At 66.5% G+C, this 54477-nt stretch carries 57 protein-coding genes (2 of these 57 running past the window's edge); 29 read left to right on the top strand and 28 right to left on the bottom strand.

The features are described 5' to 3' along the window. The 4 genes from IEV83_RS14660 to IEV83_RS14645 all read left to right on the top strand — a co-directional run. Positions 1-454, top strand: partial view of a peroxiredoxin gene (locus IEV83_RS14660; protein WP_181759674.1) — the 3' portion only. The gene continues 98 nt to the left of window position 1, outside the view; 454 of the gene's 552 nt are visible here — the last part of the coding sequence; its start codon lies off the left edge, out of view; its stop codon occupies positions 452-454. 90 nt (positions 455-544) lie between these two features. Then, entirely contained in the window at positions 545-1069 is a 525-nt protein-coding gene (gene ahpD, locus IEV83_RS14655) for an alkylhydroperoxidase, AhpD family (RefSeq protein ID WP_181759675.1), read from the top strand. A gap of 134 nt (positions 1070-1203) precedes the next feature. After that, positions 1204-2109, top strand: coding sequence for a polyprenyl synthetase family protein (locus IEV83_RS14650; protein ID WP_371873465.1), 906 nt, complete (start codon positions 1204-1206; stop codon positions 2107-2109). A gap of 47 nt (positions 2110-2156) precedes the next feature. Then, positions 2157-2831, top strand: coding sequence for an AraC family transcriptional regulator (locus tag IEV83_RS14645; protein ID WP_181759677.1), 675 nt, complete (start codon positions 2157-2159; stop codon positions 2829-2831). On the opposite strand, the gene IEV83_RS14640 is transcribed toward IEV83_RS14645, so the two are convergent. Further along, positions 2780-3178, bottom strand: coding sequence for a VOC family protein (locus tag IEV83_RS14640; RefSeq protein ID WP_181759678.1), 399 nt, complete (start codon positions 3176-3178; stop codon positions 2780-2782). The two genes, IEV83_RS14645 and IEV83_RS14640, sit on opposite strands and share 52 nt — an antisense overlap. A gap of 145 nt (positions 3179-3323) precedes the next feature. Here IEV83_RS14640 and IEV83_RS14635 point away from each other — a divergent pair, with 145 nt between their 5' ends. Beyond that, a complete protein-coding gene (locus IEV83_RS14635; protein WP_181759679.1) occupies positions 3324-3842 on the top strand; it encodes a hypothetical protein in 519 nt (172 codons plus the stop codon). A 26-nt stretch (positions 3843-3868) separates the two neighbouring features. Here IEV83_RS14635 and IEV83_RS14630 read toward each other — a convergent pair whose 3' ends face one another. From IEV83_RS14630 to gloB, 4 genes are all read right to left on the bottom strand, one after another. Continuing rightward, positions 3869-4552, bottom strand: coding sequence for a 4Fe-4S dicluster domain-containing protein (locus tag IEV83_RS14630; protein ID WP_181759680.1), 684 nt, complete (start codon positions 4550-4552; stop codon positions 3869-3871). Between the two features lie 11 nt (positions 4553-4563). Next, positions 4564-5784, bottom strand: coding sequence for an argininosuccinate synthase (locus IEV83_RS14625; protein ID WP_181759681.1), 1221 nt, complete (start codon positions 5782-5784; stop codon positions 4564-4566). A 121-nt stretch (positions 5785-5905) separates the two neighbouring features. Then, the gene (locus IEV83_RS14620; protein ID WP_181759788.1) at positions 5906-6349 is read right to left on the bottom strand and encodes a cupin domain-containing protein; all 444 of its coding nucleotides are present in this window, start codon (positions 6347-6349) and stop codon (positions 5906-5908) included. A 26-nt stretch (positions 6350-6375) separates the two neighbouring features. Then, positions 6376-7176 carry a hydroxyacylglutathione hydrolase gene (gloB, locus tag IEV83_RS14615; RefSeq protein WP_181759682.1) on the bottom strand — a complete coding sequence of 267 codons (801 nt, stop codon included), beginning with the start codon at positions 7174-7176 and terminating at the stop codon, positions 6376-6378. A 184-nt stretch (positions 7177-7360) separates the two neighbouring features. On the opposite strand from gloB, the gene IEV83_RS14610 reads away from it, so the two are divergent. Then, positions 7361-8134 (top strand): class I SAM-dependent methyltransferase, encoded by a 774-nt coding sequence (locus IEV83_RS14610; RefSeq protein ID WP_181759683.1) that lies wholly within the window; start codon positions 7361-7363, stop codon positions 8132-8134. A gap of 43 nt (positions 8135-8177) precedes the next feature. Here the strand turns inward: IEV83_RS14610 and metW are convergent, their stop codons facing one another. Both metW and metX read right to left on the bottom strand, forming a co-directional pair. Further along, on the bottom strand, positions 8178-8807 hold the full coding sequence (gene metW, locus IEV83_RS14605; RefSeq protein ID WP_181759684.1) for a methionine biosynthesis protein MetW: 630 nt from the start codon (positions 8805-8807) through the stop codon (positions 8178-8180). Continuing rightward, a complete protein-coding gene (metX, locus tag IEV83_RS14600) occupies positions 8804-10042 on the bottom strand; it encodes a homoserine O-acetyltransferase MetX (RefSeq protein WP_181759685.1) in 1239 nt (412 codons plus the stop codon). The genes metW and metX overlap by 4 nt, the downstream gene beginning before the upstream one ends. A 255-nt stretch (positions 10043-10297) precedes the next feature. On the opposite strand from metX, the gene hisC reads away from it, so the two are divergent. Together hisC and IEV83_RS14590 are read left to right on the top strand one after the other, a co-directional pair. Then, the gene (gene hisC, locus IEV83_RS14595; protein ID WP_181759686.1) at positions 10298-11401 is read left to right on the top strand and encodes a histidinol-phosphate transaminase; all 1104 of its coding nucleotides are present in this window, start codon (positions 10298-10300) and stop codon (positions 11399-11401) included. Between the two features lie 107 nt (positions 11402-11508). Then, positions 11509-12453: a prephenate/arogenate dehydrogenase family protein gene (locus IEV83_RS14590; RefSeq protein ID WP_181759687.1), complete on the top strand. Its 945-nt coding sequence runs from the start codon at positions 11509-11511 to the stop codon at positions 12451-12453. Positions 12454-12657: 204 nt separating this feature from the next. Here IEV83_RS14590 and folK read toward each other — a convergent pair whose 3' ends face one another. From folK to IEV83_RS14570, 4 genes are all read right to left on the bottom strand, one after another. Beyond that, complete coding sequence (gene folK / locus IEV83_RS14585) at positions 12658-13164, bottom strand: 2-amino-4-hydroxy-6-hydroxymethyldihydropteridine diphosphokinase (protein WP_181759688.1); 507 nt, start codon at positions 13162-13164, stop codon at positions 12658-12660. Beyond that, complete coding sequence (folP, locus tag IEV83_RS14580; RefSeq protein WP_244628198.1) at positions 13161-14000, bottom strand: dihydropteroate synthase; 840 nt, start codon at positions 13998-14000, stop codon at positions 13161-13163. The genes folK and folP overlap by 4 nt, the downstream gene beginning before the upstream one ends. Positions 14001-14170: 170 nt before the next feature. Further along, positions 14171-15382 carry a multidrug effflux MFS transporter gene (locus IEV83_RS14575; protein ID WP_181759689.1) on the bottom strand — a complete coding sequence of 404 codons (1212 nt, stop codon included), beginning with the start codon at positions 15380-15382 and terminating at the stop codon, positions 14171-14173. Continuing rightward, positions 15379-15837 (bottom strand): MarR family winged helix-turn-helix transcriptional regulator, encoded by a 459-nt coding sequence (locus IEV83_RS14570; RefSeq protein WP_181759690.1) that lies wholly within the window; start codon positions 15835-15837, stop codon positions 15379-15381. Before IEV83_RS14570 ends, IEV83_RS14575 begins: the two co-directional genes overlap by 4 nt. A gap of 192 nt (positions 15838-16029) precedes the next feature. Here IEV83_RS14570 and typA point away from each other — a divergent pair, with 192 nt between their 5' ends. Further along, positions 16030-17853 (top strand): translational GTPase TypA, encoded by a 1824-nt coding sequence (gene typA, locus IEV83_RS14565; RefSeq protein WP_181759691.1) that lies wholly within the window; start codon positions 16030-16032, stop codon positions 17851-17853. A gap of 83 nt (positions 17854-17936) precedes the next feature. Here typA and IEV83_RS14560 read toward each other — a convergent pair whose 3' ends face one another. Continuing rightward, positions 17937-19295, bottom strand: coding sequence for an MFS transporter (locus IEV83_RS14560; protein WP_181759692.1), 1359 nt, complete (start codon positions 19293-19295; stop codon positions 17937-17939). A gap of 14 nt (positions 19296-19309) precedes the next feature. After that, entirely contained in the window at positions 19310-24106 is a 4797-nt protein-coding gene (locus IEV83_RS14555) for an NAD-glutamate dehydrogenase (RefSeq protein ID WP_181759693.1), read from the bottom strand. 238 nt (positions 24107-24344) lie between these two features. Between IEV83_RS14555 and IEV83_RS14550 the strand changes: the two genes are divergently transcribed. Next, positions 24345-24917 carry a peroxidase-related enzyme gene (locus IEV83_RS14550; protein ID WP_181759694.1) on the top strand — a complete coding sequence of 191 codons (573 nt, stop codon included), beginning with the start codon at positions 24345-24347 and terminating at the stop codon, positions 24915-24917. Positions 24918-24922: 5 nt separating this feature from the next. On the opposite strand, the gene IEV83_RS14545 is transcribed toward IEV83_RS14550, so the two are convergent. After that, on the bottom strand, positions 24923-25099 hold the full coding sequence (locus IEV83_RS14545; RefSeq protein WP_181759695.1) for a hypothetical protein: 177 nt from the start codon (positions 25097-25099) through the stop codon (positions 24923-24925). Here IEV83_RS14545 and argC point away from each other — a divergent pair. Both argC and leuD read left to right on the top strand, forming a co-directional pair. Next, positions 25098-26048 carry an N-acetyl-gamma-glutamyl-phosphate reductase gene (argC, locus tag IEV83_RS14540; protein ID WP_181759696.1) on the top strand — a complete coding sequence of 317 codons (951 nt, stop codon included), beginning with the start codon at positions 25098-25100 and terminating at the stop codon, positions 26046-26048. The two genes, IEV83_RS14545 and argC, sit on opposite strands and share 2 nt — an antisense overlap. Before the next feature lie 31 nt (positions 26049-26079). After that, positions 26080-26685 carry a 3-isopropylmalate dehydratase small subunit gene (leuD, locus tag IEV83_RS14535; protein ID WP_181759697.1) on the top strand — a complete coding sequence of 202 codons (606 nt, stop codon included), beginning with the start codon at positions 26080-26082 and terminating at the stop codon, positions 26683-26685. Positions 26686-26788: 103 nt separating this feature from the next. Here leuD and IEV83_RS14530 read toward each other — a convergent pair whose 3' ends face one another. Next, entirely contained in the window at positions 26789-27262 is a 474-nt protein-coding gene (locus IEV83_RS14530; RefSeq protein WP_181759698.1) for a MarR family winged helix-turn-helix transcriptional regulator, read from the bottom strand. 204 nt (positions 27263-27466) lie between these two features. On the opposite strand from IEV83_RS14530, the gene IEV83_RS14525 reads away from it, so the two are divergent. Next, positions 27467-27889 carry an organic hydroperoxide resistance protein gene (locus IEV83_RS14525; RefSeq protein ID WP_181759699.1) on the top strand — a complete coding sequence of 141 codons (423 nt, stop codon included), beginning with the start codon at positions 27467-27469 and terminating at the stop codon, positions 27887-27889. Positions 27890-27945: 56 nt separating this feature from the next. On the opposite strand, the gene IEV83_RS14520 is transcribed toward IEV83_RS14525, so the two are convergent. Beyond that, complete coding sequence (locus IEV83_RS14520; protein WP_181759700.1) at positions 27946-28458, bottom strand: cyclic nucleotide-binding domain-containing protein; 513 nt, start codon at positions 28456-28458, stop codon at positions 27946-27948. Between the two features lie 64 nt (positions 28459-28522). Beyond that, complete coding sequence (locus tag IEV83_RS14515; RefSeq protein WP_181759701.1) at positions 28523-29206, bottom strand: response regulator transcription factor; 684 nt, start codon at positions 29204-29206, stop codon at positions 28523-28525. Positions 29207-29363: 157 nt separating this feature from the next. Here IEV83_RS14515 and IEV83_RS14510 point away from each other — a divergent pair, with 157 nt between their 5' ends. The 6 genes from IEV83_RS14510 (at position 29364) to IEV83_RS14485 (ending at position 35331) form a co-directional block, all read left to right on the top strand. Then, a complete protein-coding gene (locus IEV83_RS14510) occupies positions 29364-29939 on the top strand; it encodes a L,D-transpeptidase family protein (protein WP_181759702.1) in 576 nt (191 codons plus the stop codon). 98 nt (positions 29940-30037) lie between these two features. Beyond that, positions 30038-30955, top strand: coding sequence for a pirin family protein (locus IEV83_RS14505; protein ID WP_181759703.1), 918 nt, complete (start codon positions 30038-30040; stop codon positions 30953-30955). Positions 30956-31161: 206 nt separating this feature from the next. Next, positions 31162-32079: a diaminopimelate epimerase gene (gene dapF / locus IEV83_RS14500; protein ID WP_209003183.1), complete on the top strand. Its 918-nt coding sequence runs from the start codon at positions 31162-31164 to the stop codon at positions 32077-32079. Beyond that, the gene (mtaB, locus tag IEV83_RS14495; RefSeq protein WP_181759704.1) at positions 32076-33350 is read left to right on the top strand and encodes a tRNA (N(6)-L-threonylcarbamoyladenosine(37)-C(2))-methylthiotransferase MtaB; all 1275 of its coding nucleotides are present in this window, start codon (positions 32076-32078) and stop codon (positions 33348-33350) included. The genes dapF and mtaB overlap by 4 nt, the downstream gene beginning before the upstream one ends. Before the next feature lie 4 nt (positions 33351-33354). Next, complete coding sequence (gene ftsY / locus IEV83_RS14490; RefSeq protein WP_181759705.1) at positions 33355-34689, top strand: signal recognition particle-docking protein FtsY; 1335 nt, start codon at positions 33355-33357, stop codon at positions 34687-34689. 6 nt (positions 34690-34695) lie between these two features. Beyond that, complete coding sequence (locus IEV83_RS14485) at positions 34696-35331, top strand: septation protein A (RefSeq protein WP_181759706.1); 636 nt, start codon at positions 34696-34698, stop codon at positions 35329-35331. A gap of 21 nt (positions 35332-35352) precedes the next feature. Here IEV83_RS14485 and IEV83_RS14480 read toward each other — a convergent pair whose 3' ends face one another. From IEV83_RS14480 to yddG, 3 genes are all read right to left on the bottom strand, one after another. Then, the gene (locus tag IEV83_RS14480) at positions 35353-35559 is read right to left on the bottom strand and encodes a DUF1737 domain-containing protein (RefSeq protein ID WP_181759707.1); all 207 of its coding nucleotides are present in this window, start codon (positions 35557-35559) and stop codon (positions 35353-35355) included. Positions 35560-35615: 56 nt separating this feature from the next. After that, entirely contained in the window at positions 35616-36521 is a 906-nt protein-coding gene (locus IEV83_RS14475) for an HpcH/HpaI aldolase/citrate lyase family protein (RefSeq protein ID WP_181759708.1), read from the bottom strand. A gap of 77 nt (positions 36522-36598) precedes the next feature. Further along, on the bottom strand, positions 36599-37540 hold the full coding sequence (yddG, locus tag IEV83_RS14470; RefSeq protein ID WP_181759709.1) for an aromatic amino acid exporter YddG: 942 nt from the start codon (positions 37538-37540) through the stop codon (positions 36599-36601). Between the two features lie 188 nt (positions 37541-37728). Between yddG and IEV83_RS14465 the strand changes: the two genes are divergently transcribed. Then, positions 37729-38190: a GNAT family N-acetyltransferase gene (locus IEV83_RS14465; protein ID WP_181759710.1), complete on the top strand. Its 462-nt coding sequence runs from the start codon at positions 37729-37731 to the stop codon at positions 38188-38190. Positions 38191-38263: 73 nt separating this feature from the next. Here IEV83_RS14465 and IEV83_RS14460 read toward each other — a convergent pair whose 3' ends face one another. Next, positions 38264-39319: a DUF2125 domain-containing protein gene (locus IEV83_RS14460; protein WP_181759711.1), complete on the bottom strand. Its 1056-nt coding sequence runs from the start codon at positions 39317-39319 to the stop codon at positions 38264-38266. 244 nt (positions 39320-39563) lie between these two features. Between IEV83_RS14460 and IEV83_RS14455 the strand changes: the two genes are divergently transcribed. Continuing rightward, entirely contained in the window at positions 39564-40103 is a 540-nt protein-coding gene (locus tag IEV83_RS14455; RefSeq protein WP_181759712.1) for a gamma-glutamylcyclotransferase, read from the top strand. Positions 40104-40137: 34 nt separating this feature from the next. Here the strand turns inward: IEV83_RS14455 and IEV83_RS14450 are convergent, their stop codons facing one another. The 4 genes from IEV83_RS14450 to IEV83_RS14435 form a co-directional block, all read right to left on the bottom strand. Further along, positions 40138-40605, bottom strand: coding sequence for a hypothetical protein (locus tag IEV83_RS14450; protein ID WP_181759713.1), 468 nt, complete (start codon positions 40603-40605; stop codon positions 40138-40140). A gap of 77 nt (positions 40606-40682) precedes the next feature. Further along, complete coding sequence (locus tag IEV83_RS14445; protein ID WP_181759714.1) at positions 40683-41474, bottom strand: lysophospholipid acyltransferase family protein; 792 nt, start codon at positions 41472-41474, stop codon at positions 40683-40685. Between the two features lie 68 nt (positions 41475-41542). Next, on the bottom strand, positions 41543-42250 hold the full coding sequence (locus IEV83_RS14440; RefSeq protein WP_181759715.1) for a YdcF family protein: 708 nt from the start codon (positions 42248-42250) through the stop codon (positions 41543-41545). 181 nt (positions 42251-42431) lie between these two features. Beyond that, positions 42432-43262 (bottom strand): phosphatase PAP2 family protein, encoded by an 831-nt coding sequence (locus tag IEV83_RS14435; RefSeq protein ID WP_209003182.1) that lies wholly within the window; start codon positions 43260-43262, stop codon positions 42432-42434. Positions 43263-43581: 319 nt separating this feature from the next. On the opposite strand from IEV83_RS14435, the gene IEV83_RS14430 reads away from it, so the two are divergent. From IEV83_RS14430 to IEV83_RS14410, 5 genes are all read left to right on the top strand, one after another. Then, on the top strand, positions 43582-44226 hold the full coding sequence (locus IEV83_RS14430) for a LysE family translocator (RefSeq protein WP_181759717.1): 645 nt from the start codon (positions 43582-43584) through the stop codon (positions 44224-44226). 28 nt (positions 44227-44254) lie between these two features. Next, positions 44255-45580, top strand: coding sequence for an aspartate aminotransferase family protein (locus tag IEV83_RS14425; RefSeq protein ID WP_181759718.1), 1326 nt, complete (start codon positions 44255-44257; stop codon positions 45578-45580). A 103-nt stretch (positions 45581-45683) separates the two neighbouring features. Beyond that, positions 45684-46499: a thermonuclease family protein gene (locus tag IEV83_RS14420; protein ID WP_181759719.1), complete on the top strand. Its 816-nt coding sequence runs from the start codon at positions 45684-45686 to the stop codon at positions 46497-46499. Positions 46500-46552: 53 nt separating this feature from the next. Beyond that, a complete protein-coding gene (locus IEV83_RS14415; protein WP_244628197.1) occupies positions 46553-47974 on the top strand; it encodes a M48 family metalloprotease in 1422 nt (473 codons plus the stop codon). A gap of 110 nt (positions 47975-48084) precedes the next feature. Next, positions 48085-49173 carry a YeeE/YedE family protein gene (locus IEV83_RS14410; protein ID WP_181759720.1) on the top strand — a complete coding sequence of 363 codons (1089 nt, stop codon included), beginning with the start codon at positions 48085-48087 and terminating at the stop codon, positions 49171-49173. A gap of 39 nt (positions 49174-49212) precedes the next feature. Here the strand turns inward: IEV83_RS14410 and IEV83_RS14405 are convergent, their stop codons facing one another. Together IEV83_RS14405 and IEV83_RS14400 are read right to left on the bottom strand one after the other, a co-directional pair. Next, positions 49213-51363 (bottom strand): 3'-5' exonuclease, encoded by a 2151-nt coding sequence (locus IEV83_RS14405; protein WP_181759721.1) that lies wholly within the window; start codon positions 51361-51363, stop codon positions 49213-49215. Further along, on the bottom strand, positions 51356-51754 hold the full coding sequence (locus tag IEV83_RS14400) for a response regulator transcription factor (protein WP_181759722.1): 399 nt from the start codon (positions 51752-51754) through the stop codon (positions 51356-51358). The genes IEV83_RS14405 and IEV83_RS14400 overlap by 8 nt, the downstream gene beginning before the upstream one ends. Before the next feature lie 178 nt (positions 51755-51932). On the opposite strand from IEV83_RS14400, the gene IEV83_RS14395 reads away from it, so the two are divergent. Then, entirely contained in the window at positions 51933-52349 is a 417-nt protein-coding gene (locus IEV83_RS14395) for a hypothetical protein (RefSeq protein WP_181759723.1), read from the top strand. A 17-nt stretch (positions 52350-52366) separates the two neighbouring features. Here the strand turns inward: IEV83_RS14395 and IEV83_RS14390 are convergent, their stop codons facing one another. Beyond that, positions 52367-52882 (bottom strand): hypothetical protein, encoded by a 516-nt coding sequence (locus tag IEV83_RS14390; protein WP_181759724.1) that lies wholly within the window; start codon positions 52880-52882, stop codon positions 52367-52369. 180 nt (positions 52883-53062) lie between these two features. Between IEV83_RS14390 and IEV83_RS14385 the strand changes: the two genes are divergently transcribed. Together IEV83_RS14385 and IEV83_RS14380 are read left to right on the top strand one after the other, a co-directional pair. Beyond that, complete coding sequence (locus IEV83_RS14385) at positions 53063-53689, top strand: GNAT family N-acetyltransferase (protein ID WP_181759725.1); 627 nt, start codon at positions 53063-53065, stop codon at positions 53687-53689. Beyond that, positions 53686-54477 carry the 5' portion of an MFS transporter gene (locus IEV83_RS14380; RefSeq protein ID WP_181759726.1) on the top strand. Its footprint extends 402 nt past the window's final position, so only the first 792 of its 1194 coding nucleotides appear in the window; the start codon lies at positions 53686-53688; its stop codon lies beyond the right edge, outside the window. Before IEV83_RS14385 ends, IEV83_RS14380 begins: the two co-directional genes overlap by 4 nt.

Raw genomic sequence — 54477 nt, 5'->3', positions numbered from 1 at the left:
GATCACCGAGGCTAGCTTCCCGGACAAGTGGAAGGTGATCTTCTTCTACCCGAAGGACTTCACCTTCGTCTGCCCGACCGAGATCGCCGAATTCGCCCGTCTCGCCGGTGAGTTCGAGGACCGCGACTGCGTCGTCCTCGGCGGCTCGACCGACAACGAGTTCTGCAAGCTGGCCTGGCGCCGCGACCATCCGGATCTCGACAAGCTGCCGATCTGGTCGTTCGCCGACACCAACGGCACCCTGGTCGATGGCCTCGGCGTGCGCTCGCCCGATGGCGTGGCCTACCGCTACACGTTCATCGTCGACAACGAGAACACCATCCAGCACATCTACGCGACCAACCTCAACGTCGGCCGCAACCCCAAGGACACGCTCCGGGTCCTCGATGCGCTGCAGACCGACGAGCTGTGCCCGTGCAACCGCGAAGTCGGTGGCGACACGCTCGCGGCCTGAAGCCACGGCCAGTTGTTTTTCGAAGGCCGGGGTCCCGCCCCGGCCTTCGGTTTGTCCAGATGATGCCCACCGAGTTGAAGGCGGCCTGCCATGTCGATCGAGAACCTGAAGAATGCCCTGCCGGATTTCGCCAAGGACACGCGCCTGAACCTGTCCTCGCTGGCCAGCGACGAGACCTTCACCGCACAACAGAAGTATGGCCTCCTGGTCGCCTGCGCCATTGCCTGCCGCAATGAAACCGTGCGCGCCGAACTGATCGAGGAAGCCGCTCCGCATCTTTCCGCCGAAGCGCTCAGCGCCGCCAAGGCCGCGGCGGTGATCATGGCCCAGAACAACGTCTACTACCGCTTTGTCCACCTGGCTTCGAACGCCCAATACAAGACCATGCCGGCCAAGCTGCGCATGAACGTCATCGGCAAGCCCGGGGTCGACAAGCTCGACTTCGAACTGTGGTCGCTCGCGGTCTCGGCCATCAATGGCTGCGGCATGTGCATCGATGCCCATGAGGACATCCTGCGCAAGGGCGGGCTTGGCGCCGATCAGGTACAAGCCGCCATTCGCTACGCCGCGATCATCCAGTCGGCCGCCGTCGCGCTCGAAGCCGGCGCCGCCTGAGCAGCCCCGCAGACGGGCGCTTGACCTGCGGCGCGTTTCGCGACACTGAGACCATGCGAGGGGCGCCCGCCGGCGCCCTTCCCTGTTACCCAGACGCCGGACCCTGCCGCCGGACCCCGCCGGAGACGCCCCGCGTGACACTCGACATCGCCGCTCACCTCACCCGGGACGCCGACCGGATCGCCGCCGCACTGGACGACGCGCTCGATGCCGCCCCTCTCGATGGCGAGATTGCCCGCCCGGACCGCCTGATTGCAGCCATGCGCCATGCCGGGCTTGGCGGCGGCAAGCGCCTGCGGCCGGTGCTGCTGATCGCCGCCGCCCGGCTGTTCGGCCGGGACGACGCGGGCGTCGTCACCGCCGGCGCCGCGCTGGAATGCATCCATTGCTATTCGCTCGTCCACGACGACCTGCCGGCGATGGACGACGACGACATGCGCCGCGGCCAGCCGACGGTGCACAAGGCCTATGACGAGGCAACGGCGATCCTGGCCGGCGATGCGCTGCTGACCCTCGCCTTCGACCTGATCGCCGCTCCTGCGGTCCATGCGGACGCGGAGATCCGCCTTGCCGCCTCACGCGAGCTGGCACGGGCCGCCGGTCTCGGCGGCATGGCCGGCGGGCAAATGCTCGATCTTGCCTCCCAGCATGCCCCGCGCGGGGAAACCGACATTCGCGAACTTCAGGCGATGAAGACCGGCGCGCTGATTCGCTACGCCGCGCGCACCGGCGCCCGGCTGGCCGGCGCCGGCCCGGACGACATCGACCGTCTGACCCGCTTCGGCGAGATCATCGGCCTCGCCTTCCAGCTCGCCGACGACCTGCTCGATGTGGAGGGCGATGCCAGTGCGCTCGGCAAGGCAGCGGGCAAGGATGCCGCCGCCGGCAAGGCAACCCTGGTGGCGCTCAAGGGTGCCGACTGGACCCGGGCCGAGCTGGCCCGCCTCGTCGAGGCCGCGACCACTGAACTCCAGCCCTATGGCACCCAAGCCGAGCCGCTGCTGGCGCTGGCCCGTTTCGTCGCCATCCGCGACCGCTGAGCGCCTCCCGTGTCTCGCCGCCCCTCCCTGAAGCTCGAGGAAGCGGAATGACGACGGTTCTGGAACGTTGGAACCACACGGCAACCGCGCCCTCGCGCGAACTGATCCTGCCTGACGGTTGCCGCGACCTGATCCTGGTCGCCGCGCCGGGGCAGCGCCCCGACTGCTTTGTCTCCGAGTTGCAGGCGGCACCGCGCATGGCGGAGATTGCCGCCGGCGCCCGCATGACCGGCTTTCGGCTGAAGCCCGGCACGATGGTCGACGCCGCGCCGCTGCTGACCCGGGTTGCCGCCAGCGGCTGCGATCCGGAGGACGCCTCTGCGCTTCTGGCCGAACACACCGCCCGCCCCCCGGTTCTTGCCGAGGCCATCCACAGCCTGGAAGCGGCGGACAGCGCCTCGGTGGCAAGGGCGGCACGGCGCATCGGTCTTGGCCTGCGCAGCCTGCAGCGGCTGTTTCGCGATCACGATCTGCCACCGCCGGGCTTCTGGCTGCAACTGGCCCGCGCCCGGCGGGCGGCGGCGGCACTCGCCCCGCAGGTGCCGCTGTCGGATCTGGCCGCCGATGCCGGCTACGCCGATCAGGCGCACATGACCCGCGCCTTCCGTCGCTGGTTCGCCATCTCGCCGGCACGACTGCAACACGATGCGGGGCGCCGGCACCTCTTGCGTCAGTCGGGGCTTGCCGTCCCGCTCACCGGTGAACAGATCTCGATCAGATAGCCGTCGGGATCCGTCACATAGGCGGTGGTCTGTCCCCAGGCTTCCTCGCGCGCCTCCTGCACCACCGTCGCCCCGGCCTGTCGCGCCCGCTCAAGCGCCGCCGCGACATCATCGGTCTCAAAGGCGATCTCGAAGGTCGGCCGCTGCGGATCCGGGGCAAGCGGCGATTTGCCCAAGGAGGTCATCAGCGCGCGGGAGGAAAAGGCCAGCTTGGTCTCGCCCGTGACCAGCTCGCCATAGTCCTTGCTCTCGTGCAGGAAGCCGGTCTCCAGCCCGAAGGCCCGGTTGAAGAAGGCCAGGGTCGCGGCCACGTCCTCGACGTAGAAAATCGTGTATCTGAGCTTCATCTGCGAACTCCTCTGTGTCTCCCCCTGATAACTACGGGGCCAGTGGGCGTCTTGAACAATCGCGACACCCGTAAAAAGCGACAGCTTGCCCGCGCGCCGGTTTGACGGGAAACTTCAAATCCCTCTCGTCCAGCCGGAGCCGGTCATGGAATTCGAGAAGACCCGATACTTTCGCCTTGCGGTCAGTCTTGTCGTCGTCCTTGTCGGCGGGACCTTTATCGGCCTCGCCGTCTACAACCATCAGATGCAGGCGGACAAGACCTACCTGACGATTACCGGTGGCGGGTTCATCTACAACTACCGGCACGCCGATATCCACTACGGCATCACCGCCGCCGTGCAGCGGCCAACGCCAACGGGCCTGCGCCTGATTGCCCGCTTTGAAAACCCCACTGGCGGCCAGCCGATCACCCTGCAGCGCGCGATCACCGCCCGCGCCACCCGCTACAGCTTCGAGACCCCGCCGGTTCACGGCGTGAAGGAAGGGCACCCCTACCGGGTCACCTTGACGGTGGAGGAAAACGCGAGCGGCAAGGTGATCGAGACCCACGAACGGCACCTGGTGAGCGATGTCGATCCTGGTCTGGTGCCCGACAGCCCGCTGACCATCGGCCCGGGCTACCACCGCAACCCGGAGCGCGAGCGCCCGACTTCCGTCAATTGACGACGTCGGGTCGAACACTCCTGCGACTAGCTGAAAAACGCCCGCATGTGAAACGTCCCTTGCGCCGGGTCCTGGGCATAAGAACGCCCGAAGGGACAGGCCCTGCGGGCGAGGCACCCGCTGCGGCAGGGCGCGTCCGGCCGCGCCTCTAGATGAGACCGGCAGCGCGGCACGTCATAGCCCGCCTCAAGCGACAGCGCCCCGGCCGGGCAGGCGGCAACGCACGGGGTATCCTCGCAGGCCTCGCAAGGACCAGCGGTGTCGTTCGCCTCGAACCGGCCAAACCGCTCGGGCGACAGCAAGGCCCCTCGCAGCCCCGCCCAGGGGCCGAATGCCGCGTGGGCCAGCACCCCCATCGGCGAGCGGGAAAAGCCGCCAACGCGCAGCGCCCAGCGCTGGAACGGGTGATAGGGCGGGCCATCGAAGGGAAAGAGCGGCGCAAGGCCGAAATCGCCGGCAATCGCGCCAAGCTGGCGGCGGGTATAGCGGTCGAGCGGATCGGCCGCGCCATCGACAGCTTCAGGCGCTGCGCCAAAGGCGCGAAAGAGATCCGGGCCGACGCTGCCGATGAGAAGCAGGGTCCGCGTGTCCGGGCCGCCGGAGCAAACCGGCGGCACCGCATCGCCAGGCCCGGGGTGAAACCCGCCGAGCCCGAGAAAGCCGGCACGGGCGAGGGCCTTGGAAAGCCGGGTCGCCCGCGCCATGTCCATGGGCCTTCGCCTCAGTCCAGCTTGTTGCGCTTGGCCAGCGTGCGCAGGCGCAGGGCATTGAGGCGGATGAAGCCCGCCGCGTCCTTCTGGTCATAGGCGCCGTGGTCATCCTCGAAGGTGACCAGCTCTTCCGAGTAGAGCGAATAGGGCGACTGGCGACCCACGGTGATGATGTTGCCCTTGTAGAGCTTCAACCGCACCTCACCGGTGACCTTTTCCTGGCTCTTGTCGATCGCCGCCTGCAGCATCTCCCGCTCCGGCGAGAACCAGAAGCCGTTGTAGATCAGCTCCGCGTAACGCGGCATCAGCTCATCCTTGAGATGGGCGGCGCCACGGTCGAGGGTGATGGATTCCATGCCGCGATGGGCCGCCAGCAGGATGGTGCCGCCCGGGGTCTCGTAGACACCGCGCGACTTCATGCCGACGAAGCGGTTTTCCACCAGGTCGATCCGGCCGATGCCATTGTCGCGGCCCAGATCGTTGAGCTTGGCGAACAGGGTCGCCGGCGACAGGCGCTCGCCATTGATCGAGACGGCGTCGCCGCGCTCGAAGCCGATGGTGATCTCGGTCACCGCATCGGGGGCATCCATCGGCGAGACGGTGCGCTGGTGCACATACTCCGGCGCCTCTTCCCACGGATCCTCCAGCACCTTCCCTTCGGACGAGGAGTGCAGCATGTTGGCGTCGACCGAGAAGGGCGCCTCGCCATGCTTGTCCTTCGGCACCGGGATCTGGTGCTGCTGGGCGAACTCGATCAGATCGGTGCGCGACTTGAAGGTCCAGTCGCGCCAGGGCGCGATCACCTTGATATCGGGATCGAGCGCATAGGCGGACAGCTCGAACCGCACCTGGTCGTTGCCCTTGCCGGTAGCGCCATGGGCAATGGCATCGGCGCCGGTCTCGTGGGCGATCTCGATCAGGCGCTTGGAAATCAGCGGCCGGGCAATCGAGGTGCCGAGCAGGTAGATGCCCTCATAGACGGCATTGGCGCGGAACATCGGGAAGACGAAGTCGCGGATGAACTCCTCGCGCAGGTCGTCGATGTAGATTTCCTTGATGCCCAGCATCTCCGCCTTGCGGCGCGCCGGCTCCAGTTCCTCGCCCTGGCCGAGATCGGCGGTGAAGGTCACCACCTCGCAGCCGTATTCGGTCTGCAGCCATTTGAGGATGATCGAGGTGTCGAGACCGCCCGAGTAGGCGAGCACCACCTTCTTGATGTCGTTCTTTGCCATAGTCTTTGCCGTCCGATCGCGAGTGGCCCGACCGGGCGCGACGACGCGCCCGGAAAGTCGCGCGCACTGTAGCGGCGCTCGCGCTCAAAGCAAGACGGGAAAGCACCGATCCCGGTGCCAGTCAGCCGCGCCGGCGCGGCCGCCAGCCCTTCGGCGCCATTTCGAAGCCGGCAAACTCAAACCCCGGCGCCACCGTGCAGCCGACCAACGTCCAGCGGCCAAGGCTTTCCGCCGTCTGCCAGGCATTGCGCGGCACGATCCCTTGCGGCCGCTGATGGGTGGCAAGATCCGGCCCCAGGTGCATCGCGCTCACGTCGTGGCCGTTCGGCGAAATGGTCAGCGCCAGCGGCCCGCCCGCGTGCCAGTGCCAGATCTCCACCGCATCGACCCGGTGCCAGGCCGACACCTCGCCCGCCTCCAGCAGGTAGTAGATCGCCGTCGACATGGCGCGCCCCTGCGCGTCCGTTGTCGGATCGCGGAAGGTTTCGCGGTAATGCCCGCCCTCCGGATGCGGGGCAAGATCGAGCAGGCGGATGATGTCGCGCGCGGTGAGCGAGGGATCCATCATCTGACCGGTCACCATCGGCCCGCTCATCGGAAGCTGTCCTTGCGCCGACGGATCTCGGCGAACACCTCCGCCGGATCGGCGCCACTCATGCCAAGATGCCGCTGGATCGCCGGGTCCCGGGCGCGCAGGAACGGATTGGTCGCCAGTTCCTCCGCCATGGTTGTCGGCAGGGTCGGCTTGCCGGCGGCGCGCAGCGCCTCAATCTGACGCACCCGCTCCGCCAGCGCCGCGTTGTCCGGATCGATAGTCAGGGCGAACCGGGCATTGGCAAGCGTGTATTCATGACCGCAGTAGATCTGTGTTTCCAGCGGCAGCATGCGCGCCAGCCGGTCGAGCGAGGTCCACATCATCTCCATGTCGCCCTCGAACACCCGGCCGCAGCCGAGCGAGAACAGGGTATCGCCGGTGTGGGCAAAGCCGGCATCCGGCGCCCACCAGGAAATCTGGTCGAGCGTATGCCCCGGGGTGCCAATGGCCTGGAACGCAAGGCCGCCGACGGTGATTTTCGCCCCGTCCTCGACCCAGTCGTCAAGCCCCTCGATGCGGTCGCGTGACAAGGCCGGTCCGATGGCCCGGGCGCCGGTCTGCCGCTTCAGCTCCTCAAGCCCCTGCACATGGTCCCAATGGTGATGGGTGATGAGGACGTCGGTCAGTTCCCAGCCGGTCTCGGCGAGCGCCGCCACATACGGCCCCTGATCGGGCACGTCGAAAGCGATGGTCGCGCCCGTTTCCGGCACATGCACCAGCACACCGAAATTGTCCTCAAGACAACCGAACTGCCTGATTTCCACCGCCGCGCCGGTGTCTGTCCCGTCTGCGTTCATTCGCTCAACTCCCGTTGCAAGGCGGCCCGCAAGGCCGCGCCCCGTGCTTTGCGCTCACAGTGCCCCGCCCCGGCCACTGGAACAAGAGGCGAGGCCTCGTCACAATCACCGCTGTTGCATCGGCGGGCGCGGGAGGGTTCAATCACCCGCCGCGTTCTCTTCGCATCGTCATCGCAAGGCACCCATGTATCTCGACGTTGCCCACCAGCGCACCTTCTACGATCTGCCCCTTGGCCGCATGCTGCGGGTGCTGGTCGGCGCACGGATCCGCACTTTCTGGCCCACCCTGGCCGGAAAGCGGCTGATTGGCATCGGTTACACCGGCCCCTACATGCGCCCCTATCTCGATGAGGCCGAGCGCTGCATCGCCGCCATGCCGGCGGCGCAAGGGGTGGTGGCCTGGCCGCGCGGTGGGCGCAACTCGGCGACCCTGGTCGATGAAACCGACCTGCCGTTTCCCGACAGCATCTTCGACAACGCCCTGTTGGTGCATGGCATCGACCATTGCGGCGACCCGGACGCGCTCCTGCGCGAGGTCTGGCGGGTGCTCACCCCCGGCGGCCGGCTGATCGTCGTCGTCCCCAACCGGCGCGGGCTCTGGGCGCGATCGGAAATCTCGCCCTTCGGCTATGGCCGTCCGTTCTCGCGGGGGCAGATCGAACAACTCTTGAAGACCTGCCAGTTCCGCACCACCGGCAGCGACGAGGCGCTGTGCCTGCCGCCGACCCGCTGGCGGCTGCTCTTGCGCAGCGCCCGCGCCTGGGAACAGGTGGGCCGGCGCCTGTGGCCGGCCTTCGCCGGCCTGTTGATCATCGAAGCGGAAAAGCAACTGTTCCGCGGCGTGCCGGTGGGAAAAAAACGCCTCGTGCAGGCCCTTCGGCCGGTGTTCATCCCCGATGGCGCCGCCCCGGGGGTGCACGGCTCGGCGCACCGCCGCGATCCGGCGCCCAAGAGCTGACGCGATCCTTCAGGCCCTGTGGGCCGCAACCAGGGTCCAGACCCTAGCGCCTCAGCAGGAACACCGCCTGTTCGCCGATCAGGTTCCAGACCCACCACGGCGCGGTAAACGGCACCGGCTCGCCGCGCGCGTTCAGCGCCATCGCCTTTTCCATCCGCGCATCCACCTCCCGGCACAGCGAGACGAAATCGCGGATGGTGCAGAAATGGATGTTCGGCGTGTCGTACCAGGAATAGGGCAGATGCTCGGTTACCGGCATGCTGCCGGTGAACAGCAGTTGCAGCCGGTTGCGCCAGACCCCGAAATTCGGGAAGGAGACGATCACGTGCTCGCCAATGCGCAGGAGCTGCTCCAGCACCTTGCGCGGTGCACGGGTCGCCTGCAGCGTCTGGCTCAGGATGACGAAATCAAACGCATCGTCCGGATAATCCTCCAGATCGCGATCCGCATCGCCCTGCACCACCGACAAGCCACGGGCGACACAGGCATTCACCCCGGCCTGCGACAGCTCCATGCCGCGCCCGTCCACCTGCTTCTCGCGCATCAGCAGATCGAGCAAGGCGCCATCGCCGCAGCCGATATCGAGCACCCGCGCGCCCGGGGTAACCAGCCCGGCGACCAGCCGATGATCGCCGCGGCTTGCTCCTGTCTCGGAAAGCTGCACCCGACTCATGCGCCCGCTCCCGGCGGCGTGATGCCACGCGCATTGGCCGCCCCGGTCAGGAACCCCCGCACCGTGCGGAACATTTCCGGCTCATCGAGCAGGAAGGCGTCATGGCCCCGGTCGCTTTCCACCTCGACGAAGGACACGTTTGCCGCCGAGGCATTGAGCGCACGCACCACCACCTTGCTTTCCTCAGTCGGAAACAGCCAGTCGGAGGTAAAGGACATGATGCAGAACCGGGTCGGAGAGTGCAGGAAGGCGCGGGCGAGCGAGCCGTCATAGTCGGCGGCCAGATCAAAATAATCCATCGCCCGCGTCACATAGAGATAGGAGTTCGGATCGAACCGGTCGACAAAGGTCATCCCCTGATGCCGCAGGTAGCTTTCGATCTGGAAATCGGCGTCGAAGCCGAAGGTCACCGTCTCCCGGTCCTGCAGATTGCGGCCGAACTTCCTGTGCAGCGCCGGATCAGAGAGATAGGTGATATGCGCGGCCATCCGCGCCACCGCCAGCCCCTTGGAGGGGCGTACACCGCGTTCGAAATAGCGCCCGCCGCACCAGTTCGGATCCGCCATAACCGCCTGGCGGCCGACCTCGTGGAAGGCGATGTTCTGCGAGGAATGGCGCGCGGCGGTGGCGATGGGAATGGCGGAAAAGACCCGCTCCGGATAGCTCGCCGCCCATTGCAGCACCTGCATGCCCCCCATCGAGCCACCGATGACGGCAAACAGCGTCTCGATGCCGAGATGATCGAGCAGCACAGCCTGGGCATTGACCATGTCCCGGATCGTCACCAGCGGCAGGTCGAGCCCCCAACGCTGGCCCGTGGCCGGATTGGTCGAGGCCGGCCCGGTGGTACCGAGGCAGCCGCCAAGCACATTGGCACAGATGACGAAATAATGGTTGGTGTCGACCGGCCGGCCGGGGCCGACCAGCATCGACCACCAGCCCGGCTTGCCGGTATAGGGATTGGGCGAGGCGACATACTGGTCGCCGGTCAGCGCGTGGCACACCAGCACCGCGTTGCTGCGGTCAGCGTTCAGCGTGCCATAGGTTTCATAGGCAATCTGCCAGGGGCCAAGCTTCGGCCCGCTGTCCAGCGTCAACGCCGCATCGGCGCTGAACCGCATTACCTTGCTGGACGGGTGATCCGCCCGGTTCGCGGCATCCGCGCTCACCCCAGCCTCCGTGATTGTCTGAGCCGTCTCATCCAGCGCCTCGGAACGCCCGTTGTTTCCAGACATCTGGCGTTGCCCCGCTCAGGTAGGACGGCATGTCTCCAGCCGGCCCCGTCGTCCGGTCCGGCGCGCGCGATCTCCTCGCGCGCAGGGTCCGACAGGTAGGAGGCAAGCTCGCCAAGGTCAATGTTTTCTTTTGCTTTCGCAAGCCTGTCTGCCTATGACTGGACGCTCCGTCCCCGGCGCATTCCGAGCAGGACACCATTCGGATACCGGGCGCGGACACTCGCGATACACTTCTTGCGCTGGACGACGAAGACAATGCAGCCTCAATCGACCCACCCGCAGCCACGGCCCGGCATCCTCGACATCGCCCCTTACGTTCCCGGCAAGGCGATGTCGACCGGAGGTGCCAAGCTGCACAAGCTCTCGTCCAACGAGAGCCCGCTCGGTGCCAGCCCCAAGGCGCTTGCCGCCTATCGCGAGGCCGGGGTCGATCTGGAGCGCTACCCGGATGGCAGCTCCGCGCTTCTGCGCGCGGCCATCGCCGAGGTGCATGGGCTCAACGCCGACCGGATCATCTGCGGCAACGGCTCGGACGAGATCCTGGAGCTGGTGGCCCGCTGCTACATCGGCCCGGGCGACGAGGCGATCTACAGCGAATATGGCTTCCTGGTCTACAAGATCGCCATTCTGGCCGCCGGCGGCACGCCGGTCGTGGCGCCGGAACGCAATCTGACCACCGATGTCGACGCGATCCTGGAGCGGGTCACCGACCGCACCAAGGTGGTGTTCCTCGCCAATCCGAACAACCCGACCGGCACCTACCTGCCGTTCGACGAGGTCAAGCGGCTGCAGGCGGGCCTGCCGCCGCATGTGCTCTTGGTGCTCGATGCCGCCTATGCGGAATATGTCCGGCGCAACGACTACGAAGCCGGCGTCGAACTGGCGGCGACCGCACCGAATGTCGTCATGACCCGGACCTTTTCCAAGATCCACGGCCTGGCGGCCCTGCGCCTTGGCTGGGGATACGGCCCGGCCCACGTGATCGACGCGCTCAACCGGGTGCGCGGCCCGTTCAACATCAACACCGCCGCCCAGGCCGCCGGCATCGCCTCGATCCGCGACGCCAGTTTCCTCGACCTGGCCATCGCCCATAATGAGAAATGGCGCGGCTGGGTCACCGAGGAGATTACCGCGCTCGGGCTCACGGTGACGCCGAGTGTCGGCAATTTCGTGCTGATCCATTTCCCGGAGACGCCCGGAAAGACGGCGGCCGAGGCCGACAGCTATCTCAGCGCGCGCGGCTGCGTGCTGCGCGCGGTCGGTGCCTATGGCCTGCCCGGCGCGCTGCGCATGTCGATCGGCGACGAGGAAGCCAACCGGGCAACCGTCGGCATCCTGAAAGAGTATCTCTCGGCCTAGGCCGAACTTCGCGGCCCGGGCGGGACGCGCCCGTCCGGCGCCGTCCGCCTGGCCTTCCTCCCCTTCGGGTGCGCCGGCCTGGCGGCCCGAACAGCCAAGTCCAATCCATGTCAGACCCGCATTTCAATCGCATCGCCCTGATCGGCATCGGCCTGATCGGCTCCTCGCTGGCGCATGTCATCCGCCAGCGGAAGCTCGCCGACGAGATCATCGTCTCCACCCGCTCCGCGCACACCCTGCGCCGGGCAGAGGAACTGGGCCTTGGCGATCGATATTATCTGGATGCGGGAGAGGCGGTCGCCGGAGCGGATCTTGTCATCATCTGCGTGCCGGTCGGCGCCAGCGAGGCGGTGGCGAAATGGATCGCACCGGCCTTGACACCGGGCGCGATCCTCACCGACGTCGGTTCCACCAAGGGATCGGTGATCCGGCAGATCGCCCCGCATGTGCCCGAGGGCGTGCATTTCATTGCCGGCCATCCGATTGCCGGAACGGAGGAATCCGGCCCGGACGCCGGCTTCGCCGACCTGTTCGACGACCGCTGGTGCATCCTGACGCCGACCCCGGACAGCGACCAGGAAGCGCTTGCCCGGCTCTCGGCCTTCTGGCAGGCCTGCGGCTCCATGGTCGACACCATGGACCCGGAGCATCACGACCTGGTGCTGGCGATCGTCTCGCATCTGCCGCATATCATCGCCTACAACATCGTCGGCACGGCGGACGACCTCGAAACGGTGACCAAGTCGGAAGTGATCAAATACTCCGCCTCGGGCTTTCGCGACTTTACCCGGCTCGCGGCCTCCGATCCGACCATGTGGCGCGACGTCTGCCTGCACAACAAAGATGCGATCCTGGAAATGCTGGCGCGGTTCTCCGAGGATCTGTCGGCATTGCAGCGGGCGGTGCGCTGGGGCGACGGCGAGGCGCTGTTCAACCTGTTCACCCGTACCCGGAGCATCCGCCGCTCGATCGTCGAGGCCGGCCAGGACACGGATATTCCGAACTTCGGCCGGAACGCGCCGACGCAGAAACCGGACACACCCGCCTCATAGGCGGGTCGGACCGCCGACAAGCCGTGCCTCCCTCCTGCGTCATTCCGGGCAAGCGTCAGCGCGACCCGGGATCGGGGAGCCGAAAGGCAAGCGTTTTCATGAGGCTGGAGGCGAAAGACCGTGCCTCGCCGATCCCGGCTCGCCGCGTGTGCGGCGTCCGGGAGGACGCCCCCCAAGGCGGCTTTCTCATCACACTCACCCATCTCACAGGCGGGTGATGTCCTCCTGCCCCGGGCAGGTGGCAAGCGCCTCGGCGGCGGTGCGCCCGTCGCCAAGCGGCGCGTCCGGCCAGATCTCCGCCAGCGGCACCAGCACGAAGGCCCGCTCGCCCATGCGCGGATGGGGGATCGACAAGCCTTCCTCCTCGACCTTCCGGTCGCCGTAGACAAGCACGTCGATATCGATCACCCGGGGGCCCCAGCGGATGTCCCGCACCCGCCCCAGCGCCTTTTCGACCGCCAGGCACCGGTTCAGCAGCTCGCGCGGCCCGAGCCGGGTCTCCACCACGATACAGGCGTTGCGGTAATCGTCCTGCGGCACCGGCCCCCAGGGCGGGGTGCGGTAGTCGCTGGACCGGGCCACCACCACGATATCGCCCTCGCGCTCCAGCCCGCGCAGCGCCGCATCCAGATGCGCCCGGGTGTCGCCGATGTTCGAGCCAAGCCCGAGCGCGACACGCACCGGCCGGCCTTGCGGGTCCTCATGGGTCATTCGCAATCCTCTCGCTCAATGGCGGCCAGTATCCGGGCGGCATCCACATGGGCCCGCACATCATGCACCCGGACCATCGCCGCGCCCCGAGCGAGCGCGAGCGTATGGATCGCCAGCGATCCGTACAGCCGGTCATCCGTATCCACATTCAGAACCGTGCCGATCAGCCGCTTGCGCGACGCACCGACCAACAGCGGCAGGCCATGCCGTGCGAAATGGTCGAGCCGTTTGAGGATCGTGAAATTCTGCGCCAGCGTCTTGCCAAAGCCGATGCCCGGATCGAGCATCTGCCGCTCAGCGGGCACCCCCGCCCGGGCGGCCTGCTCCATCGACCGCTCGAACGACCGGTCGATATCGGCGAGAATGTCGATCTGAGGATCCACCTCCCGCCGGTTGTGCATCATGATGACGCCTGCTTCCGCTTCCGCCACCGTATCGGCCATCGCCGGATCGTGCAGAAGGCCCCAGACGTCATTGACGATGCCCGCACCCGCAGCGCAGGCCTTCGCCGCCACCTCCGCCTTGTAGGTATCGATCGAGACCGGCGCCCCCAACCCGGCAAGATCCGCCATCACCGGTTCAAGGCGCCGCCATTCCTCCTCAGCGTCCACAGGCTCGCTGCCGGGGCGGGTGCTCTCCGCACCGATGTCGATGACATCGGCTCCATGGGCGATCATCTTGCGCGCATTCGCCAGCGCATCATCCCGGTTGATGAAGCGGCCGCCGTCGGAAAAACTGTCCGGCGTCACATTGAGAATGCCCATGACCCGCGGCACGGACAGCTCGAGCGCGCCGCCGCGAAAGCAGTACCGGCCGGTTGCTGTGTCTGCCGTCATGCCCATCGCTCTCCCGCTGCCACCGTGCCCACTCCGGGCGAATGACCTGCCCGCGCGATCACGCGCAAGGTCGTTGTTCGAACGACGGGTCTTGCGGCTTTCCCGCCCGTTCGTCAAGCCGTCCAGCTACCGGAAGGCGCGATAGGTGAGCGCTGGAAACCGACTGCTGCCTATTCGGCAGCGACGGCCCGTCTGCGGTTGCGCATGCCCAGCACCTGATAGAGCCCGACCGCCAGCAGCATCATGCCCGGCGGAACGATCACCACGCCGAGCAGCGGGTCACCGAGGGCGGCGGCGACCAGACTGCCGGCAAGCCCGGCGCCGAACTGCAGGAAGCCCATCATCGCCGACGCCGCGCCGGCAATCTTGGGAAAATCATGCAGCGCCGAGGTAAAGGCGGAGGGCATCACCGTCGCCAGGAAGAAGACGAACAGCCCCACCGGCCCCATGACCGTCAGGAAATGCAGCGGAAACATGGTGAGCAGAACCACCATCGACACGGCGGCGACCACGATGCCGACGATGCCGTAGGGCAACAGCCGATGCGCCTCGACCCGCCGCAGCAGGCGAGCGGTGACAATGGTGCCGGCGATGAAGGAACAGGACTGCACCATCATGCCGAAGCCGAATTCGACCGGTGTCAATCCGACCTTGTCGATCAGCACGAAGGGCAGGATAGTCGCCATGGTGTAGATCGTCCCGGTGCCGATCCCGGTCAGAAGGCTCGGCTGGAGAAAGCGGGTGTCGGTGATCAGGGTCAGATAATTGCGGAACAGCCGATAGGGATGCAGGTTGCTCCGGTCGATGTAGGGATTGGTCTCGCGCATGAAGACGATGACGCCCAGCATCAGGGCGAGGCCGTAGATGATCATCGCGACGAAGATCTCGCGCCAGCCGAACAGCTCCAGCGTGACGCCGCCGATGGTCGGCGCCAGCGCCGGTCCGATCGCCAGCATCATCCCGGTGGTGTTCATGATCCGCGCCGACGCCTGGCCGACAAACTGATCCCGGGCGAGCGCCCGCGACACGGCAATGCCGACCGAGGCGCCGACCCCTTGCAGCGCCCGGGCCGCCAGCATCCATTCGATAGTTGGCGCATAGGTGGCCAGCAGCGTCGAGGCGAGATAGAGGGTCAGGAACAGCAGCGCGATCGGCTTGCGCCCGAAGGCATCGGTCAGCGGTCCGCACAAAAGCTGGCTGAGGGCAAAACCGGTGAAATAGGCGGTCAGGGTCAGCTTGATCATCGCCTGGGAGGTGTCGAAGGCAGCCGCCAGCACAGGCATCGCCGGCGTATAGAGCGCCATGGAGATCGGGCCGATGGCCACCAGCGCGCCGCCGAGCATCGCCGTGCGCCGCTCGCTCATCAAGGGCGTTCGGTTCATGACAACTCCTCCGGCCCGCAACAGCAGAGATTTCCGTGCATCCGTTGCAAAAGCGCGTAGAGCCGGTCCGCGTCTTCCTCGGAAAAGCCTTCCAGCGCCTCCAGCCGGATTGCCACCATTTCCTCGTGGATCCGCTCCAGCACCGGCGTGGCCGCCGGAGCGAGGGTAATCAGCTTGGCCCGCCGGTCGTTCGGGTCCGGCTTGCGGACGACAAGTCCGGCCGCTTCCAGGCGGTCGAGAAAACCGCTCAGCGTCATCGGCTCGATGCCCATGCGGTCGGCCAGCGCAGTTTGGCGCCAGCCGGAATAATGCTCGACCATCGCCAATGTCCGCGCCTCGCTGACGGTCAGCCCGGTGTCGCTCCCGGCCAGCCGGCGTTCGAAACGCCGGCGCATCAGGCGCGCCAGATCGCCAATGAGGAAGCCGATCGGGCGGGTTGCTGCGACAGATTTCATGCGGAATCCATATAATCAGATCTCCTTACTATCTGCCTTCCCGCACGCCCTCTGTCAATCCACCCCAGATGCCTTGCCGGATGACGTCACGTATTGCTGCGTTGCAAGACGCCCCTTGCCGGTTTATACAGGCCCGCACAATTGCGCGGGTCCCAACGGCCCGCGTTACTTTTTTCTCGGAGCAATCAACTGATGCAACTGCGCAATATCGCCATCATTGCCCATGTCGATCATGGCAAGACCACGTTGATTGACGTGCTCCTGAAGCAATCCGGCTCCTTCCGCGACAACCAGCGGACCGAAGAGCGGATGATGGATTCCAATGATCTTGAGCGGGAGCGCGGCATCACCATTCTCGCCAAGGTCACCTCGCTGACCCATGGCGACACCCGGATCAACATCGTCGACACCCCCGGCCACGCCGACTTTGGCGGCGAGGTGGAGCGTATCCTGCACATGGTCGACGGCGTGGTCCTGCTTGTCGATGCGGCGGAAGGCCCCATGCCGCAGACCAAGTTCGTGCTCGGCAAGGCGCTGAAGCTCGGCCTTCGCCCGATTGTCGCGATCAACAAGATCGACAAGCCCGACCAGCGCGCCGAAGAGGTTCTCGACGAGGTGTTCGACCTGTTCGCCGCCCTCGACGCCGACGAAGAGCAGCTCGATTTCCCGGTGCTCTACGGCTCGGCCAAGCAGGGCTGGATGGCCGGCGATCCGGACGGGCCGAAGGACAGCATGGACCCGCTGTTCGAGCTGGTCGAAAAGCACATTCCCGCCCCGGCGGCCGAGGAAGGCGCTTTCCGCATGCTGGCGACCACCGTCCAGCCGAACCCCTTCCTCGGACGGATCCTCACCGGCCGCGTCATCTCCGGCGAGGCGGTGCCGAACATGGCCGTCAAGGCCCTGTCCCGCGACGGCAAGACCGTCGAGACCGGCCGCATTTCCAAGGTGCTCGCCTTCCGCGGCCTTGAGCGCCAGCCGATCGACAAGGCGGTCGCCGGTGACATCATCTCCATCGCCGGCCTGCAGGAAGCCACCGTTTCCGATACCATCTGCGCCCCGGAAGTCAGCGAGCCGCTGGCCGCCCAGCCGATCGACCCGCCGACCCTGTCCATGACCTTCCACGTCAACGACGGCCCACTCGCCGGCACCGAGGGCGACAAGGTGCAGTCCCGCGTCATCCGCAAGCGGCTGATGGACGAGGCCGAAGGCAACGTGGCGCTGACGGTCGAGGATTCGCCGGAGGCCGATGCCTTCATCGTCTCCGGACGCGGCGAGCTGCAGCTTGCCATCCTGATCGAGAACATGCGCCGTGAGGGCTTCGAACTGTGCGTCGGCCGGCCGCGTGTGGTCTTCCAGACCGCCGAGGACGGCTCCCGCCTGGAGCCGATCGAGGAAGTGACCATCGACGTCGACGAGGAACATTCCGGCGTCGTCGTGCAGAAGCTGTCGGAGCGCAAGGGCGAGCTCCTGGAGATGCGCCCCTCCGGCGCCGGCCGCACCCGGCTGCTGTTCCATGCGCCGACCCGTGGTCTGATCGGCTACCTGTCGGAGCTCCTGTCCGACACCCGCGGCACGGCGATCTTCAACCGCGTCTTCCACGACTATGCGCCGTTCAAGGGCGAGATCGCCGGCCGGCACACTGGTGCGCTGATCTCCAATGGCGATGGCGAGGCCGTGGCCTATGCCCTGTTCAACCTGGAAGATCGCGGCCCGATGCTGATCGATCCGGGCGTCAAGGTGTACCGGGGCATGCTGGTGGGTGAGCACACCCGCGGTAACGACCTTGAGGTCAATGTGCTGAAGGGCAAGCAGCTCAGCAACGTGCGCTCCGCCGGCAAGGACGAAGCGGTGCGGCTGACGACGCCGATCCGCCTGTCGCTCGAAGCGGCCCTGTCCTACATCACCGATGACGAGCTGGTCGAGGTGACGCCGCAGACCATCCGCCTGCGCAAGGCGCTGCTCGATCCGCATGACCGCCGCCGCGCCGAGCGCGCCGCAGGCAAGGCGGCCGGCTGATCCGGCCAGACAAATGACGAAAAAGGCGCGGCCCTCACGGGACCGCGCCTTTTTCAATTGATCGGGCTGCGAGGCCGGACGGATCAGCCGGCGTGGGGATCGCGCACCCGGGCCAGCAGCACCAGTCCGGCGGTGAAGAACAGAAGGATCACCGCCATGCCGGCGGCCTGGCTGAGCGTCGCCGCCGTGACGAGACCGACGGCGAGCGGCGCGAGGAAGCTCGTCACCTTGCCCGACAGGGCGAACAGGCCGAAGTATTTCGTCAGCTCGCCGCGCGGCACCAGATGGATCAGCAAGGTGCGCGAGGCCGCCTGCAGCGGCCCGGCAGCCGCACCGAGCAGCCCGCCAAGCACCAGGAACACCTGTTCCGGCAAGGTGGTGAACAGCCCGGCCCCGTCGCCCGGCGCCACGTCGATCACGAAGAACACCGTCTCCCGGTCGACGGAGACCAACCCGAGGCCGCACAGGATCAGGATGAGAAGCGCGCCGGCGATCACCGGCCTCGGCCCGAACAGATCATCGAGCCGCCCGCCGAGAAAGGCGCCGAGCGTTCCGGTGATGGTCAGCAGAATGCCGAAGCTGCCGATCTCGATGGTCGACCAACCGAGCACCCCGGCGGCATAAATGCCGCCGAACGCAAAGAGCGCCACCAGGCCGTCCTTGTAGACCATGTTGGCGACGAGAAAGAGGAAGACATTTCGGTCAGCCCGGGCGCCGCGCGCGGTTTCGCCCAGATTGGCGAGCCCCTGACGAATCGCCGCCTTCAAGCTGACCGCGCGGCGCGGCACATCAGGCACGAACAGGAACAGCGGCAGCACGAAGATCAGATACCAGAGGGCCGAGAATGGCCCCGAGGCCCGGTCGCCGGCCCGGGTCGCCGGGTCGAGCCCAAGGATCGGATCGAGCCCGAGCAAGGTCTTGCCCGTCTCCGGATTGGCCGCCATCAGCCCGAGCGCCAGCACCAGCGAAATCAACCCGCCGGCATAGCCCACCGCCCAGCCGCTGCCCGACAGCCGTCCCAGCCGATGGGTCGGCACGAGATCCGGCATCATCGCATTGGTGAAGACGGTGGCGAACTCGACCCCGAGCGTCGCCACCGCAAAGCCGGTCAGAGCGAAGGCAACGCCGAAGGCGCTGCCCGGTTCGGCGAAATAAAGCAGCAGACAGCCCAAGACCAACGGCACGGAAAACGCGCCGATCCAGGGCTTGCGCGCGCCGGTCTTGTCGGCGATAGCGCCCAGAACCGGCGCGAGCAGCGCAATCATCAGCCCGGCCGCCGCGGTGGCGTAGCCCCACAGCGCCTGGCCCTCCGCCGGGCTCGGCGCCACGGCGGAGGCGAAATAGGGCGCGAACACGAAGGTGGTGACCAATGTGAAGAACGGCTGTGCCGCCCAGTCGAACAGCACCCAGCTGGCGACCGCGATGCGGCCGCCAGAGGGCATACAATGCGCTTCGCTCACCGGGCCAGTTCGGCCAGCAAGCTTGCCGCGACGGAGAACTTCGACACCGTCAGGTCACCCTCGACGATCTCGTTGGCTGCCCGGGCGGTGCGCTCCACCCGAATTTCATTGGCCTCCAGCCAGTTCTCGAACCCGTCCGCGCCCATCGCCTGAGCGGTGATCTGGCGGTGGGCGTCGGCAAGCAGCGCCCGCGCCCGGTCGAGCGCCAGCCCGTCATAGTAGTCGTGGATCGACAGGCCGCGCGCCTTGGCCTCCATGGCACCGAGGCGGAAATGCCCCGCCGCCTTGAAGAACACCTCGGCGACATCGGCAAGCGGCCGCTCGACCTGCTCGGCGACAAGGACGATATCCGGGATCTCGGTCTCCACCGGCAGCCGGGCGATACGGGCGGCGAGCGCCTCCGGCACGCCGCCTTCGACCAGCCGCGCGGTTTCCGCCGCCAGCCCCTCGCGCATGGCCTCGTTGACGATGCCCGTCAGCGTCGGCGCCACCGCATCGATGCCGTCCCGGAACCGGCCGATCACCGCTTCCAGCCCGTCCTCGAAGTCCACGTTGCGCAGGAACCAGACCGTCTGATCGAGCACCAGATCCTGCACCGCGCGGTAGAGCGACAACTGCAGTGCGCCATCGATATGGGTGTCCAGCCTGTCGATCTCGGTGTTCAGGTCGGTCAGCCCATAGGCATCGCGCACCGCCGCGAAGGCCTGGGCGATCCGGGCGAAATCGGCTCCGGTCTGATCGGCGATCCGGGTCGGGAAGGTCGGCCCGCCCCGGTTGATCATCGAGTTCGCCAGCATGGTGGCAATGATCTCGCGCCGCAGCCGGTGCCCCTCGATTTCCTCCGCATAGGTCTCCTGCATGGCGACCGGGAAGTAGCGGAACAGCTCCTTGGCCAGATAGCTGTCATCCGGCACCGGGCTTTCCAGCAGCCGGTCGTAAAGGGTGATCTTGGCATAGGCCAGAAGCACCCCAATCTCCGCCCGGGTCAGGAAGTTCTCGGCAAGCTGCAGCTCATCCAGCGCCGCCTCGTCCGGCAGCTGCTCCACCGCACGATCGAGCAGGCCGGCCTGTTCCAGTTGGCGCATCATCCGCCGTTGATAGCCGAAGTCCTCCATGCCCCGCGCCTCGGCAAGGCTGATCGCCAGGGTCTGCAGGTAGTTGTTGCGCAGCACCAGCGCCGCCACCTCGTCCGTCATTTCCGACAAGAGATGGTTGCGCGCCGTCACGGTCAGCTTGTTGGCCCGCACCGCCGCGCCCAGCGCGATCTTGATGTTGACCTCCACATCCGACGAGTTGACGCCGGCCGAGTTGTCAATCGCATCGGAGTTGCAGCGGCCGCCGCGCCGGTTGAAGGCGATGCGCGCAAGCTGGGTCATGCCCAGGTTCGCCCCCTCGCCGATCACCTTGGCGCCCACCTCGGCGGCGGTCACGCGGATGGCGTCGTTGGCCCGATCGCCCACATCCGCATCGCTCTCGCTGGCGGCGCGGATATAGGTGCCGATGCCGCCGAACCAGAACAGATCCACCGACATGCGCAGGATCGCGTTCATCACCTCATGCGGCGTCGCCGAAGCCCTGGCGATGCCCAGCATCGCCTGCACTTCCGCCGAGAGCGGGATCGATTTCGCCTGCCGCGAGAACACCCCGCCGCCCTTGGAAATCAGCGCCGCATTGTAGTCGTTCCAAGATGAGCGCCCCAGATCGAACACCCGCTTGCGCTCCTCCCAACTCGCCTCCGGATCCGGATCCGGATCGAGGAAGATGTCGCGGTGGTCGAACGCCGCCACCAGCCGGATCGCCCGCGACAACAACATGCCGTTGCCGAACACGTCGCCGGACATGTCGCCGACACCGGCAACGGTGAAGGGCTCGCACTGGATATCCTTGTTCATCTCCCGGAAATGCCGCTTGACCGCTTCCCAGGCACCGCGCGCGGTGATGCCCATCTTCTTATGGTCATAGCCTGCCGACCCGCCGGAGGCGAAAGCATCGCCGAGCCAGAAGTTGCGGCTTTCGGAAATGGCGTTCGCCGTGTCGGAGAAGCTTGCCGTGCCCTTGTCGGCGGCAACCACCAGATACGGATCGTCCTCATCATGGCGCACCACCCGCTCGGGCGGCCAGATCTTGTCGCCGCTGAGGTTGTCGGTGACATCCAGCAGCGAGGAAATGAAGATCTTGTAGGCTTTGGTGCCCTCGGCGAAGATCTCCTCGCGCGACCCGCCGACCGGCAGATGCTTGGGCACGAACCCGCCCTTGGCACCAACCGGCACGATCACCGCGTTCTTCACCTGCTGTGCCTTGACCAGGCCCAGCACCTCAGTGCGGAAATCCTGCGATCGGTCGGACCAGCGCAGGCCACCGCGCGCCACCTTGCCGAAACGCAGATGCACGCCTTCCACCCGCGGGCTGTAGACGAAGATCTCGCGGAACGGACGCGGCCGGGGCAACTCGTCGATACGCTGCGGATCGAGCTTGAAGGCAAAGGTCGGCTTCGGCTGACCGTGCACATCGAGCTGGAAGAAGTTGGTCCTCAACACCGCATCGATGACATTTTCGAACCGGCGCAGGATCCGGTCGTCGTCGAGGCTGTCCACCCCGTCGAAGACATCAGCCAGTTCCTGCTCCAACTGCGCCGCCACAAGCGCGCGATCCTCATCGCCCGGTTCGGGATTGCAGCGCAGGTGGAAGAGCTCCACCAGCTTGCTCGCCACATCGCAATAGCGGTTCAGGGTCCGCCACATGTAGTCTTCCGAGTACCGGATGCCGGCCTGACGCAGATAGCGCGACAGCGCCCGCAACATGGCGACATCGCGCCAGGCGAGCCCGGCGTTGAGCACCAGGGCGTTGTAGCCGTCCGATTCCGACTGCCCGCGCCAGATCGCCATGAACAGCGCTTCAAGACGGCCCTTCAGATCGTCATCGAGCAGAAGATCGCCGCCGCTGGTCGCCTCCAGCGTCAGCTCATGCAGATAGGCCAGCGGCCGGTCCGCCGGAGTGATCCGGTAGGTCCGCTCGTTGATGACACGGAAGCCCATGTTCTCCAGGATCGGCACCCGGGCCGACAGCGGGATCGGCACCAGATGGTGATAGACCTTGAGCGTCACCCGGCGCGGCGCGTCCTCCGGGCGCTGGGAGAAGGTCAGCGCCGTGTCCGCTTCATCGGACAGCTTTTCCACGATGCCGATATCGGACAGCGCCGCCTCGCCGCCATAGGTTTCCTTGTAGCCGGCCTGGAAGGCGTCGGCATAGCGCTTGGCCTGCTCCACCGCCCGATTGCCGCCATAGGCAGCCCGCAGCACGTCGCGGAAATCATCCGCCCAGGTCCGCACGATGCCGGTGACCGCCTGCTCCAGGTCCTCCTGGCTGGGGTCCGGGGTCTCGCCTTCGTCACGGCCGATGATGAAATGCACCCGCGCCAGCGGGCCTTCCGGGTAGGACACGTACCAGGCCGACAGGCGGCCATCGTAAACCCGTGCGAAATAGTCGCCCACCTTCAGCCGGACCTCGGTGGTGTAGCGGTCGCGCGGCACGTAGCACAGGATCGACACGAACCGGTCGAACTTGTCCCGCCGCGCCAGCACGCGGATGCGCGGACGCTCGTCCAATTGCAGGATCGAGGTGGCGAAGTAGTAGAGCAGGTCCGCATCGACCTGGAACAGCTCGTCACGCGGATAGCTTTCCAGAACGTTCAGCAGAGCCCGGCCGGAGTGGCTTTCCGGATCGTACCCGGCCTGGTTCAGCACCGCGTCGATCTTCCGGCGCACGAACGGAATGTTCTTGGTCGACAGGGTGTAGGCGGTCGCCGTCAACAGGCCGACGATGCGCAACTCGCCCGCCAGCTCGCCATTCTCGTCGAACAGCTTGACGCCCACATAATCCATATGCACCCGGCGGTGCACCCGGCTCTTCACATTCGCCTTGGCGATGATCAGGGGCTCGGGCTTGATCAGGAAGTCGCGGATTTCCGGGGTCATCACCACGAATTCCGACCCGCGCCGCAGAACGCGCACCTCCGGATCGGCCAGCAGGCCGAGACCCGTGCCCTTCTTCAGCGACAGCTCACCCTCGGCGGCGCCGCCCTCGAAATAGTATTCGCGCATGCCCAGCAGGATGAAATTGTCCGCAGCCAGCCATTCCAGAAACTGGACCGCCTCGCCGAGCTCATCGACCGGAACCGGCGGCGGCGTTTCCTTGAAGGTGGCGATCGCCTTGTCCAATCGCTCGCGCATCGGCACCCAGTCGTCGACGGCGGAGCGCACATCGCGCATCACCGCCTCCAGCCGCCCCTGCAGCTCCGTACGTTCCGCATCCGCGTCGATCCGCGCCACATGCATGTGGATGAGGCTTTCGCGCCGGTATCCGGCCTTTTTGCTGCGGGTAATGCCGTGGCAGGCGATCAGCCCGCCCTTGTCGTCGCGTTCTACCGTCAGAATCGGGTGCAGCACCAGCCGCACCTCCAGGCCGCTCGCCTGCAACTCGCCCATCACGGAATCGACCAGGAACGGCATGTTGTCGTTGACGACCTCGATCACGGTGACGTCGCCGGTGCGCCCGCCCTCGATCTTGAAGTCCGGATTGTAGATGTTGATCCGATGCGTTCCGATCGGATGGGTCGCCATACCGGCCCAGGCGACCTCGGCGATGGCGACAAGCTCCTCCGGTGTGTAGCTGACGAGATCCTCGGCGGCACCGCGTGCGAACAAATCGCGCGCAAAGGCCGCCAGATCGGGCGCGAGACCCGCGACCACCGCCTCTATGAGCCGGACCTTTGCTTGCTCTTGTCCTTCGGGCATTTTTCCCCCTAGAGCCATTTCTGGCATTCACTGCTGTTTGAGATTTCGACACCGGAGCGGCCACCTGGCCGCCGGAACTGATTCGCCGGTCGCTATCTCCGGCAAACGGCCCCATGCTAGGCCGAGTTGTCGTCCGATGTAATCACTTCATCCGCCACGATCCACCGATCACGTCGGACAAACGAACCATTGGGTAAATGGCGGCGCATTTGCCGCCTGTTTTCGGGAGGAAAACTGCATGAACGACGCGACCAGCCCCATTGCCTTGTCCCTGGAGCAGGAAACCGGGCTTGGCCCCGAGACCGAGGCCTATTTCGCCAAATGCGAGGAAAAGCTCGGCATGGTACCCAACGTGCTGCGCGCCTATGCCTTCAACGAGGACAAGCTGCGGGCCTTCACCGCCATGTACAATGACCTGATGCTGGCCGACAGCGGGCTGAGCAAGCTGGAGCGGGAGATGATCGCCGTTGCGGTTTCCTCGGTGAACCGCTGCTTCTACTGCCTCACCGCTCATGGCGCGGCCGTGCGCCAGTATTCCGGCGATCCGGAACTGGGCGAGCTGATGGTGATGAACTACCGGGTCGCCGACCTCGACCCGCGCCAGCGGGCCATGCTCGATTTTTCCGTAAAACTGACCGAGCAACCGCACGCCATCGTCGAGGCGGATCGCGAGGCCCTGCGCGCCGTCGGCTTTTCCGACCGGGATATCTGGGACATCGCGGCGGTGGCCGCCTTCTTCAACATGTCCAACCGGGTCGCCTCCGCCACCGACATGCGGCCCAATCCGGAGTATCATGGCCAAGCCCGCTGACACGCTCACGAACAGGCCAGCCGGCAGCTCTCGGGCAGGAGAAGAATGACAAACCGGTCACCGGTGGTGTAGAAGTCCGCCGAACCGGGCGCGGCATCGCCGCCGCACCCGGTAAAATCAGTTACGCCTGCCAGGAGCTGTGCCTGGAAGTCTGAGGCGTCCACCAACGGAGAGAAGGACATGGTCGCGAAAGTGTTCATCGACGGCGAAGCCGGCACGACGGGTCTCCAGATCCGCGAGCGGCTGGCACGTCGCCGCGACCTCGACCTCCTGTCAATTGCCCCGGAGCGGCGCAAGGATCTTGCCGCCCGCGCCGAGCTTTTGCGCGAGGCAGACATCGCCATCCTCTGCCTGCCGGACGACGCGGCGCGAGAGAGCGTGTCGCTGATCGGCGATGCCGGCACTCGGGTGATCGACGCCTCCACCGCCCATCGCACGGCGGAAGGCTGGGACTATGGCTTCGCCGAGATGGCCACTGACCAGGGCGCGAAGATCGGCGCCTCGGCCCGGGTCGCCAACCCGGGCTGCTATCCGCAAGGGGTGATTGCCTGCCTGCGGCCGCTGATTTCCGCCGGCCTGCTGCCGGCCGAGTTCCCGGTGACGGTCAATGCGATCTCCGGCTACAGCGGCGGCGGCCGCACGATGATCGAGGCCTATGAGGCCAAGGGCAATGCTGCGGCACCCTACATGCCCTATGCGCTGACCCTCGACCACAAGCACCTTCCGGAAATGGGGCTGTACTCCGGCCTTGCCACCACGCCCTTGTTCGTGCCGGCCGTCGGCAACTTCGCCCAAGGCATGGTAACCATGGTGCCGCTGCAGCTTGGCGGCCTCGCCCACGTCCCGACCGGGGCAGAGCTGCATGCAGCGCTCACGGCGCATTACGGCAGCCTTGCGGGCAGCTTCGTCGATGTGGCGCCGCTCTCCCAGAGCGCCCGGCTCGACGAACTGGATCCGGAAACCTTCAACGGCACCAACCGCATGCGGCTGCATGTCTTCGCCAATGACGCGCGCGCCCAGGCGGTGCTGGTCGCCGTATTCGACAACCTCGGCAAGGGCGCGTCCGGCGCCGCCGTACAGAACCTCAACCTGATGCTGGGTTGCGACAGCGCCACAAGCCTTGCCGCCTGACCCGCGACTGACCTGCAGGAGACCTTGCGAAATGGACAAGTTCGAGACCTTGACCGGCGTGGCCGCGCCGCTGCCGATCATCAACATCGACACGGACATGATCATCCCGAAGCAGTTCCTCAAGACCATCAAGCGGACCGGGCTCGGCAGCGCCCTGTTCCACGAGATGCGCACCCTTGACGATGGCTCGGAGAACCCGGATTTCGTGCTCAACACGCCGGCCTACCGCAAGGCCAGCATTCTGGTCGCCGGCGACAACTTCGGCTGCGGCTCCTCGCGTGAGCATGCGCCCTGGGCGCTGCTGGACTTCGGCATCCGCTGCGTGATCTCCACCAGCTTCGCCGACATCTTCTACAACAACTGCTTCAAGAACGGCATCCTGCCGATCGTCGTCTCGCCGGAAGAGCTGGACAAGCTGATGGACGACGCCCAGCGCGGCGCCAACGCCACCCTGACGGTGGATCTGGAAGCCCAGGAAATCCGCGGCCCCGATGGCGGCGTGGTGACGTTCGACATCGACCCGTTCCGCAAGCACTGCCTGCTGAACGGTCTCGACGATATCGGCCTGACCATGGAAAAGGCGCCGGCCATCGACCGGTTCGAGAAGAGCGCATCGGAAAGCCGCCCCTGGGCCTGAGCCCTGACGGGCGACCAGTCAGTCTGGCAGCCTGAGAGCAGACGCTTTGCAGATTCCCCCGGTGCTGGCGGCGCCGGGGGATTTTGTCTTTTATGTATCCGGTTTAGGCGCCCGCTTCGCCGGTCAACCCATCCCGCAGCGCTTCCAGCTCCCCCTTCAGCCGCTGAAGATCGACGCCGGACGTGTCGCAGGCCGCCATCACCTGATGCGGGATCGGTCGGGCCGCCTGACGCAACGCCTCCCCCGCCTCCGTCAGCGTGACGATCAACCGCCGCTCATCGGCCGGATCACGCCGACGCGTCACCAGACCCGTCGCCTCCAGCCGTTTCAGCACCGGGGTCAGCGTGCCGGAGTCCAGCATCAAGGCCACCCCCAGCGCCTTCACCGGACGGCTGCGGTACTGCCACAGCACCAGCATCACAAGATATTGCGTGTAGGTCAGCCCCAGCGGCGCCAGCAGCCGGGCATAGAGCCGGCCAAGTGCCAGCGTGGTGGAATGCAGGCTGAAACAGAGTTGATGCGACAGCAGCAGCGCCGCATCCTCCTCACTCACCTGCGCCGAAGTCGTCTCGGTCATCCGTCTTGTCGCTTGCCCCGTGCGCCGCGCGCGCATCACCGGCGGCGGTCGTGTACAGCCGCACCGCGCGTTGTCCATCTTCTTTCAAATCTCCCGCTGCGCCCAACCTGTCAAGTTTACTTGCATCACGTTGAATTTGACAAAATTAAATTTTGCGCAATAGTTTTTCTCGAAACGTATCGCCTTTCGGGAAAGGACCCACAGATGAGCATCCTCTACACCGCCCGCACGAGCGCCACCGGCGGCCGCACCGGCACCGCGAAATCCGACGATGGTCGGCTGGAGATCACCCTGTCGACGCCGAAGGAACTGGGCGGGGACGGCGGTGCTGGCACCAACCCGGAGCAGCTCTTTGCTGCGGGCTATTCCGCCTGTTTCATCGGCGCTCTGGGCTTCGTCGCCGGGCGCGATAACATCGAACTGCCGGCCGACACCTCGATTGATGCGGAAGTGGGCATTGGCCCGCGCGAGGACGGCGGCGGCTTCGGCATCGCGATGACCCTCAACATCGCCCTTCCCGGGCTCGACAAACCCACCGCCGAGGCGCTGATCGCCAAGGCCGACGTGGTCTGCCCCTATTCGCACGCGACCCGCGGCAACGTGCCCGTCACCCTGAACCTGGTGTGATGCTGCGCTGACGTGCGCAGGTCCGTATTTCAAGGAAAACAGGATCTGGCGACGCGCTACTCGGCGTCGCCGCTGGCCTTGGCCCGGGCAGCGCGGAAGGCGCTGTGCTCCCGTTCGAGCTGTTCCAGCAGGGTCCCCACCCGGCCAAGCGCCGCGGCAGTGTCGCGGAACCGTGCCGCCCGGCTGTCGAACAGCCGCTGTGCGATATCGGGAAACTCCTGCAGCATGCGCTTGAACAGGGCGCGGCGAATGCGGATGACATCGGTGGCACCGCTGGCGACGGCCCGTGCCGGGCGCCGGGTCTCCACCAAAAGGGCGGTTTCGCCGATCAGGCTGCCGGGGCCATAGCGGTCCCCCTGCCCATTCGCCTCGTTTTCGCTCTCCAGCATAACCGCACCGGAAGCAACCACCAGACCACCATCGGCCCGTTCGCCTTCCACGAACAGCACCTCGCCGTCGCGATAGGAGACGTTTTCCGCTGAAAAGGCGAGCAGGCGCAATTGCTCATCCGGAAAATCGGCGAGCAGGGGCACCTTGCGCAGGAGATCCATATCACGGGCGAGACTCATGACTTGAGGAGTACGCCGAAGCCCTTGGCCAGCACAAGACCAGAATTGCACCCCGTCCCCGGTCTCAGGGCACCAGCTTGTAGCCGCCCGCTTCCGTCACCAGCAGTTCCGCGTTCGACGGATCCCGTTCGATCTTCTGCCGCAGGCGATAGATATGGGTTTCCAGCGTATGAGTGGTCACCCCGGAGTTGTAGCCCCACACCTTGTGCAAAAGCACATCGCGGGTCACCGGCTTTTCCCCGGCCCGGTAGAGGAACTTCAGGATCGAGGTTTCCTTCTCCGTCAGCCGGACCTTGCTGCCCTTGTCATCGCTCATCAGCTTCTGCGCCGGCCGGAAGGCGAAGCGGCCGATGGTGAACACCGCGTCCTCGCTCTGCTCATGCTGGCGCAGATGCGCCCGAACCCGCGCCAGCAGCACGGCGAACTTGAACGGCTTGGCCACATAATCGTTGGCGCCGGCTTCCAGCCCAAGGATCGTGTCGGAATCCGTGTCATGGCCCGTCAGCATGATGATCGGTGCCTTGAAGCCGTTTTTGCGCAGGAGCTTGACCGCCTCGCGCCCGTCGATGTCCGGCAAGCCCACATCCATCAGCAACAGATCCACATGCTCCGTCTTGGCCATGTTGATCCCCCCCGCCGCCGTCTCCGCCTCCAGCGTCTCGAACTCGTCGTAAAGCGAAAGCTGCTCGACCAGCGCCTCACGCAGATCGCTGTCATCGTCGACAATCAGGATTTTGCGGGCGCTCATTCTCTGTCCTCCCTTTTGGGGCTCTCAATCAATTCAATCCCTTGATCATCACTTATGCAACAACAACACGCGTCGCGAGCGGGAATTGACCGAAAATGGTGCACCCGGAAACAAATCTGCTTCACGTGGATTTGATCGAAAGGGTATCACGGTACCCATGTCGATCGACCTTCTCGCCCCAGACTGCACGCCAAGCGCCCTTCCCTCCGCCGGACCAGCGGAGATCCTGCGGGTACGGGCGCTGTCCGCGCACGCCACCACCGGCCGGCTCAGCCTTGGTCCGATCACGCGCCCTTGCGCGCTCGGCCGGGGCGGCATCACCCGGATGAAGCGCGAAGGCGATGGCGCCACCCCGGCGGGCGCCTTCCTGCTCAAGACGGTCTACTATCGGCCGGACCGACTACCCCGACCGCGCAGTCGCCTGCCGGTGGTGCCGCTGTCGCCGGACATGGGCTGGTGCGACGATCCCACCCACCCGCGCTATAACCGGATGGTGACCCGCCCCTTCCCCGCCTCTCATGAGGTGATGTGGCGCGAGGATGGGCTTTACGACATCGTCGTCGTGCTGGATTGCAATCTGGCGCCAGCGGTGCGCGGACGGGGCAGCGCCATTTTCTTCCATCTCGCCCGCCCCGGCCTGACGCCAACCGAGGGCTGTGTCGCCCTCCACCGCGCCGACATGCTGAAGGTGCTTCAGGCCTGCGGCCCGGCAACGCGCATGATCATCGATTGATGCGCCTGCGGTGAACGGTGTGTCGCCGCGCCGGGGCTTTATCCTGTGCGGGCACCGCCCCAGATGGGAGACAACACCCTCTGGCGAAAGGAACCGTCATGTCCGTCAGACCCGTCACCCACACCGGCGCCGCCCAGCCGACCCTTGAGGGCGCCGGCGTCAAGCTGCACCGCGCCTTCGGCTTCAACGATCCGACCCGGCACGACCCCTTCCTGCTGTTCGATGATTTCCGCAACGAGCGCCCGGAGGATTACCAGGCCGGCTTTCCCTGGCATCCGCACCGGGGGATCGAGACCATCACCTATGTGCTGGCCGGCACGGTCGATCACGGCGACAGCCTCGGCAACAGCGGTACGCTCGGAGCCGGCGACATCCAGTGGATGACCGCCGGGCGCGGCATCATGCATCAGGAAATGCCCAAGGGCGACGCCCGGGGCCGCATGCATGGCTTCCAGCTCTGGGCCAACCTGCCCTCGTCGCTGAAGATGACCGATCCGCGTTACCAGGATGTGCCGGCGGCGGAGATCCCCGAGATCATCGACGACGACGGCACCACCGTGCGCGTCATCTGCGGCAGCTTCTGGGGCAAGCGCGGCCCGGTCGACGGCATTGCCGCCGATCCGGCCTATCTCGATGTGTTTGTACCGGCCGGCCGCACCCGGCGCCTGCCGGTCGACACCTACCGGCAGGCCTTTGCCTATATCTTCGAGGGCTCGGGCAGCTTTCGCGATGCCTCCAGCCCGGTGGGGATCCTCACCGAAAAATCGGTCGGCGGCGAGGAACTGCACATTCGCGATCAAAGCGGCGACCGCACGCTGGTGCAGTTCGGCACCGGCGACGAGATCACCGTCACCGCCGGACCGCTCGGCATCCGTTTCCTGCTGGTCTCCGGCAAGCCGATCCGAGAGCCGGTGGCCTGGCACGGGCCGATCGTCATGAACACGCGGCGGGAACTGATCGACGCGGTCACCGAATTGCGGAACGGCACCTTCATCAAGGAAAGGATCGGGGGCTAGCCCCTCCCCCGCCACATGGTGCCGCCCACGCACATCCGTCCCTCACTCATTCGGTGAGGGGCGGAGATAAAGGCAACACTGGAATATTGCCCCGCTTTCGGCCATATAGACGGATGCGCGGCGATCCCGCAGGCCCCGGGACAGGGGCCCGGCGTCCGCCAGGATCCCAGACATCAGGCCTCTCAGTCACACAGGCATTACCGGCGATGAGCGACGGCAGCACCCCTTTCCTGAAGATGAACGGGCTCGGCAATGACTTCGTTGTCTGGGACGCCCGGACCACGCCACTTGCCTTGCCGGTGGAGACAATCCGCCTGATCGGCGACCGGACGACCGGCATCGGCTTCGATCAGATGATCACCGTCGAGCGCTCGCCCAGCGGCGCCGATGCCTTCATGCGCATCCACAACCGGGATGGCTCGGAGGTGTCCGCCTGCGGCAATGCCACCCGCTGCATTGGTCGCCTGCTGATGGAAGAAAGCGGCCGTCCTGCCGCCACCATCGAAACCCGGGCCGGCCTGCTCAACGCCACCGGCACCGACGATCCGCGCCGCGTAACCGTCGACATGGGCCAGCCGAAACTCGCCTGGGACGAGATCCCGCTGGCCGAGCCCTTCGCCGACACCCGGGCGATCGAATTGCAGATCGGCCCGATCGACGCGCCGGTGCTGCACACCCCGTCCGTCGTCAACATGGGCAATCCCCACGCCATCTTCTGGGTGCCGGCGCTCGACGCGGTCGACCTTCAACAGGTCGGGCCGATGCTGGAGAACCACCCGATGTTCCCCGAGCGGGCCAACATCACCCTAGCCCACGTGCTGTCGGATACGGAGATCGAGATCAAGGTGTGGGAACGTGGCGTCGGCCTGACACAGGCCTGCGGCACCGCCGCCTGCGCCACTGCGGTCGCGGCGATCCGCGACGGGCGCACCGAACGCCGCGTCACCATCCACCTGCCGGGCGGCCCCTTGCTGCTGGAATGGCGCGAAAGCGATGGGCATGTGCTGATGACCGGCGACACGGAAATCGAGTTTGAAGGGCGTGTCGACCTCGCCACCGGCCGCTTCCGCAAGACCGCGCCGGGCGACGCCGCCGCCCTGGCAACGCCGGAGGCGAGCCGATGAGTGTTGATGTCGTCACCTTCGGCTGCCGGCTCAATGCCTATGAATCGGAGGTCATGAAGCATGAGGCGGAAGCCGCCGGCCTCAAGGACGCGGTTCTGGTCAACACCTGCGCGGTGACTGGCGAGGCAGTGCGCCAGGCGCGCCAGACCATCCGCCGCCTGCGCCGGGAAAACCCTGAGGCGCGGATCATCGTCACCGGTTGTGCCGCCCAGACCGAAAGCGACAGCTTCGCCGGCATGGAGGAGGTCGACCTCGTCCTCGGCAACAGCGAGAAGCTGGAACGGGCCTCCTATGGCCGGGTCGCCCAGTTCGGCATCGACGAGACCGAAAAGGTGCGCGTCAACGACATCATGAGCGTCACGGAGACCGCCGGCCACCTGATCGACGGGCTGGAGGGCCGCGCCCGCGCCTTCGTCCAGGTACAGAACGGCTGCGATCATCGCTGCACCTTTTGCATCATTCCCTTTGGCCGTGGCAATTCCCGGTCCGTGCCCATGGGCGTGGTCGTCGACCAGATCGCCCGGCTCGTCGACAACGGCTACCGCGAGGTGGTGTTGACCGGCGTCGATATCACCAGCTATGGCGCTGACCTGCCGGGCACCCCGACCCTCGGCACCCTGTCGGAGAAGATCCTGAAGAAGGTCCCGAGCCTCGACCGGTTGCGGCTCTCCTCGATCGACTCGATCGAGGCCGACCCGGCCTTGATGCGGGTGATCGCCGAGGAAGACCGTCTGATGCCGCACCTGCATCTGTCGCTGCAGGCCGGCGACGACCTGATCCTCAAGCGCATGAAGCGCCGGCACCTGCGCGCCGACACCATCCGCTTCTGCCAGGAGGTCCGCGCCGCCCGTCCGGACGTGGTATTCGGCGCCGATATCATCGCCGGTTTTCCGACGGAGACGGAGGAGATGTTCCAAAACACCCTGCGCATCGTCGATGAATGCGGCCTGACCCATCTGCACGTCTTCCCCTTCTCGCCCCGGCCCGGCACCCCGGCCGCGCGCATGCCCCAGGTGGAGCGTACCGCCGTCAAGGAGCGGGCGGCGCGGCTGCGGGAAAAGGGCGCGGCGGCCCTGCGCGCCCATCTCGATGCCGAGGTCGGTCGCACCCGCCAGGTTCTGATCGAACGCGAGGGCCTGGGCCGCAGCGAACAGTTCACCCAGGTCGAGTTCGACGCGGATGCCTGCGCCGGTGCCGGACCGGGGGATCTTGTCAGCCTGCGCATCAGCGGGCATACCGGGCGACATCTCCTCGGGCAGCGGGCGGCATGACAGCATGAGTGACGAAAAACGCGGTTTCCTCGGACGTCTGTTCGGCCGCAAGGACAACAAGACGCAGACGGACGCGCGCGAGACGGTCGAGACGGTCGAAACCGCCGACGCCGCTCTCTCCGGCACGGACGACGCCGCGCAAGCCCCCCTTGCACCCGAGGCGCCGGCGACAGAGGCCCCGACCGAGGTCGCGCCAAGGGTCGAGCCTGCGGAGGCCGGCGCTCCCAAAACAGAAGCGCCCAACAGCGAAAGCTCGGACCTCGCCACGCCGGAAACCCCGGTGGAACCGGCCCCCGCCGCGACCGCCGACGAGGAACGGCCTGCACCCGAGGCCGTTGAGGAGCCTGCGCAAGAGACCGAACCGCCAGCTTCTGTGGAGCCTGAGGCCAGCGAAGCGGCGCCGGAACCTGCCGCCCCGCGTCTGTCCTGGTTCGCGCGGCTGAAGGCTGGCCTGTCCCGCTCCTCTGCCAGCCTGACCGGCGGCATCACCGCGCTCTTCACAAAGCGCAAGCTCGATGCGGAAACGCTGGAAGAGCTGGAAGACCTGCTGATCCAGGCCGATCTCGGCGTCGAGACGGCAATGACGATCACCGAGCGGATTTCCGACGGCCGGTTCGACAAGGAGATCGCCCCGGAGGAGGTGCGTCGCATCCTTGCCGAGGAAGTGGCCAAGGTGCTGGAACCGGTTGCCCAGCCCCTGGAGCTCGACCCGGCCAACGCCCCGCATGTGGTGCTGATGGTTGGCGTCAACGGCACCGGCAAGACCACCACCATCGGCAAGCTGGCCGCCAAGCTCCGGGCCGAAGGCAAATCGGTGATGCTGGCTGCCGGCGACACCTTCCGCGCCGCTGCCGTCGAACAGCTCAAGATCTGGGGCGAGCGGACCGGCGCCCCGGTGGTCGCCCGCGACACCGGCGCCGATGCCGCCGGCCTCGTCTTCGACGCCATGCGCGAGGCCAGGGAAAAGGGCGTCGATGTGCTGCTGATCGACACCGCCGGACGGCTGCAGAACCGCGCCGAGCTGATGGCCGAGCTGGAAAAGGTCGTGCGCGTCATCCGCAAGCACGATCCGAACGCCCCGCACAGCGTGCTGCTGACTCTCGATGCCACCACCGGTCAGAACGCGATGAACCAAGTCGAGATCTTCGGCAAGACCGCCGGCGTCACCGGCCTCGTCATGACCAAGCTGGACGGCACCGCGCGCGGCGGTATCCTTGTCGCTATTGCCGCCCGGCACAAGCTGCCGGTCCATTTCATCGGCGTTGGCGAGGGCATCGACGACCTCGAACCCTTCACCGCCGGCGATTTCGCCGCCGCCATCGCCGCAAGCGAGAGTTGATCCCTGATGGAATTCGAACACAGCCCCAATGCCGCCGACCGCAAGGAGGTGGCGCCGCTCCTGAAGATCGCGCTGGAGCTTGGCCCGCTGCTGCTGTTCTTCCTCGCCAACTCACGCGGCGAGATGCTCGCCGAGCGTTTTCCGGTGATCACCGATCTCGGCGGACCGATCTTCTTCGCCACCGCCGTCTTCATGGTGGCGATCGCGGTGTCGCTGGCCGTGTCCTACGTGCTGACCCGGCGGCTGCCGGTGATGCCGGTGGTCTCCGGCGTTGTGGTGCTGGTGTTCGGCGCCCTGACCTTGTGGCTACAGGATGAGCTTTTCATCAAGCTGAAGCCGACCATCGTCAACGTCCTGTTCGGGGCGGTGCTCTTGGGCGGCCTTCTCTTCGGCAAATCGCTGCTGGGCTATGTGTTCGACAGCGTTTTCCGGCTCGATGACGCCGGCTGGCGCAAGCTGACCTTCCGCTGGGGGGTGTTCTTCTTCTTCCTCGCCATCCTCAACGAGGTCATCTGGCGCAGCTTCTCGACCGATTTCTGGGTGTCGTTCAAGGTGTTCGGCATGATGCCGATCACCGTGGTCTTCACCCTGCTGCAGCTGCCGATGATCCAGCGTCACACGCTGGATCACGACGAGGACTGAGCTTCTGACGCCGCGCGGACCTCAAAAATCCGACAGCTTGATCTCCGGCGAATAGCTTTCACCGCTGACATCCTTGGTCACCGCCTGGCCGCAGACGACGATGCCCTTGGCCGCATCGAAGGTGAGGCTCGGGGCGCCATGCAGATCCCAGCCGGCATTGAGCGCCGCCGTCACCCGGTGGCAGAAGGCGCTGTCGTCCGGGCCGGTGATGAAGCGATAGAGTTTCATGAAGAGCGTCTCCAGGAGGAACCCGGCCGGGTCGCGCCCGGCCGGTGAAAGATGCGTCAGCCGGCGGCGACCGAGCTGCGGGCGGCAATCGCATCGGCGATCCGCACCACCCGCTCGCCCATCTCCGCGTGCAGCCGCTCGACCATCCGGCCATCCACCTGCAAGGCGCCCTTGGAAGCGTTTTCCGGCTTCTCGAATTCGGCGATGATCTTGCGCGCCTGCGCCACCTCGGCCGCATCCGGCGAGAAGGCCGCGTTGCATGCCTCGACCTGCTTGGGGTGGATTAGCGTCTTGCCGTCCATGCCCATCTCCGCGCCCTCGCGGCATTCGGCGGCAAAGCCTTCCGCGTCCGACAGGTCATTGTAAACGCCATCGATGATGTCGAGCCCATGGGCCCGGGCAGCGGCAACGCAAGCCATCAGCCAGGGACGCATCGGCGCCCGCCCCGGCACCAGCCGCGCCCGGGTCTCCTTGGCCAGATCGTTGGTGCCCATGATGAAGCAGGAAAGCCGGGTTTCCGGATTGGCCGCCGCCGCCGCGATTTCCCGCGCGTTCAGCATCGCAAGCGGCGTTTCCATCATCGCCCAGAGCGTCAGCCCGGCCGGTGCCTTGGCCGCGTTGACCTTGTGGGCCGCCCGCTCCAGATCCGCCGGCGTCGAAACCTTCGGCAGAAGGATCGCATCGGGACCGGCGGCAATCGCCGCCTCAAGATCCGCTTCGCCCCAGGGCGTGCCGGCGCCATTGACGCGAATCACCACTTCCCTGTGCCCGTAACCGCCGGCGGCCACCGCCTCGGCCACCTGCCGGCGGGCCAGATCCTTGGCGTCGGGCGCCACGGCATCCTCAAGATCGAGGATCAGCGCATCCACATCGAGGCTGCGCGCCTTTTCCAGTGCCCGTGCGTTGGAGCCGGGCATGTAAAGGACGCTGCGGCGAGGTCTGATGGCGGCGGGTGTCGTCATGGGCGAACCTGTCCCTTTTGGTTGGTTACGAGAAATTTGCCTGCGGCGCTGGAAAGCCGAACCTTGGGATCTGGACCCTAAAGCGCGGAACGATCCTCCGCCACCGGTCTTTCGGCCGAGGGGCTGGCGGACGCGCCTGCGGCGGGACGAAACAGCATGTCCCGGGCCGCCACCAGCGCACCGAGGGTCACCAGTGCGCAGGCCAGTGCAACGCTGACAGTGAACGTGCCGAAGCCGAAGAGGATCAGGAGCAGGGTCGACAGCACCGGCGCCGCATAGGCCCCCGCCCCCAACACCTGGATGTCACCGCGCTTCACCCCGATATCCCAAACGAAGAACGCCAGACCGACCGGAAAGGCGGCAAGACCGAGCACCGCCAGCCACTCGCCCGCCCCCGCCGGCCAGACGGTCTGCTCCACCGCCAGATGGGCGGCCAGCGACAGCACCGAGGTGCCAAGGCAGAACCCCGCCACCGCCTCGGTCGGCACCCGGCCGAGCCGCCGCGACAGAACCGAATAGCTCGACCAGAACAGCGCCGAGGCAACCGCCGAAAGATAGCCGATCAGATAGGCGGGATCGAGCGCCAGGCTCTGCCCCCGCGTGACCAAAAGCGCCGCACCGGCAAGCCCCAGCCCGGCGCCGATCAGATGATGCGCCCGCAGCCGTTCGCCCGGCAGCAGCGCTGAGAAAACGACGATCAACAACGGCCAGGTGTAGTTGATCAAGTTGGCCTCCACCGGCGGCGCATTGCGGATCGCCGTGAAGTAGAAGAAATGAAAGCCGAACAGGCCCAGCGTTCCGAACGCCCAGACGCCAACCGGCTGGCGCATCAGCCGCAAGCGACCGCGCAGGGCCAGCCACAGCGTCGCGGCCAGCCCTGAGAACCCGAAACACAGGGCGTTCAGCAGGAACGGCGGCACATCGCCCGAAGCGGCGCCGAACACACCGAGCATCGACCACATCAGCACCGCGGTCAGGCCAATCATTGTCGCACGGCGACGGTGCGAATCCTGGGTCATGGCATGGCTTTCCGGAAAAGAAACGGCAGGGCACCCCACAACTATGCGGCGATCTTTCCACGGCGGTCAATGGGCCAGCGACGGACAGGTCGACAGAGGCGGTTGCAAAACCGTCACGGTTCGGGACAAGGTGAGCGCCGCGTTCCGGTCCCCCGGGTCGCTGACCACCGATCCAACGCGGAGCTTCCATGAACACCATCGACATCAAGACGCTTGGCCCTGACGACGCACTTGCTCTCGCGCCCCTGATCGCGGAATACGCCCAGGCCCTGAAGCGCGGCGCGCCGCGCCGTCCCGACCAGTTCTACGCCGAGCGCATTCTCGGCGACCGCACCGCCGAGGTCATCGGCGCGGAGCTTGATGGCCGTCTTGTCGGCTTTGCCATCTTCTTCGACCTGCCGGAGATCATCAGCGGCCTGCGCGCGGGACAACTCGACGAACTCTATGTGCATCCGGACGCCCGCAACAAGGGTGTTGCCCGGCGGATGATCGAGACCCTGGTGCAGGAAGGCACCCGCCGCGACTGGTCCGAGCTGCGCTGGATCGTCCCCGGCAAGAACGTGCCCGCCGTCACCCTTTACGACCAGATCGCCGAACCGGCCAACTGGAAGGGCTACACCCTGGCAATCGACCGGCCGGCAACCGACTGATCCCGGTCCCAGTCCGAGCTATCGCATCGCGCCGCGCCTGACATGCGGCGCGATGCCGGCCGAAACCGCCTGGCTACATCAACGGTCCGAGCCGACCGATCGGGATAAGGCCGACACGGGCGACACCGCCCTCGAAACGGAGCGGCACGGTGACCGCCGGCACACCATCGAGCTCAACCGGGCTACCGAAGCCCATCAACGCCCCTTGCAAGGTTGCCGGCACGGTGGATTCCGGCGGGAAGAACGGCGCCAGCGCCTGGGCAAGCTGGTCCACCCCGGCCACCGTCAACGGCAGGCTGCCGCTCAGCCGGCCCGCTTCATCGAGCCACAGCGCCCCGCTGGCCTGCAGGGAAAGCTTGCCTGACGACAGCACCAGCCGCTCGATCGCCAGCGCCTCGCGTGACGCTAGAAGCGCCCGCCAGTCGCCATCGGAGCGGCCCAGAAGCGGCGCGGCGCCGGCAACCGTCATATCGGCGAACAGATCGACCGCCGGCACGGACGGCAGGGTCGAAACGGCCGCAAGCCGCACGGCCAGATCAACATCCTCCGCCACCTCCGGCGATTGCCTCAGATGCAGTTCCGCCCTATCGGCAGCGACCCGGAAGGGTATATCCGCGCCGGCCCCATCCAGCGCGATATCGACCGCCGGCGCCTCGACAACGAGATCCATTCGCGCCACCGTCTCATCGCCGAGCCGGGCGCTGGATCGCGCCGTGCGCCAGGTCGCATCGACCGCCAGACCGGCGGGACCGGCAGAGCGAACAAGCCGCGCCGGCGCGTCCGCCTCGACGATCAACTGGCGCGGGTTATAGGCGAGCGCCACCGCCCGCAAGCCTCCAAGGCTCAGGCTGTCGCCGGTCGCCGCCGCAACGTCCAGCGGCGTGCAGCGCAGCTCGAAGCGGAACGGATACCCCCCCAGCGACTGATCGCCGCAAGCAAGCCGGCCGCCTTCGGTTTTCGCCACTTCGACCGTGTTGCGCAGGATATCGACGGCCATTCCCCGGCCAATCGCCCAATAGGTGCTCCAAAGGGCAACGACGAGCAGGACGAGGCTCACCAGCAAACGGTACTTCCAACGGGAGGGCGAGCGCCCTTTCGGCGTCCCGGTGGCTGTCGGCGTCTCGGTCATCTGGTCCTCACGGCTGAAAATCGACCCTCCGCCTCTACGCCCGGATCGCGACGGTTTCAAGGAGGATCGGCGCGCGGCTCCCGCGTCACATCCGCGCCCGTGGGCGGAAAATCCGTCCAAGCCGGCCGGAAACAAACGGCGGAGGGTTGATCCTCCCCCCGGTTCTGACGCACCCTGCCGGCCGCCTTGCCTGGCTCGGACCGAGCAAGGGCACGGCCGGAAGCGATGAGAGGATCAACGGCGCATGAGCGATCTTTGGGTGTTCGGATACGGCTCGCTGATGTGGCGGCCGGGCTTTGCCTATGAGGCCGCGGTGCCCGGCGTTCTGCATGGCGCTCACCGCTCGCTTTGCGTCTATTCCTGGGTGCATCGCGGCACCGAGCAGCGGCCCGGCCTCGTGCTTGGCCTCGATCGCGGCGGCGCCTGCCGGGGCATCGCCTTTCGCGTCGCCAGCCGCAACCGGGATGAGGTGATTGCCTATCTGCGCGAACGCGAGCAGGTCACCGCCGTCTATCTTGAAGCGGAAAGGCGGGTGCGGCTCGATGGCGAGGAAGGCGGCACGGTCTCCGCCCTGACCTACCTGGTCAACCGCGACCACCATCAATATGCCGGCGTGCTAAGCACCGAACGCCAGTTCGAGCTGGTGCAAGGGGCCCACGGCCAATCCGGCCCCAACCCCGAATATGTGCTCAACACCGCCGCGCATCTGGAAGAGCTGAAGATCCACGATCCGGCGCTGTCGTCGCTGGCGAAGCGGCTGAAGGCCCACGTGGCGGCCGTCTGAGGCAGCGCCTCGCGCGTTCTCTTTCCTGAAAAGGTTAATCCTGCCCGGCCACGGGCCGAACCGCCTCCGCACCCGCCGCATCGGCGGCGAAGATACAACTCGCCCGGGACAGGTCGTCGGCCACGGCCCGGCGTTCGTCGGGCCGACCGGCGAGCAGATGCACATAGGCGATCCGTCGGCCAAGATCGCGGCTGGCGATGGGCGCGCCGCGCCGCTGGCCGTAGCGGTCGACCTCGCCGATCCAGACAGCCCCGCCGCTGCGGCGCGGCAAGAGGACGACCACCGCCCCGCAATAGTCCTCCAGCGCCTCCACCGGTACGGCGGAGAAAAGATACCGCCGGCCCGAACCTCCGAAGAAATAGCGGTAGCGATCATCCAGCCCCAACGCCTCGGCCGCACGCGGGGCCGCGGCTGCGCCGCTCTTCCCCTCGCCCGTCCTGGAAACAGCCCCGGCGTCCATCCCGGAAACAGCCCGATCCACATTGGTCAGCGATGACGTCATGCTGACGACAATAGAACAAACCAGAAACCTTGTCAGCAGACAATCGACACGGGCAACGCCGCGTCTTGCGCGCCCTGTCAGGCGCGCGGGAACACGCGCCCGCGCGCGCGCCAGCGCTCTTCCACCAGCGCCAGCACCGGGCTGTCCGGATCGCGCCGCGCCGCCTCCCGCAACAACTCGTCCGATGCACCTTCCACCGCCGAGACCAGATGCTCATAGCAGGCATGAAGCTCCAGCCCGGGTTGGATCGGCGGCAGGATCTCCACCAGCACCGTACCCGGGTAAAGGGTCCAGCCACGCCGGGGCCAGTATACTCCCGAATTCAGCGCGATCGGCAGCACCGGACATTCGAGCGAACGGTAAAGATGGGCCACGCCATGCTTGTAGCGCGGTTCCGCTCCGGCCGGCCGGCGGGTGCCTTCGGGAAAGATCAGGATCTGCCGTCCCTCGGCCACCGCTTCGCCGGCCTTTTCCGTCATCCGCGCAAGCGCCACCGACCGCTTGCCGCGGTCGACCGGGATCTGCCGGTATTTGGCGGTGTACCAGCCGAACAGCGGAATGTAGCGCAGCTCCCGCTTCAGCACATAGGTCGGCGAGGCGAACAGCGGCAAGAGGGCAAAGGTTTCCCAGGCCGACTGGTGTTTGGCGGCGACGATATAACCGCCCTCGGGGATGTTCTCCAGACCGCGCACCTCGACCTTGAGGCCCACGATCCAGCGCAACAGCGCCAGGCAGGTCCGCGCCCAGAACGGCACCACCGGCCAGCCCCAGCGACGTGGTAGGATCAGCACCGGCGAAAACAGGATCATCAGACCCAGGGTCACCAGATAAAACAGTGCGTGAAACAGGAGGGAGCGAAGAAGAAGCATCGAATGGCCAACCGGATGAATTGCGTGTCGCGGCCAATCGACGGGAGGTACAGAGCCGGCAAGGCCCCTCAGGACAAGGCGCCGTCGACCATCCCTATTCTCAGCCAGGTGAGCATATACTTCACATATTCGCGCAGGAGAAGCCGCGTCGTCTGCGGATCCGCATACCAGCGCTCAAGCGGCAGGTCGGCACTCTGCACCTTGGCCGGGATCAGTTGCAGGTCTGGCGCCACCGAACGCAATTCCAGCATGGCGCGAGGCATGTGATAGGCGCTGGTGACCACCAGCAGGCTGTCGAAATGCCGGCTGCGCGCCCATTTCGCGGTTTCCGCTGCGTTTTCCAAGGTGTTGTTGGCAATCCGGTCAAGATCGACACAGCAGCGAAAGAGCGCAGGGTTGCTGGAGGTCAGGGCAACGATCTGCTCCGGCCGGGTGTCCGGATGCACGCCGGAGATCAGCAGGCGATTGGCCCGCCCCTCCTCCAGAAGCATCAGCGCCTTCTTGACCCGCTCGCGTCCACCGGTCAGCACCACGATCGCATCGGCGCCGGTCAGCGTTGCCGGCTCCGCCGCCGTCACCATGCCGGCAAAGCGGAAAAATCCGCCGACAAGAAACCCGCCACCGATCACGACGACCGCCAGGGCAAGCACCAGCAGCCAGCGGACAAACTTCCGGCGACGCGGTTTCGGCGGGCGGGCATTCCTCCGCGCGCTCTCAGGCACGTCTTGCGCCTCCCGGGCCGCCCCGTCCTTCGGCAGCGAAGTTGCTCGATCCATCATCATCATCGGCTGCCAGACCAGCAGGTTCCACGACTAGCGGTTTTCATGCGAACGTCCGCCCCCGGCGCCGTTCCTGTCCCTCGCCCCGGGCTCTCGAAGAGAGCACCCTCTATTGAGGCCAACTCGCACGATCCTCCGCCCCGGAGTTGACCGTTTTTGGGCACCAAATTCAACCGGCCTATCGGAACCGGTGCAAAAACGCCCGGGTGCGCCTCACGATCCCGCAGGCCAACCGGCGCACGCCCCGGCGCAGCCAGCCTCCAACCCGGGCAAGCCCGGAGCGCAGCGATGCCTCCTGCAGCATCGCCGGCGGCGCGACATAGAACAGCCGGTACATGGCGAGGATCACCAGCAGGGTCAGGCCCCAGGACAGCAAGGTGTCGGACAGGAAATGACCGCCGAAGGCCACCCGGTTGATGGACAGCGCCACACAGAGCGGCCCGATCACCACCAGCATCCCCAGGCGCCAGCGGGCAGGCGCGAGAAACACCAGGCTCACCAGCCAGAGACTGGCCGATGCCTCGCCGGACACGAAGGAACAATTGGTGTCGCAATGGTCGGTGACCTTCCAGACCGGCACATAGGGAGCATCACCGCCAAAAGCCGTCACGTCACGCGGACGCGGCCGGCCCCAGTTGTTCTTGAAAAGCGCATTGACCACCAGCCCCGGGCCCAGCGCCAGTGTCGACAGCAGGAACAGCGAGGCCCGCAACCGCACCCACTCCGGCAATCGCGGCAGAAGCAGTGCCGCCACCAGAGGCAGAGCCGCCAGAACGGCGACCACCTTGACCAGAAAAGGGCCGAGCGCGCGCAGTCGCACGAAGAACGGCACCTCAGCGAGCCAGAACCCCGCCTCGGCATCGTAAAACAGCCCGGTTGCCATCAGGTCCAGCGCGGGAACCGCCAGGAACAACAGCGACACCAGCAAGAGATAGGCGCTCGTGGCAACAAACGGATGGGCGGCGCACCACTCACACAGCTTGCGCGAAAAGGAGGCTTGATGCGGCACGGGTGTCATCTCGGGCGGAAATCCTTGGATCGGGCGTGGCGGTTCAAATCAACGCAAGATAACGGCGGAGCCGCAACGACATCTGAAGCCCAACACGCCGGGCCGTTTCAGGTTCGCCGGTTATAAAGTGCTGCGAGCGCCTGTCCAGCATCGCCCTGCGCGCAGCGCAGCCCGGCGCGGCAAAACGGCCATCGACCGGGCGTTGACACCCATGATAGATTGCACCTCGCCGATCGCCCAGTGGCGCGCTCGTCACTTGAACCAAAGCCCTTGCAGAGCCGGCCCGGACGACCGGTCAGGATGGTCCAATGGGGAATTCATGAGCTTCATTCCCGATCTCGCCACGCTGGCGACCTTCACAGCCGCCTGCCTCGTTCTGGTGCTGACCCCCGGTCCGGACATGACGCTGTTCGTCAGCCGCTCCCTGTCCGAAGGACGCGCGGCCGGCATGGCCTCGATGCTCGGCGCCGCAACCGGCAATCTGGTGCATACCCTGCTGGTCGCCTTCGGCCTGTCGGCGCTGATCGCCGCCTCCGCCGAGGCGTTCCTGGTGGTCAAGGTGGGCGGCGCCCTCTACCTGCTGTGGCTGGCCTATCAGAGCATCCGCCATGGCTCGGCGCTGACGGTACGCACCGGCGCGCCGGCGCAGCCCAAGCCCCTGTCCCGGGTGTTCGCCACCGGTCTGCTGGTGAACCTGCTCAATCCGAAAATCATCTTGTTCTTCCTCACCTTCCTGCCGCAATTCGTGACGGCGGGCGATCCGGAAGCGGCGGCCAAGCTGGTCTTTCTCGGCCTTTACATGATTGCCTTTTCCCTGCCCTTCTGCGCCGCCATGGTCCTGGCCGCCGAAGGCTTTTCCTCCTCCTTGCGCAAATCGCCGCGCGTCATGCGCCTGGTCGACTGGCTGTTCGCCAGCGTCATCGGCGGTTTCGCGGTCAAGATCCTTCTGACCAACCGGACCTGAGCGTCCTTTTCACGATCGAACCGACATCATGACCCATATTTTTCCCAGACATACCGCCATGCGCCTGCCGCGCGCCGTCTCCGGCGACGGCTGCTACATCATAGACGACAGCGGCAAGCGCTATCTGGATGCCTCCGGCGGCGCCGCCGTGTCCTGCCTCGGCCATTCCGACAAGACCATCACCGAGGCGATCAAGCGCCAACTCGATGCCATCCCCTTCGCCCACACCGGCTTTTTCACCTCCGAAGCCGCCGAGGATCTGGCCGATCTTCTGATCGCTCATGCCCCGGGCGACCTCGACCGGGTCTATCTGGTCTCCGGCGGATCGGAGGCGGTGGAAGCGGCAATCAAGCTTGCCCGCCAGTACCATCTTGAACGCGGAGAGCCGAGCCGGGCCCGCATCATCGCCCGCCGCCAGAGCTACCACGGCAACACCATCGGCGCCCTGTCCGCCGGCGGCAACATGTGGCGACGCGAGCCCTTCGGGCCGCTGCTGGTCGACATGTCGCACATCGCGCCCTGCTACGCCTATCGCGACCAGCGGGACGACGAGAGCGCGGAGGAGTACGGCCGGCGGGTTGCCGACGAGCTGGAGACGGAAATCCTCGCCCGCGGACCGGAAACCATCGCCGCCTTCATCGCCGAACCGGTGGTCGGCGCCACCCTTGGCGCCGTGCCCGCCGTGCCAGGCTATTTCGCCCGGGTCCGCGAAATCTGCGCCCGCTACGGCGTCCTGCTCATTCTCGATGAGGTGATGTGCGGCATGGGCCGCACCGGCCACCTGTTCGCTTGCGAGGCCGATGGCGTCGAGCCGGACATCCTGTGCATCGCCAAGGGCCTTGGCGCCGGCTACCAGCCGATCGGCGCGACCTTGTGCAGCGCGGCGATCTATTCGGCCATCGAGACCGGCTCCGGCCTGTTCCAGCACGGCCATACCTATCTGGGGCACCCGGCCGCCGCCGCCGCCGGCCGGGCGGTGGTCAGCGCCCTGGTGGAGCGTGATCTCGTCGCCCGCTCGCGCGATATGGGCGCAAAGCTCGACGCGGCCCTGCGCGACCGCTTCGGCCAGCACCCCCATGTGGGCGACATTCGCGGCCGAGGCCTGTTCCTCGGTCTGGAACTGGTCGCCGACCGGGACAGCAAGGCCACGTTCGATCCGGCCCGCAAGCTCAACGCCACCATCAAGAAGGCGGCCTTCGCACGCGGCCTGATCTGCTACCCGATGGGCGGCACCATCGACGGTCGGCATGGCGACCACATCCTGCTCGCCCCGCCCTTCATCCTTGAGGAGGCGCAGATCGGCGAGCTGGTCGACAAGCTTGCTGGGGCGATCGAAGACGGATTGGCAAGCTGACGCTGCGGCCTGCCCCAGTCCCGTCACCATTCGCCGCCACAACAGGCAGCGACGCAACGGGACCGGAGGCGGCTGTTTTCTCATCATGCGCGGGGACGGGCACATGCGACGCGAACGACCATGCCGGCCCCTGCCGCTGGCAGGAACGGCGCTCGCCGCCGGAGCGGTCCTGGCATCGCTTGCCGGCGTCCGCATGGCAAAAGCGATGGAGGCAGTCCCCGCTCCCTGCCTTGCCGGCTCCATTGCGCGCGAGGTCGTCATCGCCGACACGGGGATGACCGGTGACCTGGTCACCGCCGACGGCGCCCTGTTCCGGCAATCCGACCTTGTCTTTCCGGCAGACGGTCCTCCCGTCCTGCCGGGCAACCGCTTGCCGCTTTCCCTGAAGTTTGCCGATGCAGCCGAAAAACCGGATCGCTGGAACCGGCACCTGGGGCATTTTTCCGGCGACCGGACCGGCGGCTGGCTTGCCCATGCACTTGTTTCCTCCGGTCAGGCGATGGTTGCCCCCGCGCTGAGCCCCGCCGACTGCCTGGCTCCGCTCCTCAGCGCCGAACGGCAGGCGCGTAAGGAACGGCGCGGCCTCTGGGCGACAGAACGGGTCTGGTCGGCGCATCGGCCGGAGGACCTTGGCCCCCGTACCGGCCGCTACACGCTGGTCAGCGGCCAGGTGTTGTCGGTGGGCGAAACCCGCTCGACGCTCTATCTTAATTTCGGTCACCGCTGGAGCCGGGATTTCACGGTTACCGTCCCGGCGGCCGACGCTCCGGCTTTCGCCCAGGCCGGTCTCGACCTTCGTTCCCTGAAAGGCACCAGGGTGCGTGTCCGTGGGGTCATTCAATTTTCCGGCGGTCCGGGTATAAGAGTATTCCATCCCGCGCAGATCGAGCGGCTCGACAAGGACAACATGCGGCAGTGATGACGCCCTCGCTCTTCAAACGGTTCGTTGCAACGGGGACCCGCCTCGCGCTCGTGAGCGTGGCCGCGGCCCTGCTTTCCGCCTGCCAGTTCTCCGGCTCCTCGCCGATCGACATCGGCACGCCGGCGCCGGGCAAGTTGCGCCCGGGCCTCTCCTCCGATCTTGGCGCCCGCGAACATCCGAAGGTGGTCGCGACCTACGGCGGCGTCTACGAGGACCGGGGCGCGGAACGGGCGGTCGCCCAGGTGGTCGGACGGCTGGTCGAGGCCTCGGACGATCCCTCGCAGAGCTACCGCATCACCATCCTGAACTCGCCGGCGGTCAATGCCTTCGCCCTGCCGGGGGGCTATCTCTATGTCACCCGGGGCCTTCTGGCACTGGCCACCGACACCTCGGAAGTGGCCGCCGTTCTCGCCCACGAAATGGCCCATGTCACCGCCAGCCACGCGATCAAGCGTCAGCAGCGGGCGGAGGCGACCGAACTGGCCGGCAAGGTGCTCGGCAATGTCGTCCGCGATCCGGATCAGGCCCGCGCGGCGATCATTTCCTCCCAGCTCTCCTTCGCCCGTTTCTCCCAGATCCAGGAGCTGGAGGCGGACGGGGTTGGCGTGCGCACCCTGTCGCGTGCCCGCTACGATCCCTTCGCCGCCGCCCGTTTCCTCAACGCCATGGGCCTTTACGCCGCCTATCAGAGCGCTCAAGGCACCACCTCCAGCGCACCCGACTTCCTGTCATCCCACCCGACCACGCCGGAGCGGGTGCAGACCGCCGTGCGCGCGGCCCGGCAGATCGGCGCGCCCGGTGTCGGCGAGCGCGACCGCGACGCCTATCTGACCAAGATCGACGGCATGCTCTATGGCGACGATCCGCTTGAAGGCTTTGTGCGCGGCCGCTCCTTCCTGCACAAGGCGCTCGGCATCAGCTTCACCGTCCCGCGTGGCTATGTGCTGGAAAATTCGCCCGAAGCAGTGCTGGCCAGCAACTCCGCCGGCACGGCCCTGCGCTTCGATGGCGCCGACCTGACGGATTTCGAATCGCTCACCGCCTATATGACCAGTGGCTGGATCAATGGCCTGATCCGCGACAGCGTGCGCGAAACCACGGTCAACGGCCTGCCGGCGGTCACCGCCTCGGCCATCACCGATGGCTGGACCTTCCGCATCGCCGTGGTGCGCATCGGCCGTACCGGTTACCGCTTCATCTTCGCCTCGCGCAAGGGCGGCAATGCCTTCGCTGCGGACTACCAGAAGACCCTGGAAAGCTTCCGTCAGCTCACGCCGACGGAACGGGCACGGCTGCGTCCCTTGCGGATCAAGGTGATCCGCGCCGATGCCGGCGACACCCCGGAAAAGCTGGCGGTCGGCATGAGCGGTATCGAGCCGGCACGCCGGCTTGAGCTGTTCACGATCCTCAATCAAACACCCGCCGGCAAGCCGATCCCCGCCGGCACCGCCCTGAAGCTGGTCGTCGACTGACACCCCTTCCGCCCGCTTGAGGAAAATCAAGGCGCGCGCACCTTCCTTCCGATATTCATATATTGGAATGTGACGTTCACGCGCCTGGGCGGGATGGCGGGAGGCAGGAAATGGATCTGACCGGCTGGTTCGAGATATTCGGCGAAGAGGGAACCTCGGCCATCGGCGGCCTGTTGATCGGCATCGCCTTTGGCGCCTTTGCCCAGCGCAGCCGCTTCTGCCTGCGTGCCGCCGTGGTGGAATTCGCGCGCGGCGCCATTCAGTTGAAGGTCGCCGTCTGGCTGATTGCCTTCGCCTCCGCCGTTTTCCTCACCCAGGCGCTGATCAGCCTGGACATGCTGGACGTGTCCGAGGCTCGGCAATTCGCCGCGCGCGGCTCCATCTCCGGCGCGCTGATCGGCGGGGCGCTCTTCGGCTGCGGCATGGTGCTGGCTCGGGGCTGCGCCAGCCGGCTGCTCGTCCTGTCCGCCACCGGCAATCTGCGCGCGCTGCTCTCCGGTCTGATCTTCGCCGTCGCCGCCGAAGCCTCCATCCATGGCCTTCTGTCGCCCTTGCGCGACTGGCTCGCCGGCTTGTGGACCGTGGGCGGGCGCGACCGCCTCGACCTTTTGCAACTGCTGGGACCGGGGCCTGAAGCCGGGCTGGTGATCGGCCTCCTGTTCCTGTCCGGCGCGGTGTTCTTCGCCGTCCGTGCCCGTCTCGGTCCCTGGGGCTGGCTTGGCGCCGCCGGCGTCGGCGCCACCGTTGCCGCCGGCTGGTGGTTCACCTATCAGCTGTCGTTCCAGGCGTTCGAGCCCATGACGGTGAAGAGCATGACCTTCACCGGCCCTTCCGCCGACACCCTGATGACCGTCCTCACCCCGCCGGGCACCAACATCGATTTCGACATCGGTCTTGTCCCCGGCGTCTTCATCGGCGCGGCCATCGCCGCGCTTGCCGCCCGCGAGTGGACGCTGGAAGGCTTCCGGGACGGGCACAGTATGCGCCGCTACATCGCCGGCGCGGTGCTGATGGGCTTCGGCGGAATGCTGGCCGGCGGCTGCGCCGTCGGTGCCGGCGTCACCGGCGGTTCGATCTTCGCCCTCACCGCCTGGCTGACCCTCAGCGCCATGTGGGCCGCCGCCGGGCTGACCGATCTGCTGATCGACCGCCGTGGCGCAGGCGCAGGCGGCACGGCGGAAGCGCCCGCCCTGCCCTGATCCGATCCACTCTGGCTTGATCTGGTCCGGACGTCCGCCTCAATAGCGCCGCTGGCGCCGGCGCAAGGCGACCTGCCGGTTGGAGACCTCGATCGCATCGCTCAAGGTCACGACACCAAGCGGTGTCAACAGGGCGATCAGCTTGCGCAGGACCTCCGCTGTCGCCAGCGCGTCCCCCAACGCCGTATGCCGATCCTCGACGGGGATGACGATGCCAAACCGCTCGGCCAGCGCATCGAGGGTGAGGCTTTCGCTGGCGCCGAAAATGTGACCGGCCAGCAGCACCGTATCCAGCACCGGCTGTTCGAAGCGCAGACCGGTGCGCTCCTGGTATTTCGACAGGAAGGTCATGTCAAAGGCCGCGTTATGCGCCACCAGCACACTGTCGCCGATGAAGGCATAAAAGCGCGGCAACACCTGCTCCACCGGATCCGCCTCCGCCACCATGTCATCGGTGATGCCGTGAATCCGGCTCGAGGCCGGCGGGATCGGGCGGCCCGGGTTGACCAGACCGTCGAAGATCTCGCCGCGCAGCACCCGGTCATTGACAATCCGCACCCCGGCCACCGACACGAGGTCGTCGCCGCGCGACGGTTCCAGCCCGGTGGTTTCCGTGTCGAACACCACATAGGACAGATTGCGCAAAAGCGTCTCGCCGATGGTGCTCGGTGTCGGCCGGGCAAACAGGTCGAAATCGTAGAACTCCGGTCGCGGCGCCAGCGGCGCGGTGGACTTCATCGGCCGGTCCTGATGCTCCACCGCCACGGCCAGCGGCAGCCGAAGCCGAGCCTGCCCGCCGCCAAGGATGTCGCTCCACATATCGGTCTTGTGCCGGCTAAGCACATCCCGACCGGTCATTGCCCCCAGCGCCTCTTCCAGCGGCTCATCGAGCCAGCCTTCCAGCACCGGTTCGGGCACCGGCTCTCCCGCCCAGAGCAGATCGAGATAGGCGGTACCCTCCCGCCGGCTGGTCGACAGGCGGAAGTCACGCACCTGGGCCCAGACGCTGATGCGATTCATCATCCTGTCGACCAGATCGACCACGGTCGCACTGTCGCAAGACAGCCACAGCGGGTCGCCCATCACGACGGCGGACAGCTCCCGCCCCTCGGAGCGGCGCGCGGCGATACAGTCCATCAGCGTGGACGAATAAACCTCCGTCATCGGCCAGGCGCCGGCCAGAAGATCTCCCGCCACCTGGTCGAGCCGATCGAGCCGCTCCCCCAGAGCCCGGGTTTCCACGTCGACCGTCTCGCGCAGCCGCTCCCGCGCCGCATCGTCCATCGGCGCCTTGCGCAACAGCACCTCGCCCGACAGGGACAGCGTCGCCACCCGCTGACGCATGTCGCGGGTCACATCCTGAAGCAGACGGTCGCGCCAGATCCCGGCGGCCAGTTCGTCGGTCACCTTGTCGAAGGTCACCACATAGCCGATCGCCTCGCGCTCTTCCTCGCCGAGGATCAGCGACATGCGCCCGCGCAGGCTTTCGTGGCCGCAAGCCGTGGTGCCGATGAACTGGGCCGCCAGCCCGTCCTTGTGGCTGCGGTACCGGCCGGAGGAAAAGCGCCGCGTCAGCCGCTCCAGACTGTGCCGCAGCGGCTGACCGGCGACCAGACCTGTCAATCGCCGCTCCAGCCCAAGCGGACCACTGCGTCCCTGGTCGAGCAGGTGATGGGCAAACCGATTGTACAGAAGAACCTTGTGATCGAGGGTGCAGATCACCACCCCCTGCTGCAGATCGCGCAGCACCGCTTCCAGTTGCCCCTTCTGCCGATCCGCTTCGGCGGTGGCAACGGCGACCATCTCTTCCACGTCGGCCCGCGCCTCAAGCAGCGCCACCGCCGCCTCCCGCACGGCCGGCGCGAGCAGCCCGAGATAGCGTCCGGTGTCCTGAGGGATTTCGCGCGGGGTGCCGGCATGAACACTGGCGCGCAATTCCGCGCCCAGTTTCATCAGGGGCTGGGCGACATGGTCGTCGAACTTCAGCCAGACCCACAAGGTCAGCCCGGCGCTGGCGAACAGCGCCACACCGCCACCCAGCACCAGGGCATTGACCGGCACCTGCGGCGCCGCTGCCGCAAGATAGATCATGGCACCGGCAATGCTGGCCGAGGTACCGAGCAGGATCAAGGCGAAGAACAGAAAAAACCGCAGCCGCAGGTTCCAGCGCTCGGCCCAGCCATCAGGCATTCGCGCGTCCCGCCAGCCCTGGCGTCTCCGTCAGCAGCCGCGCCACCACGGACATCAGCTCCGAGGCGGTGAAAGGCTTGGCCAGATGAGCATCCGCACCAAGGGCTTGCCCCTTCTCGATGTCGACGGCGCGCGAACAGGCGCTCATCATCACCACCGGAATTTCCCGGGACAGCGGATCGCCGCGCATCGACTGGCACAGGGCATAGCCGGTGCCGTCCGGCAGTTCCGCATCCAGCAGGACAATATCCGGCGGATGCGCACTCAGCGCCGCACGCGCCGTCCCGGCGGTATCGGCAGTGTCCACCAGATAGCCGTCTTGCTCGATCAGATCCTTGAGAAACCCGGTCAGGGTTATCGCATCATCGACAATCAGAACCCGTGCCGTCATGCGCTTTCCTCCTCCACGCATTACTATGCCCGCCGGGCCGGGCCAGCACTAGAACGCCATTCGTCTAGGGTCCCGGTTCCCCAAGGCCATGACATCGCCGGCGAAGCACGCTAAAGCAGGACCCCATCGCCGCGCGGCCTCACGACCGCGCGGCCGCACGCATGAACGAAGGCGCATGATGACCGATCAGATCGCACCGTTTCTGGGCACCTGGCTGCTCGACCTTGACGAAAGCGAGTTCGACCAGAGCGATCTTCCCCGCTCCGGCCAGTGCCGGATCGAGGAAGAATTTGGCCTGGTCACCATCCGCATGATGCTGGTCACCGCCGAGGGAGAAACCGTGGAAGGCGAGATGGCGGCGATCCCCGGCGGTCCCGGCCAGCGCCTGTCACAGAGCGGCCTTGCCGACCGTCTGCTGCTCTTCTTCGAAGGCGACCGCACCCTGACCTCGGAGGCCAAGCGCGGCAACGAGGTGCTGATGACCGCGCGCCGGCGCCTGTCGGAGGATGGCCGCACTCTGGAAATCGAACAGTCGGTGAATGTCCCGGGTCAGGGCGAGGTGGTCAACACGGCCATCTACCGCCGGGCGCAATAGCCAGGGTCCCGGTCACCTTACCACGGCGCCGGCCAGGACGAGGGCCAGCCCGCCTGCCAGCGCCCCGCCGCCAGCACGCCAAGCCACAGGACCAGAGAAAGCAGGCCCGCGGTGCGGAACCGGGAGATCGTCCCGCGCGAATCCACCTGCGCCAGCAGGCGCCAGGCCGGGACGACCCGCAGCATCAGCGCATTCAGCCCGGCCAGAGCGATCAGCCCCATCTTGAGCTGGAACCCGGGCAGCGCCGCCAGCGCATGCGGGCGTAGCGACATCATCGCCAAACCCGTGGCAAGCGCCAGCAGAAACCCGACAGCGGAGACCGGGACCAGAACTCGGGCAAGCTCGGACAGCGGCACCGACGGCCACAGCCCGAGCATCCTGAGGTCGAACGGCAGAATGGCGCCAAACAGCATCGCCGCGCCAATGACATGGGCAAAGGCGGTCAGATCGCGCGCGAGCGCGGATCCGGCCAGGAAGGCCGCCACCGGCGAGCCTTGCAGAAAATCGAAAAACGCCCCGAGTTCCGTGATCATGGTCTGGCTTGTCCGCTCGCCTTTTGTTGATCCTTGATAGCGTGATTCTCCCATTTCACGACCTGCGTCCAGCGACGGATGCCCCCCGGCGTCGCTTTTCGCGCCCGACCGCCGCGCCAAGGACTTGTCATTGCATTCGTAGACCGCCACAAGAATAAGGCGAACCCGGAGCGACCGATCATGACACTCGACATCCTCCCCTTCGTACGCGCCGGCGACGAAACTGCCGCCACCCGGCTCTTTACCGAGGCGCTGTTTCAAAAGCTGCGCCCGTTCTTCGGCCGGGAGGACAGTGCCGTGGCGTTTCTCACCCCACATTTATGCCGAGAGCGCGCCGTCACCGCCCTTGTTGATGGCCGGATTGCCGGCATCGCCGGGTTCAGACTGGATGGGCGGGAGCTGTTCAATCCACAATGGTCCGACCTCCAACGGCACTACGGGTTGTTAGGTGCGAGCTGGCGGGCCGCCGGGTTGTCCTTACTGGAAAAGGACAAGGAGGCAGGCGTTCTGTCCATGGACGGCATCGCGGTGAGCCCTGAGGCCCGGGGCCGGGGCATCGGCACCGCGCTGCTCGACGCCATCTGCAGCATCGCCCGGCAAGCCGGGCGGCACAGCGTGCGGCTCGATGTCATCGACAGCAATCCGCGCGCCCGCGCGCTTTATGAGCGCAATGGCTTCGTTGCCGGCGAGACCAGACACCTCGGCCTCTTCAAACTGCTGTTCGGCTTCTCTTGCGCCACGGCGATGCGCCGGACAGTCGGCCCTGCCGCAGGGCACAGGCCGCGCACACCGACTACCGGGTCATGACCGGCACTGCCACAACCTCCCCGCAAACCCTCGACCGGCTGGCGATCTCGGTGGTGCTGGGCATGGTCGCGGTGTTCGGTCTCGCCCAGGGACTGACCTATCCGCTGCTTGCCTTCATCCTGGAACGGCAGAGCGTACCGGCCTGGCTGATCGGCGCCAATGCGGCGATGATGGCGATTGGCCTGATTGTCTCCGCCCCGCTGATCCCGCAACTCGCCCTGCGCTTCGGTGCCGCGCGAATGGCCGTCGCCAGCGCGCTGCTGCTCGCCGCCCTCTTCGCCCTGATCGGCCTGTTCCAGTCGCTCATTGTCTGGTTCCCCGCGCGCCTCTTGCTCGGCTTCGCCATCAACGGGCTCTACATCGCCAGCGAAACCTGGGTGAACCAGCTTGCGCCCGATCGGATGCGTGGGCGCCTCCTCGGCCTCTACTCCACCGCCCTTGCCGGCGGGTTCGCTCTCGGCCCGGCGAGCCTCGTGCTCACCGGCACGGACACGCTCGCCCCCTTCCTGATCTGCATTGCCGTCTGTCTGGTCTGCGGCGGGTTGATCCTGTCGATCCGCCATCGGTTACCGCAATTCTCCGCCGGCGACACCGGATCGATCCGCCAAGTCGCGCCGCTCATTCCCTTCCTGCTCGTCATCACCGGCACCGCCGCAGCCTTCGATCAGGCGATCCTGACCCTGTTCCCGGTCTACGGGCTCGGCCACGGGTTGACCGCCAGCGCGGTTGCCTCGGCCCTCGCGATCCTGATCGTTGGCAACATCCTGTTTCAAGTGCCGATCGGCATC

This window comes from Stappia taiwanensis (genome assembly GCF_014635285.1).
GTDB classification, from domain to species: Bacteria; Pseudomonadota; Alphaproteobacteria; order Rhizobiales; family Stappiaceae; genus Stappia; species Stappia taiwanensis.
This window is presented reverse-complemented; position numbering and strand designations above follow the sequence as displayed.

Excerpts from the sequence above, each read along its gene's own strand:
- IEV83_RS14420 (WP_181759719.1), top strand. The coding sequence starts at position 45,684 with ATGCGACGCGAACGACCATGCCGGCCCCTGCCGCTGGCAGGAACGGCG.
- yddG (WP_181759709.1), bottom strand. The coding sequence starts at position 37,540 with ATGACCCAGGATTCGCACCGTCGCCGTGCGACAATGATTGGCCTGACC.
- IEV83_RS14410 (WP_181759720.1), top strand. The coding sequence starts at position 48,085 with ATGGATCTGACCGGCTGGTTCGAGATATTCGGCGAAGAGGGAACCTCG.
- IEV83_RS14555 (WP_181759693.1), bottom strand. The coding sequence starts at position 24,106 with ATGCCCGAAGGACAAGAGCAAGCAAAGGTCCGGCTCATAGAGGCGGTG.
- IEV83_RS14625 (WP_181759681.1), bottom strand. The coding sequence starts at position 5,784 with ATGGCAAAGAACGACATCAAGAAGGTGGTGCTCGCCTACTCGGGCGGT.
- IEV83_RS14590 (WP_181759687.1), top strand. The coding sequence starts at position 11,509 with ATGTCAGACCCGCATTTCAATCGCATCGCCCTGATCGGCATCGGCCTG.
- IEV83_RS14525 (WP_181759699.1), top strand. The coding sequence starts at position 27,467 with ATGAGCATCCTCTACACCGCCCGCACGAGCGCCACCGGCGGCCGCACC.
- argC (WP_181759696.1), top strand. The coding sequence starts at position 25,098 with ATGGTCGCGAAAGTGTTCATCGACGGCGAAGCCGGCACGACGGGTCTC.
- IEV83_RS14635 (WP_181759679.1), top strand. The coding sequence starts at position 3,324 with ATGGAATTCGAGAAGACCCGATACTTTCGCCTTGCGGTCAGTCTTGTC.
- IEV83_RS14640 (WP_181759678.1), bottom strand. The coding sequence starts at position 3,178 with ATGAAGCTCAGATACACGATTTTCTACGTCGAGGACGTGGCCGCGACC.
- IEV83_RS14645 (WP_181759677.1), top strand. The coding sequence starts at position 2,157 with ATGACGACGGTTCTGGAACGTTGGAACCACACGGCAACCGCGCCCTCG.
- IEV83_RS14560 (WP_181759692.1), bottom strand. The coding sequence starts at position 19,295 with ATGCCCTCTGGCGGCCGCATCGCGGTCGCCAGCTGGGTGCTGTTCGAC.
- IEV83_RS14485 (WP_181759706.1), top strand. The coding sequence starts at position 34,696 with ATGGAATTCGAACACAGCCCCAATGCCGCCGACCGCAAGGAGGTGGCG.
- IEV83_RS14575 (WP_181759689.1), bottom strand. The coding sequence starts at position 15,382 with ATGAACCGAACGCCCTTGATGAGCGAGCGGCGCACGGCGATGCTCGGC.
- folP (WP_244628198.1), bottom strand. The coding sequence starts at position 14,000 with ATGACGGCAGACACAGCAACCGGCCGGTACTGCTTTCGCGGCGGCGCG.
- IEV83_RS14515 (WP_181759701.1), bottom strand. The coding sequence starts at position 29,206 with ATGAGCGCCCGCAAAATCCTGATTGTCGACGATGACAGCGATCTGCGT.
- IEV83_RS14570 (WP_181759690.1), bottom strand. The coding sequence starts at position 15,837 with ATGAAATCTGTCGCAGCAACCCGCCCGATCGGCTTCCTCATTGGCGAT.
- IEV83_RS14450 (WP_181759713.1), bottom strand. The coding sequence starts at position 40,605 with ATGACGTCATCGCTGACCAATGTGGATCGGGCTGTTTCCGGGATGGAC.
- IEV83_RS14460 (WP_181759711.1), bottom strand. The coding sequence starts at position 39,319 with ATGACCGAGACGCCGACAGCCACCGGGACGCCGAAAGGGCGCTCGCCC.
- IEV83_RS14530 (WP_181759698.1), bottom strand. The coding sequence starts at position 27,262 with ATGACCGAGACGACTTCGGCGCAGGTGAGTGAGGAGGATGCGGCGCTG.
- IEV83_RS14430 (WP_181759717.1), top strand. The coding sequence starts at position 43,582 with ATGAGCTTCATTCCCGATCTCGCCACGCTGGCGACCTTCACAGCCGCC.
- metX (WP_181759685.1), bottom strand. The coding sequence starts at position 10,042 with ATGTCTGGAAACAACGGGCGTTCCGAGGCGCTGGATGAGACGGCTCAG.
- IEV83_RS14385 (WP_181759725.1), top strand. The coding sequence starts at position 53,063 with ATGACACTCGACATCCTCCCCTTCGTACGCGCCGGCGACGAAACTGCC.
- hisC (WP_181759686.1), top strand. The coding sequence starts at position 10,298 with ATGCAGCCTCAATCGACCCACCCGCAGCCACGGCCCGGCATCCTCGAC.
- IEV83_RS14610 (WP_181759683.1), top strand. The coding sequence starts at position 7,361 with ATGTATCTCGACGTTGCCCACCAGCGCACCTTCTACGATCTGCCCCTT.
- folK (WP_181759688.1), bottom strand. The coding sequence starts at position 13,164 with ATGACCCATGAGGACCCGCAAGGCCGGCCGGTGCGTGTCGCGCTCGGG.
- IEV83_RS14620 (WP_181759788.1), bottom strand. The coding sequence starts at position 6,349 with ATGGATCCCTCGCTCACCGCGCGCGACATCATCCGCCTGCTCGATCTT.
- IEV83_RS14545 (WP_181759695.1), bottom strand. The coding sequence starts at position 25,099 with ATGTCCTTCTCTCCGTTGGTGGACGCCTCAGACTTCCAGGCACAGCTC.
- IEV83_RS14510 (WP_181759702.1), top strand. The coding sequence starts at position 29,364 with ATGTCGATCGACCTTCTCGCCCCAGACTGCACGCCAAGCGCCCTTCCC.
- IEV83_RS14405 (WP_181759721.1), bottom strand. The coding sequence starts at position 51,363 with ATGCCTGATGGCTGGGCCGAGCGCTGGAACCTGCGGCTGCGGTTTTTT.
- IEV83_RS14390 (WP_181759724.1), bottom strand. The coding sequence starts at position 52,882 with ATGATCACGGAACTCGGGGCGTTTTTCGATTTTCTGCAAGGCTCGCCG.
- metW (WP_181759684.1), bottom strand. The coding sequence starts at position 8,807 with ATGAGTCGGGTGCAGCTTTCCGAGACAGGAGCAAGCCGCGGCGATCAT.
- leuD (WP_181759697.1), top strand. The coding sequence starts at position 26,080 with ATGGACAAGTTCGAGACCTTGACCGGCGTGGCCGCGCCGCTGCCGATC.
- IEV83_RS14440 (WP_181759715.1), bottom strand. The coding sequence starts at position 42,250 with ATGGATCGAGCAACTTCGCTGCCGAAGGACGGGGCGGCCCGGGAGGCG.
- dapF (WP_209003183.1), top strand. The coding sequence starts at position 31,162 with ATGAGCGACGGCAGCACCCCTTTCCTGAAGATGAACGGGCTCGGCAAT.
- IEV83_RS14520 (WP_181759700.1), bottom strand. The coding sequence starts at position 28,458 with ATGAGTCTCGCCCGTGATATGGATCTCCTGCGCAAGGTGCCCCTGCTC.
- gloB (WP_181759682.1), bottom strand. The coding sequence starts at position 7,176 with ATGAACGCAGACGGGACAGACACCGGCGCGGCGGTGGAAATCAGGCAG.
- IEV83_RS14445 (WP_181759714.1), bottom strand. The coding sequence starts at position 41,474 with ATGCTTCTTCTTCGCTCCCTCCTGTTTCACGCACTGTTTTATCTGGTG.
- IEV83_RS14465 (WP_181759710.1), top strand. The coding sequence starts at position 37,729 with ATGAACACCATCGACATCAAGACGCTTGGCCCTGACGACGCACTTGCT.
- IEV83_RS14455 (WP_181759712.1), top strand. The coding sequence starts at position 39,564 with ATGAGCGATCTTTGGGTGTTCGGATACGGCTCGCTGATGTGGCGGCCG.
- ftsY (WP_181759705.1), top strand. The coding sequence starts at position 33,355 with ATGAGTGACGAAAAACGCGGTTTCCTCGGACGTCTGTTCGGCCGCAAG.
- ahpD (WP_181759675.1), top strand. The coding sequence starts at position 545 with ATGTCGATCGAGAACCTGAAGAATGCCCTGCCGGATTTCGCCAAGGAC.
- typA (WP_181759691.1), top strand. The coding sequence starts at position 16,030 with ATGCAACTGCGCAATATCGCCATCATTGCCCATGTCGATCATGGCAAG.
- IEV83_RS14505 (WP_181759703.1), top strand. The coding sequence starts at position 30,038 with ATGTCCGTCAGACCCGTCACCCACACCGGCGCCGCCCAGCCGACCCTT.
- IEV83_RS14550 (WP_181759694.1), top strand. The coding sequence starts at position 24,345 with ATGAACGACGCGACCAGCCCCATTGCCTTGTCCCTGGAGCAGGAAACC.
- IEV83_RS14630 (WP_181759680.1), bottom strand. The coding sequence starts at position 4,552 with ATGGACATGGCGCGGGCGACCCGGCTTTCCAAGGCCCTCGCCCGTGCC.
- IEV83_RS14425 (WP_181759718.1), top strand. The coding sequence starts at position 44,255 with ATGACCCATATTTTTCCCAGACATACCGCCATGCGCCTGCCGCGCGCC.
- IEV83_RS14395 (WP_181759723.1), top strand. The coding sequence starts at position 51,933 with ATGACCGATCAGATCGCACCGTTTCTGGGCACCTGGCTGCTCGACCTT.
- IEV83_RS14400 (WP_181759722.1), bottom strand. The coding sequence starts at position 51,754 with ATGACGGCACGGGTTCTGATTGTCGATGATGCGATAACCCTGACCGGG.
- mtaB (WP_181759704.1), top strand. The coding sequence starts at position 32,076 with ATGAGTGTTGATGTCGTCACCTTCGGCTGCCGGCTCAATGCCTATGAA.
- IEV83_RS14480 (WP_181759707.1), bottom strand. The coding sequence starts at position 35,559 with ATGAAACTCTATCGCTTCATCACCGGCCCGGACGACAGCGCCTTCTGC.
- IEV83_RS14475 (WP_181759708.1), bottom strand. The coding sequence starts at position 36,521 with ATGACGACACCCGCCGCCATCAGACCTCGCCGCAGCGTCCTTTACATG.